At 56.7% G+C, this 57,198-nt stretch carries 49 protein-coding genes and 18 pseudogenes (1 of these 67 cut by a window edge); 40 read left to right on the top strand and 27 right to left on the bottom strand.

Features of this window, described 5'->3' with window-relative positions; genetic code table 11:
* Positions 1-78: the 5' portion of a nitrogenase molybdenum-iron protein alpha chain gene (gene nifD, locus A6U98_RS08675; protein WP_033181226.1), read on the bottom strand. The gene continues 1,443 nt to the left of window position 1, outside the view; only the first 78 of its 1,521 coding nucleotides appear in the window; its start codon is at positions 76-78; the stop codon falls past the left edge of the window.
* A gap of 91 nt (positions 79-169) precedes the next feature.
* Entirely contained in the window at positions 170-1,057 is an 888-nt protein-coding gene (nifH, locus tag A6U98_RS08670; RefSeq protein ID WP_033181225.1) for a nitrogenase iron protein, read from the bottom strand.
* Between the two features lie 566 nt (positions 1,058-1,623).
* On the opposite strand from nifH, the gene A6U98_RS08665 reads away from it, so the two are divergent.
* The 15 genes and pseudogenes from A6U98_RS08665 to A6U98_RS36700 form a co-directional block, all read left to right on the top strand.
* Entirely contained in the window at positions 1,624-2,472 is an 849-nt protein-coding gene (locus A6U98_RS08665; protein WP_033181224.1) for an electron transfer flavoprotein subunit beta/FixA family protein, read from the top strand.
* Positions 2,473-2,488: 16 nt separating this feature from the next.
* Complete coding sequence (locus A6U98_RS08660) at positions 2,489-3,595, top strand: electron transfer flavoprotein subunit alpha/FixB family protein (protein ID WP_033181223.1); 1,107 nt, start codon at positions 2,489-2,491, stop codon at positions 3,593-3,595.
* Between the two features lie 15 nt (positions 3,596-3,610).
* Complete coding sequence (locus A6U98_RS08655; protein ID WP_033181222.1) at positions 3,611-4,918, top strand: NAD(P)-binding protein; 1,308 nt, start codon at positions 3,611-3,613, stop codon at positions 4,916-4,918.
* A 12-nt stretch (positions 4,919-4,930) separates the two neighbouring features.
* Positions 4,931-5,227: a ferredoxin family protein gene (locus A6U98_RS08650; protein ID WP_033181221.1), complete on the top strand. Its 297-nt coding sequence runs from the start codon at positions 4,931-4,933 to the stop codon at positions 5,225-5,227.
* A 199-nt stretch (positions 5,228-5,426) separates the two neighbouring features.
* Positions 5,427-6,512, top strand: coding sequence for a nif-specific transcriptional activator NifA (nifA, locus tag A6U98_RS08645; protein WP_033181220.1), 1,086 nt, complete (start codon positions 5,427-5,429; stop codon positions 6,510-6,512).
* Positions 6,513-6,754: 242 nt separating this feature from the next.
* Positions 6,755-8,227 carry a nitrogenase cofactor biosynthesis protein NifB gene (nifB, locus tag A6U98_RS08640; RefSeq protein WP_082229774.1) on the top strand — a complete coding sequence of 491 codons (1,473 nt, stop codon included), beginning with the start codon at positions 6,755-6,757 and terminating at the stop codon, positions 8,225-8,227.
* Between the two features lie 33 nt (positions 8,228-8,260).
* The gene (locus A6U98_RS35625; protein ID WP_003563211.1) at positions 8,261-8,455 is read left to right on the top strand and encodes a 4Fe-4S binding protein; all 195 of its coding nucleotides are present in this window, start codon (positions 8,261-8,263) and stop codon (positions 8,453-8,455) included.
* A gap of 167 nt (positions 8,456-8,622) precedes the next feature.
* On the top strand, positions 8,623-8,823 hold the full coding sequence (nifT, locus tag A6U98_RS08630; RefSeq protein ID WP_027688422.1) for a putative nitrogen fixation protein NifT: 201 nt from the start codon (positions 8,623-8,625) through the stop codon (positions 8,821-8,823).
* Positions 8,820-9,131, top strand: coding sequence for a hypothetical protein (locus A6U98_RS37105; RefSeq protein WP_033181217.1), 312 nt, complete (start codon positions 8,820-8,822; stop codon positions 9,129-9,131). The genes nifT and A6U98_RS37105 overlap by 4 nt, the downstream gene beginning before the upstream one ends.
* A gap of 11 nt (positions 9,132-9,142) precedes the next feature.
* On the top strand, positions 9,143-9,676 hold the full coding sequence (locus A6U98_RS08620) for a peptidase S14 (RefSeq protein WP_033181216.1): 534 nt from the start codon (positions 9,143-9,145) through the stop codon (positions 9,674-9,676).
* Positions 9,677-9,762: 86 nt separating this feature from the next.
* Positions 9,763-10,197 (top strand): transposase, encoded by a 435-nt coding sequence (locus A6U98_RS35620; protein WP_082229754.1) that lies wholly within the window; start codon positions 9,763-9,765, stop codon positions 10,195-10,197.
* Positions 10,190-10,543, top strand: coding sequence for an IS66 family insertion sequence element accessory protein TnpB (gene tnpB, locus A6U98_RS08615; RefSeq protein WP_033181215.1), 354 nt, complete (start codon positions 10,190-10,192; stop codon positions 10,541-10,543). Before A6U98_RS35620 ends, tnpB begins: the two co-directional genes overlap by 8 nt.
* Before the next feature lie 52 nt (positions 10,544-10,595).
* On the top strand, positions 10,596-12,185 hold the full coding sequence (locus A6U98_RS08610) for an IS66 family transposase (RefSeq protein WP_064649250.1): 1,590 nt from the start codon (positions 10,596-10,598) through the stop codon (positions 12,183-12,185).
* 115 nt (positions 12,186-12,300) lie between these two features.
* Complete coding sequence (locus A6U98_RS08605) at positions 12,301-12,654, top strand: hypothetical protein (RefSeq protein ID WP_017965518.1); 354 nt, start codon at positions 12,301-12,303, stop codon at positions 12,652-12,654.
* Between the two features lie 92 nt (positions 12,655-12,746).
* Positions 12,747-12,925: pseudogene (locus A6U98_RS36700) on the top strand (transposase domain-containing protein); the annotation flags it as partial.
* A gap of 255 nt (positions 12,926-13,180) precedes the next feature.
* On the opposite strand, the gene A6U98_RS08600 reads toward A6U98_RS36700, so the two are convergent.
* From A6U98_RS08600 to A6U98_RS08580, 5 genes are read right to left on the bottom strand one after another with little or no spacing between them, the layout of a single operon-like run.
* Positions 13,181-13,969: an ABC transporter permease gene (locus A6U98_RS08600; protein ID WP_064649247.1), complete on the bottom strand. Its 789-nt coding sequence runs from the start codon at positions 13,967-13,969 to the stop codon at positions 13,181-13,183.
* Between the two features lie 2 nt (positions 13,970-13,971).
* A complete protein-coding gene (gene nodI, locus A6U98_RS08595) occupies positions 13,972-15,003 on the bottom strand; it encodes a nodulation factor ABC transporter ATP-binding protein NodI (protein WP_081295651.1) in 1,032 nt (343 codons plus the stop codon).
* 38 nt (positions 15,004-15,041) lie between these two features.
* Positions 15,042-16,322: a chitooligosaccharide synthase NodC gene (gene nodC, locus A6U98_RS08590; protein WP_064649245.1), complete on the bottom strand. Its 1,281-nt coding sequence runs from the start codon at positions 16,320-16,322 to the stop codon at positions 15,042-15,044.
* A 20-nt stretch (positions 16,323-16,342) separates the two neighbouring features.
* The gene (gene nodB / locus A6U98_RS08585; RefSeq protein WP_064649243.1) at positions 16,343-16,993 is read right to left on the bottom strand and encodes a chitooligosaccharide deacetylase NodB; all 651 of its coding nucleotides are present in this window, start codon (positions 16,991-16,993) and stop codon (positions 16,343-16,345) included.
* Positions 16,990-17,580: a NodA family N-acyltransferase gene (locus A6U98_RS08580; RefSeq protein WP_064649277.1), complete on the bottom strand. Its 591-nt coding sequence runs from the start codon at positions 17,578-17,580 to the stop codon at positions 16,990-16,992. The genes nodB and A6U98_RS08580 overlap by 4 nt, the downstream gene beginning before the upstream one ends.
* 234 nt (positions 17,581-17,814) lie before the next feature.
* Between A6U98_RS08580 and A6U98_RS08575 the strand changes: the two genes are divergently transcribed.
* From A6U98_RS08575 to A6U98_RS08530, 10 genes are all read left to right on the top strand, one after another.
* Complete coding sequence (locus A6U98_RS08575; RefSeq protein WP_064649241.1) at positions 17,815-18,762, top strand: LysR family transcriptional regulator; 948 nt, start codon at positions 17,815-17,817, stop codon at positions 18,760-18,762.
* Between the two features lie 474 nt (positions 18,763-19,236).
* Entirely contained in the window at positions 19,237-19,515 is a 279-nt protein-coding gene (locus tag A6U98_RS08570) for a phosphopantetheine-binding protein (protein ID WP_033181209.1), read from the top strand.
* Positions 19,515-20,723: a beta-ketoacyl-[acyl-carrier-protein] synthase family protein gene (locus A6U98_RS08565; protein ID WP_033181208.1), complete on the top strand. Its 1,209-nt coding sequence runs from the start codon at positions 19,515-19,517 to the stop codon at positions 20,721-20,723. The genes A6U98_RS08570 and A6U98_RS08565 overlap by 1 nt, the downstream gene beginning before the upstream one ends.
* A gap of 478 nt (positions 20,724-21,201) precedes the next feature.
* Entirely contained in the window at positions 21,202-21,753 is a 552-nt protein-coding gene (locus A6U98_RS08555) for a sugar O-acetyltransferase (protein ID WP_017968972.1), read from the top strand.
* A 432-nt stretch (positions 21,754-22,185) separates the two neighbouring features.
* A complete protein-coding gene (gene glmS, locus A6U98_RS08550; protein ID WP_033181206.1) occupies positions 22,186-24,012 on the top strand; it encodes a glutamine--fructose-6-phosphate transaminase (isomerizing) in 1,827 nt (608 codons plus the stop codon).
* An 80-nt stretch (positions 24,013-24,092) separates the two neighbouring features.
* Positions 24,093-24,584 carry a MaoC family dehydratase gene (locus A6U98_RS08545; protein WP_064649239.1) on the top strand — a complete coding sequence of 164 codons (492 nt, stop codon included), beginning with the start codon at positions 24,093-24,095 and terminating at the stop codon, positions 24,582-24,584.
* A gap of 286 nt (positions 24,585-24,870) precedes the next feature.
* The gene (gene nodX / locus A6U98_RS08540; protein WP_033181204.1) at positions 24,871-25,974 is read left to right on the top strand and encodes a nodulation protein NodX; all 1,104 of its coding nucleotides are present in this window, start codon (positions 24,871-24,873) and stop codon (positions 25,972-25,974) included.
* Positions 25,967-26,356 (top strand): transposase, encoded by a 390-nt coding sequence (locus tag A6U98_RS35610; RefSeq protein WP_348627430.1) that lies wholly within the window; start codon positions 25,967-25,969, stop codon positions 26,354-26,356. Before nodX ends, A6U98_RS35610 begins: the two co-directional genes overlap by 8 nt.
* Positions 26,357-26,475: 119 nt before the next feature.
* Entirely contained in the window at positions 26,476-27,138 is a 663-nt protein-coding gene (locus A6U98_RS08535; protein ID WP_064649237.1) for a hypothetical protein, read from the top strand.
* A gap of 131 nt (positions 27,139-27,269) precedes the next feature.
* Positions 27,270-27,830: a hypothetical protein gene (locus A6U98_RS08530; protein ID WP_033181202.1), complete on the top strand. Its 561-nt coding sequence runs from the start codon at positions 27,270-27,272 to the stop codon at positions 27,828-27,830.
* A 202-nt stretch (positions 27,831-28,032) separates the two neighbouring features.
* On the opposite strand, the gene A6U98_RS08525 is transcribed toward A6U98_RS08530, so the two are convergent.
* The 4 genes and pseudogenes from A6U98_RS08525 to fdxB all read right to left on the bottom strand — a co-directional run bounded on the left by A6U98_RS08525 (position 28,033) and on the right by fdxB (position 31,840).
* On the bottom strand, positions 28,033-28,617 hold the full coding sequence (locus A6U98_RS08525) for an AAA family ATPase (protein ID WP_245304496.1): 585 nt from the start codon (positions 28,615-28,617) through the stop codon (positions 28,033-28,035).
* A gap of 616 nt (positions 28,618-29,233) precedes the next feature.
* A complete protein-coding gene (rpoN, locus tag A6U98_RS08515; RefSeq protein WP_064649235.1) occupies positions 29,234-30,790 on the bottom strand; it encodes an RNA polymerase factor sigma-54 in 1,557 nt (518 codons plus the stop codon).
* 409 nt (positions 30,791-31,199) lie between these two features.
* Positions 31,200-31,526: pseudogene (locus A6U98_RS08510) on the bottom strand (RNA polymerase sigma-54 factor); the annotation flags it as partial.
* A gap of 20 nt (positions 31,527-31,546) precedes the next feature.
* Positions 31,547-31,840 carry a ferredoxin III, nif-specific gene (fdxB, locus tag A6U98_RS35605; protein ID WP_082229782.1) on the bottom strand — a complete coding sequence of 98 codons (294 nt, stop codon included), beginning with the start codon at positions 31,838-31,840 and terminating at the stop codon, positions 31,547-31,549.
* Between the two features lie 515 nt (positions 31,841-32,355).
* On the opposite strand from fdxB, the pseudogene A6U98_RS08500 reads away from it, so the two are divergent.
* Positions 32,356-33,544: pseudogene (locus A6U98_RS08500) on the top strand (IS3 family transposase).
* Between the two features lie 458 nt (positions 33,545-34,002).
* Here the strand turns inward: A6U98_RS08500 and A6U98_RS08495 are convergent.
* Together A6U98_RS08495 and A6U98_RS35600 are read right to left on the bottom strand one after the other, a co-directional pair.
* Positions 34,003-34,932 (bottom strand): sugar ABC transporter substrate-binding protein, encoded by a 930-nt coding sequence (locus tag A6U98_RS08495; RefSeq protein WP_064649233.1) that lies wholly within the window; start codon positions 34,930-34,932, stop codon positions 34,003-34,005.
* A 920-nt stretch (positions 34,933-35,852) separates the two neighbouring features.
* Positions 35,853-36,038 (bottom strand): annotated as a pseudogene (locus A6U98_RS35600) (IS5/IS1182 family transposase); the annotation flags it as partial.
* Positions 36,039-36,166: 128 nt separating this feature from the next.
* On the opposite strand from A6U98_RS35600, the pseudogene A6U98_RS37100 reads away from it, so the two are divergent.
* Positions 36,167-36,349, top strand: a pseudogene (locus A6U98_RS37100) (acyltransferase); the annotation flags it as partial.
* A 106-nt stretch (positions 36,350-36,455) separates the two neighbouring features.
* Here A6U98_RS37100 and A6U98_RS37560 read toward each other — a convergent pair.
* Positions 36,456-36,662, bottom strand: a pseudogene (locus A6U98_RS37560) (IS630 family transposase); the annotation flags it as partial.
* Between the two features lie 628 nt (positions 36,663-37,290).
* Here A6U98_RS37560 and A6U98_RS35595 point away from each other — a divergent pair.
* Complete coding sequence (locus A6U98_RS35595) at positions 37,291-37,569, top strand: hypothetical protein (protein ID WP_082229783.1); 279 nt, start codon at positions 37,291-37,293, stop codon at positions 37,567-37,569.
* 153 nt (positions 37,570-37,722) lie between these two features.
* Here the strand turns inward: A6U98_RS35595 and A6U98_RS08485 are convergent.
* Positions 37,723-38,825 (bottom strand): IS3 family transposase gene (locus A6U98_RS08485; RefSeq protein ID WP_156667822.1). Its coding sequence is split into 2 segments (ribosomal slippage): positions 37,723-38,564 and positions 38,564-38,825, totalling 1,104 coding nucleotides; the frame shifts between segments, so codons are not numbered across the junction.
* A gap of 374 nt (positions 38,826-39,199) precedes the next feature.
* A pseudogene (locus tag A6U98_RS37555) lies at positions 39,200-39,438 on the bottom strand (DDE-type integrase/transposase/recombinase); the annotation flags it as partial.
* Between the two features lie 207 nt (positions 39,439-39,645).
* Here A6U98_RS37555 and A6U98_RS36690 point away from each other — a divergent pair.
* From A6U98_RS36690 to A6U98_RS08455, 6 genes and pseudogenes are all read left to right on the top strand, one after another.
* Complete coding sequence (locus A6U98_RS36690; RefSeq protein WP_130671807.1) at positions 39,646-40,014, top strand: hypothetical protein; 369 nt, start codon at positions 39,646-39,648, stop codon at positions 40,012-40,014.
* 107 nt (positions 40,015-40,121) lie between these two features.
* Positions 40,122-40,553, top strand: a complete 432-nt coding sequence (locus tag A6U98_RS08475) for a GMC oxidoreductase (protein ID WP_245304495.1) — start codon at positions 40,122-40,124, stop codon at positions 40,551-40,553.
* Positions 40,554-40,652: 99 nt separating this feature from the next.
* The gene (locus A6U98_RS08470) at positions 40,653-41,771 is read left to right on the top strand and encodes a ferritin-like protein (protein ID WP_033181969.1); all 1,119 of its coding nucleotides are present in this window, start codon (positions 40,653-40,655) and stop codon (positions 41,769-41,771) included.
* Between the two features lie 59 nt (positions 41,772-41,830).
* A pseudogene (locus A6U98_RS35585) lies at positions 41,831-42,616 on the top strand (IS5 family transposase); the annotation flags it as partial.
* Between the two features lie 1,021 nt (positions 42,617-43,637).
* Entirely contained in the window at positions 43,638-43,892 is a 255-nt protein-coding gene (locus A6U98_RS36685) for a hypothetical protein (RefSeq protein ID WP_156667821.1), read from the top strand.
* A 208-nt stretch (positions 43,893-44,100) separates the two neighbouring features.
* The gene (locus tag A6U98_RS08455; RefSeq protein ID WP_082229786.1) at positions 44,101-45,675 is read left to right on the top strand and encodes a glycerophosphodiester phosphodiesterase family protein; all 1,575 of its coding nucleotides are present in this window, start codon (positions 44,101-44,103) and stop codon (positions 45,673-45,675) included.
* 6 nt (positions 45,676-45,681) lie between these two features.
* Here the strand turns inward: A6U98_RS08455 and A6U98_RS37550 are convergent.
* From A6U98_RS37550 to A6U98_RS37980, 6 genes and pseudogenes are all read right to left on the bottom strand, one after another.
* Positions 45,682-45,861 (bottom strand): annotated as a pseudogene (locus A6U98_RS37550) (hypothetical protein); the annotation flags it as partial.
* A gap of 598 nt (positions 45,862-46,459) precedes the next feature.
* Positions 46,460-46,752, bottom strand: a pseudogene (locus A6U98_RS08450) (IS6 family transposase); the annotation flags it as partial.
* 44 nt (positions 46,753-46,796) lie between these two features.
* Positions 46,797-47,114: a BON domain-containing protein gene (locus A6U98_RS35575; protein ID WP_082229787.1), complete on the bottom strand. Its 318-nt coding sequence runs from the start codon at positions 47,112-47,114 to the stop codon at positions 46,797-46,799.
* Positions 47,115-47,416: 302 nt separating this feature from the next.
* Positions 47,417-47,653 (bottom strand): annotated as a pseudogene (locus A6U98_RS08445) (DDE-type integrase/transposase/recombinase); the annotation flags it as partial.
* Positions 47,654-47,756: 103 nt separating this feature from the next.
* Positions 47,757-48,044, bottom strand: a complete 288-nt coding sequence (locus A6U98_RS37545) for a group II intron maturase-specific domain-containing protein (protein ID WP_245304499.1) — start codon at positions 48,042-48,044, stop codon at positions 47,757-47,759.
* Positions 48,045-48,504: 460 nt separating this feature from the next.
* The gene (locus tag A6U98_RS37980; RefSeq protein ID WP_280950210.1) at positions 48,505-48,897 is read right to left on the bottom strand and encodes a reverse transcriptase domain-containing protein; all 393 of its coding nucleotides are present in this window, start codon (positions 48,895-48,897) and stop codon (positions 48,505-48,507) included.
* On the opposite strand from A6U98_RS37980, the pseudogene A6U98_RS08435 reads away from it, so the two are divergent.
* From A6U98_RS08435 to A6U98_RS08425, 3 pseudogenes are all read left to right on the top strand, one after another.
* Positions 48,778-49,351 (top strand): annotated as a pseudogene (locus tag A6U98_RS08435) (integrase core domain-containing protein); the annotation flags it as partial. The gene A6U98_RS37980 and the pseudogene A6U98_RS08435 overlap by 120 nt on opposite strands.
* 100 nt (positions 49,352-49,451) lie before the next feature.
* A pseudogene (locus A6U98_RS35570) lies at positions 49,452-49,945 on the top strand (DDE-type integrase/transposase/recombinase); the annotation flags it as partial.
* 47 nt (positions 49,946-49,992) lie between these two features.
* Positions 49,993-50,676: pseudogene (locus tag A6U98_RS08425) on the top strand (IS6 family transposase).
* Positions 50,677-51,114: 438 nt separating this feature from the next.
* Here A6U98_RS08425 and A6U98_RS37535 read toward each other — a convergent pair.
* Together A6U98_RS37535 and A6U98_RS35565 are read right to left on the bottom strand one after the other, a co-directional pair.
* Positions 51,115-51,242 (bottom strand): annotated as a pseudogene (locus A6U98_RS37535) (SOS response-associated peptidase); the annotation flags it as partial.
* A 158-nt stretch (positions 51,243-51,400) separates the two neighbouring features.
* The gene (locus tag A6U98_RS35565) at positions 51,401-51,838 is read right to left on the bottom strand and encodes an RT0821/Lpp0805 family surface protein (protein ID WP_245304494.1); all 438 of its coding nucleotides are present in this window, start codon (positions 51,836-51,838) and stop codon (positions 51,401-51,403) included.
* A 287-nt stretch (positions 51,839-52,125) separates the two neighbouring features.
* Between A6U98_RS35565 and A6U98_RS37530 the strand changes: the two are divergent.
* Positions 52,126-52,352 (top strand): annotated as a pseudogene (locus A6U98_RS37530) (DDE-type integrase/transposase/recombinase); the annotation flags it as partial.
* A gap of 116 nt (positions 52,353-52,468) precedes the next feature.
* On the opposite strand, the gene A6U98_RS08415 reads toward A6U98_RS37530, so the two are convergent.
* Entirely contained in the window at positions 52,469-53,449 is a 981-nt protein-coding gene (locus tag A6U98_RS08415) for a LysR family transcriptional regulator (RefSeq protein ID WP_033181974.1), read from the bottom strand.
* A gap of 227 nt (positions 53,450-53,676) precedes the next feature.
* Here A6U98_RS08415 and A6U98_RS08410 point away from each other — a divergent pair.
* Positions 53,677-54,164, top strand: a pseudogene (locus tag A6U98_RS08410) (IS630 family transposase); the annotation flags it as partial.
* A gap of 177 nt (positions 54,165-54,341) precedes the next feature.
* Here the strand turns inward: A6U98_RS08410 and A6U98_RS08405 are convergent.
* Complete coding sequence (locus tag A6U98_RS08405) at positions 54,342-55,553, bottom strand: NADP-dependent isocitrate dehydrogenase (RefSeq protein WP_064649227.1); 1,212 nt, start codon at positions 55,551-55,553, stop codon at positions 54,342-54,344.
* A gap of 65 nt (positions 55,554-55,618) precedes the next feature.
* Here A6U98_RS08405 and A6U98_RS37525 point away from each other — a divergent pair.
* A pseudogene (locus tag A6U98_RS37525) lies at positions 55,619-55,749 on the top strand (L,D-transpeptidase); the annotation flags it as partial.
* Positions 55,750-55,784: 35 nt separating this feature from the next.
* Here A6U98_RS37525 and A6U98_RS08400 read toward each other — a convergent pair.
* Entirely contained in the window at positions 55,785-56,507 is a 723-nt protein-coding gene (locus tag A6U98_RS08400; RefSeq protein ID WP_064649224.1) for a Crp/Fnr family transcriptional regulator, read from the bottom strand.
* Between the last annotated feature and the right edge of the window lie 691 nt (positions 56,508-57,198).

Genomic DNA, 57,198 nt, shown 5'->3' with positions numbered 1-57,198 from the left:
CTTATCCGGATACTGCAAGAGTACCGCATCTATAAGCCTTGCGTTGAAATCACCGTCGTTCTCGTAGTCGAGGCTCATAGGGCCTTTCCTCTCTCGAAGGTTCGCATTGAGCCTCGACAAGGAGGCATGTTTGTCGATTAACACGGTGCGTCATCCGCTCCGCCCATCTTTAGGACGTCGCCTGCCCCTCATTCGCGAGAAGTTCTTCGAGCATCTGCTCGTCCGACTTCATGATCCCGAAGTCGAGCAGCATGTCCTCCAGTTCCTCCATGGTGATAGGAGTCGGGATCGTGCCCTTTCCCGAATTGGAGTGGATCTTCTCAGCCAACCATCGATATTCCGCCGCCTGTTTGGAGCGTGGCGCGTATTGGATCACGGTCATCTTTCTAAGCTCCGCGTGCTGCACAATGTTGTCGCGCGGCACGAAGTGAATGAGCTTCGAATTGAGCTTGGCGGCCAGGGCTTCGGCGAGGTCTAATTCGCGGTCGGTCTGCCGCTCATTACAGATCAGGCCGCCCAGCCGCACGCTTCCGGCGCTGGCATATTTGAGGATGCCTCTCGCGATGTTGTTTGCAGCATACAGGGCCATCATCTCACCGGACATGACGATGTAAATTTCCTGAGCCTTGTTCTCGCGGATGGGCATAGCGAAGCCCCCGCACACCACGTCTCCGAGCACGTCATAGGAGACGTAGTCGACATCGTCATAGGCGCCGTTTTCTTCCAGGAAGTTGATCGATGTGATGACGCCTCGTCCGGCGCAGCCGACGCCAGGTTCCGGGCCGCCCGACTCCACACATTTGATGCCGCCGTAGCCTGTTTTTAGCACGTCGCCAAGTTCCAGATCTTCGACTGAACCCTTCGTTGCGGCTAGATCCAGAACCGTGCCCTGTGCTTTAGAGTTCAGGATCAATCGCGTCGAGTCAGCTTTGGGGTCGCAGCCGACGATGAGGATTTTCTGCCCAAGTTCGACAAGGGCGGCGAGCGTATTCTGGGATGTAGTGGATTTGCCAATACCTCCCTTTCCGTAAAACGCGATCTGACGCAGAGCAGCCATTATTACTTCCCTTTCGTGTTCGAACCGACCGAGGTGATGCCGCGACATCGGACGCGGCTGCTTCCGTCGCAGCCCGAGAACAATTTTCAAGCGTCGTGCCAATTGAGTTGATTGATAGGGCAGAACGGAAACTGGTGCTCCCGCAAACACTTAGGGGGGATGAAATTCCGGACCGAAGAATCCTGAGTCGTGTCACGAAGCCGACAAAATTGACGACAATGTCGCACATATGTCGTGAGGCTCTCGGAGAGCCACGGTAACTCTGCGCAAGCACGTCTCCGTCGAATGAGCCGCACTTGACGCAAATGCTGGCAATTGGAAAGCGGCGCGGAGCTCTAGCGAAATCGTTTGCGGTCAAAAAATCGCGCAAGCAGTGTTGCACCGCTGCCGAGCGCATGCAGCCACCCGTGTCGCAAACCTGGCAAAGCTGTCGCACCGTTGGACCAATAGCAAACTCGACCCGCCCGAAACTCGCGAGTTAATCACCGCGCAATCGGCCTGGCACGACGAGTGCTAGGACCGACCGAGACACAAACTACTACATTTCGGTCGGAGCCAAAGACAGCATGAATATCGTGGTCTGCATAAAGCAAGTGCCTGACTCTGCACAGATCCGGGTTCATCCGGTTACGAATACCATCATGCGCCAGGGCGTGCCGACCATCATCAATCCTTATGATCTTTTCGCCTTGGAAGAAGCTCTCAAACTGCGTGACCGGTATGGGGGTAAAGTCACTGTGCTTACCATGGGCCCGCCTATGGCAAAACAAGCGCTGGAGAAAGCTCTGGCATACGGCGCAGATGAAGCGGTACTCCTGAGCGACCGTCACTTCGCCGGGTCAGACACCTTGGCAACTTCATTTGCTATCTCGCGAGCTATCACGAACCTTGGACTCCGCCATGCGCCTGAAATCGTGTTTACTGGCAAGCAGACGATCGACGGCGATACTGCGCAGGTGGGGCCGGGGATTGCCAGGCGTCTCGAACTGCAACAACTGACCTACGTAACGAAAATTGTCTCAGTCGATCTTCATGCCCGAGAGATCACGGTGGAGCGCCGTTCGGAAGGCGGCACACAAATGCTGAAGAGCCAACTGCCGTGCTTGATCAGTGTCCTTGAAGGCGTCAACGCCCTCCGTCGCGGCTCCGTCGCTGACGCGTTGCGTGCCGCACGCGCGCAAATACCGACCTGGCGTGCAGCCGACGCCGGTATTGTGGAGATAGCTAATTGCGGCTTGAGAGGATCACCGACCGTCGTCAAGCGCGTATTCGCCCCCACCCCAAGGGCCGAAAAAGCAATCCAAATCAAATTAAACGATGACCAGTGCGGTCCGCTGGTTGACGAAATAATCGCATCGATCTTCGAGCACCAGCCCGCATTGGAAGCGAGCTTTCAACCGAATGGGCTCACGTGAGAAACAAGGAGCATAAATGGAAGCCCACCAAGCTGAAAGTCAGTCTCCAATCGTCAGTCGCGCCAGCGCGAAGAAGGAATTGCCCAGACACTTCCGCGACAATCGGCACGTCTGGGTTTTCATCGAGCTGGAACGAGGCCAAGTGCATCCCGTGTCTATTGAACTGCTCGGTGAAGGACGCAAGCTTGCCGATAAGCTTGGCGTTCAACTGGCGGGAGTGGTTATTGGAACCGCGGAAGACCTGGGAGTTCGGTCTGCCATTGCGGAGGCGTTCGCGTACGGGGCCGATCTCGCCTATCTCGTCGAGTCGCCGCTGCTATCGGACTACCGAAACGAGCCCTTCACCAAAGCTCTCTCAGACCTGGTCATCCTTCATAAGCCGGAAATTCTGCTTCTTGGCGCCACTTCGCTTGGGCGAGATCTTGCCGGTTCTGTGGCAACTACTTTGGAAACAGGGCTTACGGCTGACTGCACCGAATTGGATGTCGATGCAGACGGCTCGCTCGCAGCGACCCGGCCCACATTTGGCGGTTCGCTGCTGTGCACGATCTACACTCTCAACTCTCGCCCGCAAATGGCGACAGTGCGACCCCGGGTCATGGCGACCCCCAAACGCGTGACCCATGCGATTGGACCTATCATTCGGCATGACTTGATGATGATTGAGGAAGAGATTGTCACAAAGGTTCTCGGCTTCCTTCCGGATGAACGATCGGAAAAAATCAACCTCGCCTATGCAGATATCGTGGTCGCTGGCGGGCTTGGTATTGGCACCGCCGAGAATCTGGAACGTGTGATGGTTCTAGCGAGGACGATTGGCGGTGAATTCGGCTGCTCCCGACCTTTGGTTCAAAAAGGTTGGATGGAGGTTGATCGACAGATTGGCCAAACGGGCCAGACGATCCGGCCCAAGCTCTATCTTGCGGCTGGAATATCAGGGGCGGTCCAACATCGGGTTGGCGTCGAAGGGGCTGATTTGATCGTTGCCATCAACACCGACAGCAACGCCCCGATATTCGATTTCGCCCATGTCGCCGTTGTGGCTGATGCAGTCGCTCTTCTGCCGGCACTGACCGCGGCGTTCACCAGGCGACTAGCGCCTCATACCAATCGATGCAAGTAAACTGAGGTGTGGCTAATGAAGGGCGAGAAATTTCACGCGATTGTCGTCGGGGCAGGTATGTCGGGTAACGCGGCTGCTTATGCGATGGCCATGCGTGGTCTGAAAGTGCTGCAGTTGGAGCGCGGCGAGTACCCGGGTTCGAAGAACGTTCAAGGAGCGATACTGTACGCCGACGCGCTGGAAAAGATCATTCCAGACTTCCGCGATGACGCGCCGCTTGAACGGCATCTCGTCGAGCAGCGCTTCTGGATCATGGACGGCGCGTCGCACACCGGAATTCACTATCGGTCGGATGACTTCAACGAACGGCGGCCAAACCGATACACGATCATCCGTGCCCAATTCGATAGATGGTTCTCGGCCAAGGTGCGCGAGGCCGGATGCACCGTCCTCTGCGAAACATTGGCCACAAGGCTTAAGCAGGATTCGAGGGGCAACGTGACAGGCGTATACACCGACCGACCCGGCGAGGCCATCTCTGCCGACGTCGTGGTGCTTGCTGAGGGGGTGAACGGCTTCCTTGGAACACGAGGGCGTTTGCGCGAAACTCCCAAGCCGGACAGCGTGGCACTTGCCGTGAAAGAGATGCATTTCCTACCGGAGGACGTTATCGCAGAACGCTTCGGCCTGACTGCAGACGAAGGCTGTGTGATCGAGGCAGGCGGTACAATTTCACGGGGAGTCCCAGGGCTTGGCTTTCTATATACGAACAAGGAGTCCATCTCTATTGGAATAGGATGCCTCGTTTCCGGTTTGGCCGCGGCCATGGAAAGGCCATACGATCTGCTTGAAGCTTTCAAGCACCATCCTTCGATCCGGCCATTGATCGCCGGGTCTGAGGTGAAGGAATATGCCGCGCATCTCATTCCCGAAGGCGGTTTTACGGCTATCCCACAGCTCTTCGGCAATGGGTGGGTCGTGGTTGGAGACGCGGCCCAGTTGAACAATACCGCACATCGGGAGGGCTCGAACCTCGCAATGACATCAGGGTATCTGGCGGGAAAAGCGATTGCAGACGTAAAGGATCGCGGCGGCTCGATGGTGAAAAGCAACTTGGCTTTGTACAAGAGCATGCTCGACTCATCCTTCGTCATCAAAGATCTGATGAAGCATAAAGAGATGCCAAGGTTTCTCCATGCCAACAGCCAGAACTTGTTTGTTTCATATCCAAAGTTGATATCTAAGGCTGCGCAAAGTTTCGTCCGTGTCGACGGAAATTCAAAACTCGACAAGGAAAAGGCCACGTCCGCCGCCTTCTTGAAAGCACGATCCCGGTGGGGATTGATTTCAGACGCAGTCCGGCTCGCCCGCGCGTGGCGCTAAAAGGAGATCCAGATGAAGGCCATCGTTAAACGGCGAGTTGAGGACAAGCTTTACCAGAACCGATATCTGGTTGACCCGGGCCGCCCACACATATCGGTCAGGAAACACCTGTTTCCAACCCAAAACCTGATCGCCTTGACGCAAGTGTGTCCGGCGAAATGCTACCAGCTGAACGACAGACGTCAGGTAATCATCGTTTCCGATGGCTGCCTGGAATGCGGGACGTGCAACGTGTTATGCGGACCCGACGGCGACATTGAGTGGACGTATCCACGGGGTGGGTTCGGCGTTCTCTTCAAGTTTGGATGAACAGCTTCTTCTGTAGTCGATACAGCCACTCGGTTGCAAACGCAGGGTAAGCAAACAATGACGAACCGGCTGATGGGGCGCCCCTACCAATTTGTAATTTTTATTGACCTTCAAAGTCCAATATGTAGCGCGGAGGACGTTCCAGGACTGTCCTGAGTGCCCAAAGCACTCTGAACCACGTGCTGAATGGAGTAGCCCCGTGGCTGGATCAGATGATGAGACGACGCCCAAATCTGCAGTGCGGCCGGGTGCTGAAATTGTCGGCGAGAGTGCCGCACTCAAGGAGGTTTTTGAAATTGCCCAGATTGTCGCAAGGAGCAACTCGCCTGTTCTGTTGAGAGGTGAGAGCGGCACGGGCAAAGAATTCTTTGCAAAGCTGATACACGATTCTTCGTCGCGCCGTGAAAAGCCCTTCGTAAAGTTGAATTGCGCTGCGCTGTCGGCAGGCGTTCTGGAATCGGAACTTTTCGGGCACGAGAAAGGCGCCTTCACCGGCGCTACCTCTCCGAAAGAAGGTCGGTTCGAACTGGCGCACGGTGGAACTTTGCTGCTCGACGAAATAGGAGAAATCTCGGCGGAGTTCCAGGCCAAGTTGCTGCGCGTCTTGCAGGAAGGCGAACTTGAGCGCGTCGGTGGGACCAGAACATTGAAAGTCAATGTCAGGTTGATTTGCGCGACCAATAAGGATCTTGAAACGGCCGTGGCGGCGGGAGAATTCAGAGCCGACCTGTATTACCGGATCAATGTCGTACCGATCACTTTGCCACCACTGAGGCAACGCGACGGTGACATCCCGCGTTTGGCCCAATTATTCCTTCGGCGTTTCAACAAGGAGAACGGCCGTTCGTTAAGCTTTGCACCCTCCACACTTGATATCCTTTCGAAATGCGAGTTCCCAGGCAATATTCGTGAGCTGCAAAACTGCATACAGAGGACCGCAACGCTCGCCCGTTCGGACGTCATCATTCCTCAAGATCTCGCCTGTGAACAGGGTCGATGCTATTCCCCGCTCCTCAAAAAGGCGGTTGCCGAGCGAGAGGGCAAGGGCGCAGTTCATGGGCTCGCTCGAGGTGAAACCGTGTCAACGGGACAGCCGCGTGATGCCGCCGTCTTCGCGGCCGAAGCCGTAATGGGACACTCAGGTCTGATCGGCAGAGAACGGTTGGTACAGGCGATGGCGACGGCCGGAGGGAATCAGGCTAAAGCTGCGCGGCTCCTTGGTCGTACGCCGCGACAGGTCGGTTACTCTCTGCGCCGGCACGGGATCGAACGAAAACTCTTCTAGTCAAGGAGGTCATTGGTGCAGACCTGCTGCGGCAGGTCGCGCCCAACTGACGCCCGGCAATTCTAGTTTCCCCCACCCGACAAGGTCTACCAAGCGGCCCTGTCGTGTCTCCGACGAAACCCTGTAGCAAAGAGGTCTAAACCGGACAACGAAGAGCATACCCAGCTGGCAGGGTGACGTTTCTCAGACTGGCATCGCTCTTGCTCGCGGAACTGAGCTTTCAAGCGTCATTGGAGTTCGTAATGTCCAGAGGGATGAGTAAGTGTAGGATCACCAACACAGCACCTGCCGCACGCGAGCCGGGGGCAACAACGTTCGGTGACCATGCGTCTTCATCCCGTGGTAGTTCAGAGCCGAATGGTATGGCTCCAGCAATCATTGAAAAGATCAAAGACCACCCGTGCTTCTCGCGGGAGGCGCATCTCTATTTCGCGCGGATGCATCTCGCGGTCGCACCAGCCTGCAATATCCAATGCAATTACTGCAATCGAAAATACGACTGCGCCAACGAAAGCAGGCCAGGAGTAGCATCCCATAGGCTCACTCCCGACCAGGCGCTGCGCAGGGCCATGGCGGTCGCCAACGAAGTGCCGCAGCTTTCGGTGGTGGGCATCGCCGGGCCAGGCGATGCCTGCTACGATTGGAGGAAAACAAAGGCGACGCTCATACCGATCGCCCGGGAAATCCCTGACGTCAAGCTTTGCATCTCGACCAATGGTCTCGCACTTCCTGAACATGTCGACGAGCTTGTCGACATGAATGTCGGGCACGTGACGATCACCATCAACATGGTAGATCCGAAGATCGGGACCAAGATCTACCCCTGGATATTCTATGACGGCCGCCGCTACAACGGTATCGACGCGTCCAGGATCCTTCATGAGAGGCAAATGTTGGGGCTCGAAATGCTGGCAGAACGCGGCATCCTCATCAAGGTCAATTCCGTGATGATCCCAGGCGTCAACGACGAGCATCTCATCGATGTTAACAAGTGGGTCAAGGACAGGGGTGCGTTCATGCACAACGTAATGCCCCTGATTTCAGAGCCTACACATGGCACTTTCTATGGCATGAACGATCAGCGTTGCCCTACACCTTCCGAACTAATCGCGCTCCGGGATCGGCTTGAAGGCGACACGAAGGTGATGCGCCATTGCCGCCAGTGCCGCGCCGATGCAGTCGGTCTGCTCAGTGATGATCGCGCAAACGAATTCAAGATTTCCCAACTCCCAGCTGAAGCGACCAACGACAGTGGCAAGCGCAATGCCTATCGCAAGTTGATCGAGCGCGAGCGACGCGCCCAAACATTGGAAGCAAGGGGCGCGGCCACATCGGTCTCAGGTCCATCTGACGAACTTCTCCTTATTGCTGTAACCACCAAAGGTGGAGGCCGGGTCAATGAACATTTCGGTCACGCGCAGGAACTACAAATTTTCTCAGTCTGTCAAAAAGGCATCGGATTGATTGGTCACCTGAAGATCGACCCGTACTGCCTTGGTGGATGGGGGGAGGAGGCTACTCTCAACAGTATCATCAATGCGCTCGAAGGCTTAGATTTGCTGATTTGTTCTCAGATCGGCAAGGGCCCTACGAATAAACTCGCACGCCGAGGTGTTCGAGCAACGGGCGCTTATGGCGGCTCCTACATCGAGCAGGCAATCGACGCTCATTATAGCGCGGTGCTTCACGACGACGCTTTAGCAGCCGCGACTTGACACACGCTTTGACTAAACCAGAGGAGCTGAATCATGGCCTTCAAAATCATCGCCTCACAATGCACCCAATGCGGCGCATGCGAATTTGAGTGCCCCTCAGGCGCAATCAGTTTCAAAACTGACAGATTCGTGGTCGATCCTAAAATATGCACCGAGTGCAGGATTGAGTTTGACGCGCCCAAATGCAGAGCCATTTGCCCCATGCCGAACACCTGCGTTCCTGCCTGAGCAGCCGTACTAAACGAAAGCAAAAGGGGCCCGCCTGCGAAAGCATTTTGGCGCAGGCGGGCATCCTCCTCGACAGCAACCCATGGAACAATGAGGTGGTTGAGCGTGGCAGCATCGTCGGTTCCAACGGGTGCGAAATGGAGCACGTGTAAAACGAGGTACAGTAAATGAAAGCAATGATCCGGAGAAATGGGGCCGGCTTGTCGATCTATATGTCCAAAAAGGATGTCGAGGAGCCGGTTGTTGCGGTGGAGAGTCATGACTTGTGGGGCGGCTTTGTATTGCTAAGGAACGGATGGCTCCTCGCCCTCCCCGACCTAGCGCAGAGCACCCGCTTACCCATCACAGTCGAGGCGAGGAAGCAATGATCAGGACTGACACGGGCGGACCGAACATCGGACTTTCGACAGCGGCGGCTGCCGATGTGCGAAGGGAACGGCTGGCGCAGCCATCTTGTGAAATAACGGCATTGGTTCACGTGGAGGATAAACATGCCCAATCTTACGATTACGTTTTTCATTTCGCGCATGAACAACCCGAGACACCAAGACAGCATTCGCTTGCAGCCCGGGAACACATGAATATCGCGGCTTGCATAAAGCAAGTGCCTGACTCGGCACAGGTCCGGTTTCAGTCGGTTACGAACACCATCAGGCGCCCGAAGCGCATCAAGTGAGGGCTCGGTGTATGACCACCATCGTCTACGACGCCAAGATTCGGAGAATGGCCTCTGACAGCCGCGCCTTCTCCGGCAGCAGCCATCCGATCGGCGCCAAGAGGAAGATTCACCGGATCGAGGCAGGGAAATACAAAGGCTCGCTGCTCGGCGTCTCGTCCACCGTTCCCGGTATGAATGAATTCGTCACGCAGTGGGTGACGGGGGGCATGAGCAAGGAAGCGTTTGGCACGAACGAGCCCGATTTTGAGGCGCTCCTGGTAAAGGTCGATGGCTCGAGATTTTTCTTCAACAACAGCATTTATCCTTCCGGCCCGATCGAGGCCGACTTCATCGCGATAGGCTCGGGTTGTGCGTACGCGCTGGGCGCCTTCAGGGCCGGCGCTGACATGTTAGGCGCCGTTAACGTGGCTATCGAGTGCGATCCCTTCTCCGAACCTCCTATTGTGACCTTGCAGCTCGATACGTCCGACGCCAACCAACCGTCAAAGATCGGGCGCGTCGTTCGACTTTTCCGGAAATATCGGGGCACGGCTACGCAATAGGCTGTAACCGCGAATTTCACCGCACCTTCTGTAGTTGAGTGAGCTTTGGCATGAGGTGTCCACCTAAAAGAGGTGGACACCAAGTTATGGATGAAGGTCAAAAACTCGCCGTGCGGCTGGTTGGTCGGAATGGAAGGCGCCGCTTCGATCCAGGTTCGAAAGATCGCCTAGTTGCGGCATGCCTTGAACCCGGCGCATCAGTATCGAAACTTGCGCGAGTACACGGGGTCAACGCGAACCTCGTTTGGAAATGGATCAGGAAACACACCCAGGCCCATCCATTATCGCCGTCTTCGTCATCTGCGTTTATTCCCGTTCAGATCGCCGCCCCGAGCAGCGAGTTCGACATTGAGATGCCTGCCACGGATCGCGAAGAGCGATTGCCGACGACGGAGAGAAGCGGCCCGCTGACCTCTCCAGCAAAGGTGAGTGCGTCACTGCCGAATGGTGTGAGATTGACGCTGGAGTGCAGCGATCTCAACGCATTGACGGCAATAATCGGAGCTCTGGGTCATGTTTAAGCTTGGCGCTGATCTTCAAGTCTACCTGCACCGCGAACCGATCGACTTCCGGGCGGGCATCAACAGCCTTGCGGTCCTGGTCCAGGAGACGATGGCGCTGGACCCGTTTGCTCCTGCAGTGTTTGCCTTCTGCAACCGTCGGCGTGACCGGGTGAAGCTGCTGTTCTTTGATCGGTCCGGGTTCGTGCTGGTCCTGAAGCGGTTAACCGAAGACAAGTTCCGATGGCCGCGCCGAGAGGTGCCGGTGGTCACACTGACGACCGAGCAGCTGCACTGGATTCTCGACGGGATCGATATCGATGCGATGATCCGTCATCCTGTGCGGCAATATCAGATTGCCGGCTGAGGTGGCGTGTTGATCTGTTGACGCGGCGACGCGGTTCAGATTCAAAACTGGGATGACCCAAACCGGCGAACCTGATGTTGCAGAGCTGATGGCGCAGTTGGCGGCAAGTGCCGCCGAAATCGCCGCGCTCAAAGCCGAGAAGGAAGCGCTCTCGCAGCGGGTCGCCAAGCTGGAAGAAGAGCTGGTACTCGCAAAGCTCCATCGTTTTGCCCCCCGCAGCGAAAAGCACATCGATCGCATCTTCAACGAGGCCGAAGAGGCCGCAGACGAGGATGATCGTGATTATGGCGACGACGTCGCCGATCTTCCGGATACAGGCCTGCCAGCAGTCGATAGCGCCGCGCGTAAAAAGCGGGGCCGCAGACCTCTGCCGGAAGACCTGCCGGGCGAGCGTGTCGAATACGATCTACCCGACGATCAAAAAACTTGCCCTTGCTGCGACAGTCAAATGCATCGCATGGGCGAGGCCGTTAGCGAACAGCTCCATATCGAGGTCAAGGCAAAGGTTCTGCAGAATGTGCGGTTCAAATACGCCTGCCGCCATTGCGACCGCACCGGGATCAACACGCCTGTGGTGATCGCACCGATGCCGCCGCAGCCCTTGCCGGGCAGCATTGCCACTGCCTCGACACTGGCCTTCACACTCGTCCACAAATACGTCGACGGCACGCCGCTCTACCGCGTGGCGCAAACATTCGAACGGGCCGGTGTTCCGATCAGCCGGGGCGCTCTCGCGCACTGGGTGATCGGCTCGAGCGAGAGGCACCTGCATCGCATCTACGATGCGCTGAGATTGCGGCTTCAGTCGCAGCCTCTCATTCATGGTGACGAGACGACAGTTCAAGTGCTGAAGGAAAAGGACAAGGAAGCCACCAGCACGTCGTACATGTGGGCATATCGCAGCGGCGAGAATAGTGAGGAGCCAATCGTGCTTCTCGATTATCAACCGGGCCGCGGCCAGGTCCACCCGCAGGCCTTTCTCGGTGACTACCGCGGCATATTGGTGACCGATGGCTACACCGCCTGGCGCACATTACATGGCGCAACCCATGTCGGATGCATCGCCCATTCACGGCGGCGCTTCGTCGAGGCTCTCAAAACCAGGAAGAACGGAGGCGGACCGCCGGAACAGGCACTCCGGTTCTTCGAGCAGCTCTACCGGATCGAAAAGCAGGCAAGAGACAAAACCCCAGATGCCGGCGAGACGAAAGCAGACTGCATTCGCCGCTTCCGGCAACAACACAGCTTGCCTGTCCTGAACGCTCTGAAGACTTGGCTCGGCAATATCGCGCCGAAGGTCGTGCCGGATACCAAGCTCGGTGATGCAGTGTCCTACACCCTGAACCAATGGGATTATCTAACGCGCTATACCAGCGACGGCAGGATGCCGATCGATAACAACATTCTGGAACGCGAGATCAGAGTTTTTGCCACCGGCAGGAAATCGTGGCTGTTCAGCGACACCGCTGACGGAGCCAAGGCCAGCGCCGTGATCTACAGTTTGATGCTGACCTGCCGCGCCTGTGGCGTCGACCCGCTCACCTGGCTGCGCCACGTGCTCACTGAGTTGCCGCAGCGCGAAGAAGCGGCCGACATCGGCGACCTGCTGCCGTTCAACCTCTCCAAAACCTCTGCGGCCTAAGCCAACAGGTCACGTTGTTGGAGTGCCTCGAGCTGGGCAGCCAGGGTCTGGCTTTCGGAGGAGACACGGGTATATACAGGGTTTTACGGATTTCCTGTTTTGAGAGGATCATTCCATGGAGCATGCCAATTTCACCGACGAAGAAGTTAAGGCCGTGCTTGAACATTTTCAAAAGACGACGCCGTCAACCTTCAAAGAGACAAAAGCCAAATTGGTTGAACTCGGATTGGCAAGCGAAGCCGGATTGCTGAATGCCCGAGGCCAGTCGATTGTCTCTCTGCTGCAAGGCCCTGCCACTTATACGAAGGAAGAGGAAATGGCCGTAGCTCACTACAGCCATAACCCGGGCAACGTCGCCGGGCAGGGAATACTCGCCCTGGGGCTGGGCTACGTCGATAGATTTGGCATGACCGATCTTAACCTTAGGGGACGGATGATAGAGCACTGCTACCGCATGTCGATCCGATAAAAGGGGTTGGTTCCGGCTGGGGGCGGAAATGACACTCTAAGCCTTTGCTCCCTTCAGCCAGAGATATTCGCCGGTCAGTAATATGTGTGCCCGACACCGCTGACGGAGCCAAGGCGAGCCAGTGATCTATAGTTTGATGCCGACTTGCCGCGCCTGTGGCGTCGATCCACTCACTTGGCTGCGCGATGTGCTCACCGGGTTGCCACAGCGAGGCGAAGAGGCCGACGTCGGCGACTTGCTACCGTTCAACTTCTCCAAAACCTCTGCGGCCCGACAGAGCCGCGTATCTCTCCCGGTACGAGTGCGCTTCAGCGGTGCCGCAGCCGTCAATGCGCATGGAAAATCGCGCTTACAATAGGCTCGCAGCGTCTCCTTTTCATTCTAATCAGTAAAGGAAGGGAGGCCGATGCAGGCGATTTGATAGGTCCTGAGCCTAGTGAGCACCTCCCGGATTAGAAGCAAGGGGCTTGCCTGGCAGAAAAGCCAAAACGACGGATCCCAGTCGGCCTGCGCGCATTAATGAGCGTCAGCGCAAAAGGCGGCGTCGCAGCAAGGCTGTCGATAAAAAGAATGGGATGACGATGTATATGCAAAGTGCGCCGACGTGCAGGCAGACATCCACCACGGGGTGACCGAGCATTATCGGACGTATGAGGTCGATCGAATGCGACAGAGGAAGAAATCGCGCAGCCGTCTGAAAGACAATTGGCAGTTGATCGACTGGAAAGACGGCACCCGAGAGGAACAATATAGGTGTGATAACAAGCGTCTGATAAAAGATGAAATAATCATAGCTCGGAGCAAGGGCTGTGACGACCATCCCAAGGCTTGCAAAGGCCAAACCCGTCAGCGCGATAACCGGAAGGGCATATAGCAGCGACAGCCACTGAGTGTACCCTAGAACGGCCGCGACCATGCCTATACCGGCACCCGCCAGAGCGGCCTTCGTTGCCGCCCAGGCCATCTCACCGAGAACGATATCGCCTAGTCTCAGCTGTGTGTAGAGCATCGCTTCCCAAGTGCGCTGACCCTCCATCCGGCCGAAAGCTGCGTAAATCGTCTCAAACGTTGCAGCCGTCATCGCACTTGTCGCGACCATTCCAGCTGCCAGGAAAGCAGTATAGGAAACGCCACCGACGCGGCCCACCATCACGCCCAAGCCAGCGCCAAGGCCAAAAAGGTAGATCAGAGGTTCGGCCAAATGCCCCAGAAGCGACGCCAGCGCCGCCTTCTTCCATGCAAGATAATTTCGACGCCAGACCGCAATCCAGTTCAAGCTGCCGCCTGGCAATGCCGTTACGCTATCTCCACTCATTGCTACTTCTCCATCTCACGTCCGGTTAACCGCAAGAAGACGTCCTCCAAGTTCGGCGGACGCTCGAGAAGGCGCAGACCCCTGTGTCCGCGCAGTTGCGCCCGAACCTGTTCTGGGTCGGGGGTGTAGCAGAACAGGGTCTCGCCACTGATTTCGATGCGCCGTGCGTTTGGCTTGATCAAAAGCCTAAGCTCCTGTGGGTTTCCGCCATAAATCTCGATAACGGGGCAGCCGATCTGCTCCTCTATCAGGTCAAAGGGGCGGCCTTCGGCTATTTTAACTCCACCTTCGAGCACGCACAGCCGATCACATAAGCGTTCGGCCTCTTCCATGATGTGGGTCGTCAGGAGGATCGTCTTTCCTCGTGCCAAGAGCGATCGCAACCGTTCCCAGATCAGGTGGCGCGCGTGCGGATCGAGGCCGGTTGTCGGTTCATCCAGTATGAGGATCTGAGGGTCATTGATCAGCGCGCGCGCCAATGTGAGGCGCCGCTTCATGCCTCCCGAAAGATCCGCCACCCGCGTATCTGCCTTGGTTTCAAGCCGCGCAAATTCCAGCAAGGAGGGCACGACTGCTTCGATCTCGCGGGCCTTCATGCGGAAGTAGCGGCCGTAGACAAAAAGATTTTCCCGAACCGTGAACTCCATATCGAGATTGTCGAACTGTGAAACGACACCGATACGCGCGCGTGCCGAACGAGCCTGCCCCGGCACCTGCATTCCGAGCACCGAGATGTTTCCCGCATCAGGCAACGTCATTCCCAGAATCATACGGGTAATCGTGCTTTTTCCGGCGCCGTTCGGACCTAACAGGCCAAAACACTCTCCTGGAGCAATCTTGAAAGACAACCCGTCGACTACAGCCTTGCCCTGGTATGACTTTGTAACGCCAGCGAGCTCGACCGCCATGGAAGACATCGAGCCTAAAGGGGAGCCGAATCCGTCTGAAACCGAAAGGCACTGTCGCCCTGGAAGGTTGCTCTGGCGGCGGAGCGTCTCAGCCACAGCTGCCTGTAGATCCGATTGACCGTTCATGTGGTTCCTAAGGTTGGCAAGATGCGGCGACACAGCGATTATTCGCCGCTGAAAGTAGCTTCGGGGGCGGAAAGCATTGGAGTTTCGGAGGCTTTCTGCGTCCGAACGGCGCCTGAAGCGTTGACTCCTGAGCCGCGTGACAGCCAGTCACTGTTGGACAACGTGCAGAGGGCATAAGCCTTCACCGGCAGTAATAGAAAGACGTTCACGAGCGTGTGCAGCGAGAAACCAAGAAATCTAAGCTGCCTGGCACGATAAGCAGCTACGCCGCATCGTATCAGTGTCAACGATCCAATCGTTCCTATCGTCCACCAGGGCAGTGAACCGGTCAGGGCGAACTGTGCTAGACCCGCCAGTACGGACAATGCGAGCAGAAGAGGGCCGGCATTCTGCCCGACGACGTCCAAAGTCAGATACCAGTTCATGCCACGGAGGAGGTGAAGTCCGAGCAGGGTATCTCGGAATGTACTCCGTGCCCAACGCAGTTGCTGGCGCAGATAGGCAGCCAAACCGTCAGGAACGACGGTTGCGGCGATGGCGCTTGGGACATATTCGGTACGGAAGCCGGCGCTTAGCATTAGAATGGTCAGATGACGGTCCTCGCCAAAGTCACTCGGCTTTCCCCTATAAAGCTGCGTCTCGTATTGATCAAGAAGCAAGACGAAGGCGGACCGGCGGTACATGGCACAGGGTCCACAGCAACACATCACGGCACCGAAGCGTCCCTGCGCGGCGCGCTCCTCATTGCAGGCCAGCCAGTACTCCATGTCGATCAATCGGGTCAGCCACGAGTCGTTCTGATTGCTTGCTACAAGCTGCCCCATCACCGCACCGACCGCCGGATCGCGCATTTTCTGACTGAGTTTGGAAACAACATCGCTGGCGAGAGTGGTGTCTGAATCCACATTCAGGATGAGGTCCCCGGATGATCGGGAAATGGCGGCGATTTGCGCTTTGCGCTTTCCGACATTCCTGGGCAGCATGATGAATTCAAATCTCGCGTCACCCGCATAGACGATCTGCTCGGCTACCACCGCGTCACGGTTTCTGGAACCGTCGTCAACCACAACAACGCGCAATACCCCCGGATAGTCCTGGTTGGCGAGGGATGCCAGGCAATCGGACAGGACGCGCGGGCTCTCGTTAAATGAAGGCACAATGATGTCCACACTTGGCAACGAGCTCTCTTCGACGGTGTTTTCCGCTGTTTCCGACTTGAGAGTTCGCCGAGCATGAAGGACCTGTACACTCCTATAGGCGGAGGAAAGCAGTCCATAAAGCGAGACGGCGGCGATGCTGGTTGTTTCAAGCAAGGTCATGGTTTCTCGTCGATTTAGTTTTACTGGGGAAGTGAACGAAGGGAAAATCCACGGCTATGCAGTGCCGGGATAATTGCCAAGAGCGCCGAAAGTGTTTGATCGCGCAGTCTGGTGAGCTTGCAGTTCCCGACCTCATCAGGTGGGCAACCGTCGTGCAAAAGCACGATTGCACCTGGCCGAGCAGCAGCGAGTACCGCGTCAACGATAGAATCGACTCCGGGACGGGACCAGTCTCTCGGGTCTATCGACCAGTGAACAGGTCGAAGTCCGGCGTTCATGGATCTTGAAAGGACATCCGCGTTCCAAGCGCCGTATGGCGCTCGTATATGTTGAACCGCAACTTGGGGACACGCCGAGACAATGGCTTCGTTTGTCTCCTTTATCTCTCGTTCGATCGCCTCCGAGTCACAGGCCGTAAGATCGGGGTGGGTCATCGTGTGATTGGCGACCAAGTGACCTTCTGCCGCAACACGGCGGACGAGATCGGGATGGTCTTTGACATACGCGCCGAGGACGAAAAAGGTGGCTGGTACGCGGTGTTCGGCGAGCACATCCAGGATCTGGCCAGTACATTCCGGATTGGGACCGTCGTCGAACGTCAGGTAGATGCTACGATCGTCGCTCCCGCCGTCATCCAACGGCACTTCGCTTATATAAGAGCGCCGCTTCATAGCTCGCACCCGTTTCGTTCGATCAATGATCCGGAAGGCCACTCGCTCATCGGTCGTCCTATCGGAAATACCAGGACGAGCACGTCTTCGGTGCGCGTAGAGGGCATATTGGGCAGCACATCTGGAAGGGTCGAGCGTACACGAATCCCAGTGACGATATTGGAAATACCGTCTCGGCAGAATCTCTCCACGTGGTTCCGCATAGCATGTCGGACGGTACCGAACGCGAACGGCACCGCCAGCTCCTGCAAAGCCGGAGCCAAAGCGCGGATCGAGTGAGCGATGCCAAGCCCCTCCAGATCCGGGCGCACTCCATACAAGCCAAGTTCGGCGACCAGCAAATCCGTGTCGCCGACCCTTATGAAGCGACGCAGCAAACCCATGTGGCTGGCTATGCCTTTTGAATCATAAGCAATTGCCCGGCGTTCCGGCCTCGCACCTGCCCAACTGCGGCCAGTCTCAAAAGGTTTGGCATTGAATTCGCCGGTCGGACCATAGGTTGCTCGGAAAAATTGAGACAGTTCCGCATGATCCGACGGTTCGAGATCATTTTCCCAAGTTATTTTCCACCGCACTCCAGCAGACATGCAAAGCTCCAATTCGTTTCTCAGCCACAAGTCCAAAGCAGCAAAGATTGGTGCATTCGCACACGCTGATGGGACAGATGGGACCGCTCGTCGTCAATTTGCGACAGATACGATCCGCCTCCGCTCGCTAGTTTGCTTTGGCGCCTTGATAAGTTCCGGCCTTTCTAATAAGCACTCCGAAAGATTGGTAAAATTGATTGTTTGGATCACAATCATCTACATCATGGATCGAATATGCGTTTTAAGGGCCTGGACCTAAATCTTCTCGTCGCTCTCAATGCTTTGATGACCGAGCGGAAGCTCACGGCAGCAGCGCGCAGCATCAACCTTAGTCAGCCAGCCATGAGCGCAGCCATCGCTAGGTTGCGCGCCTACTTCAATGACGAGCTGTTTGTGATGCAGCAGCGTAGACTTGTCCCGACCCCGCGAGCCGAGGCGCTCGCCCCTGCAGTTCGCGAAGCTCTACTGCAGATTCAGCTCTCTGTCATTGCGTGGGATCCATTGGTCCCAGCGGAATCTGACCGGCGCTTCAGAATCGTACTGTCCGATTTCATGACGCTCGTATTCTTCGAAAAGGTGATAAAGCGCGTAGCGCGCGAGGCACCCGGCGTCAGCTTTGAATTGCTTCACATCAATGATGATTCGGACGAGCGTCTGCGCAGTGGAGATTTGGATTTTTTGATTTTTCCAGATCAGTTCATGTCAGCCGGTCATCCCAGTGCGAAACTGTTTGAGGAGAAACTCGTATGTGTCGGTTGCCCTAACAATCAGCAGCTGCGCGGGAAGCTTTCCCTCGAGCGATTCATGTCGCTGGGACACGTCGCGGCCATGTTTGGACGTACTTTGAAGCCATCCATTGAACAATGGCTGTTGCTGGAGCACGGTTTTAAGCGGCGTATCGAAATCGCGGTCCCCGGTTTCAACTCGATCCCGATGTTACTTCAGGGGACGAATCGGATAGCAACCCTTCCCTTGCTTCTTGTCAAACATTTCGAACCGACGATTCCCCTTCAGATCGTAGATCATCCGCTGCCTCCTCTCTCATTCACGGAGGCTATACAGTGGCCCTTGCTTCACAATTCCGACCCCGGAAGCATCTGGATGCGCAACATAATATTGGAGGAGGCTTCCCGGATTGAGACATCTGCCGAAGGTGACTTTCAAAAGGCCAGAGCGATGTAGTCCCGGTCGAGCTTCAGTCAAATTTGTCGTCCCACGCTCTGGCGACTCTGCCAATTTCGCAGTCTTGGTTCCTCTGGGTGGTCAACCCGTGACGTAATCAAAGTGGCCATTGGTCCATTGCTGCGTTTCTACTCGTGCTATCCCGGGCGATTGTCATAGACCTAGGTCGGCAGGCCAGTCCTGATCCCGCCTGCCTCTCAACATCTGATATCTGGCGCTTGACATCCGACCCCCAGATATCTCGCACGCAGTTCTGGCCGTCCGAGAGGCCGGAAATTCTACAAAAAAGGGCTCACATCATCCATATTCTGGATGAATTCGATCCAATCAATCAATTTTACCAATTCTTCTGCGTGCCCCATAGCACAGAGCCAGACGTAGGGCCGGTCCCTCCGTGAGAGCATCGAGCGTGCTCAAGGGTTGCTAGGCCGGGATAATCAGCCGCGCCAGTTTGAAATGATTGAAAGGACTAAGATGGCCGATCAGCTCACAGTAGAAATTATTGCCGCAATCAAAAATCTCGCCCAATCTGAAAACGGTGGGAGGATTCCTGTAGCAATCGGAGAAATCACCGCTGATAGCGAATTGACTTCCCTTGGCATCGATTCCCTGGCTTTGGCCGATGTGCTCTGGGACCTGGAGCAGGCCTACGGCATCAGGATCGAGATGAACACGACCGATGCCTGGTCTAATCTGAAAAATATCGGCGATGTCGTCGAAGCTGTTCGCGGCTTGATCGCGAAGGAGGCGTGATGGATAGGCGCGTCGTAATCACGGGGATTGGCGGACTATGCGGATTAGGAACAAACGCTTCATCTATTTGGAAAGAAATGCGCGAAGGCCGCTCCGCAATCAGCCCGATCATCACCACAGATCTCTATGATATGGAAGGCACCGTTGGTGCCGAAATCAGGGCGATACCGGGACACGACATCCCTCGCAAACAGCTTGTCTCTATGGACCGCTTCAGCCTGCTTGCAGTGATTGCTGCAACCGAAGCCATGCGACAGGCCGGGCTTTCCACCAATGAACAAAATGCCCACCGCTACGGCGCCGCGATGGGCGTCGGCGGGCCCGGCTGGGGAACGATTGAAGAAACATACCGCAGTATCCTTCTAGACGGAGTGACCCGCGCGCGCATTTTCACAGCACCCAAGGGAATGCCAAGCGCGGCTGCCGGCCAGGTCAGCATTTATCTCGGCCTGCGCGGCCCCGTCTTCGGCGTCACCTCCGCTTGCGCGGCGGGCAATCATGCCATCGCTTCCGCGGTAGATCAGATCAGGCTGGGCCGTGCAGACGTCATGCTTGCCGGGGGAAGCGATGCGCCGCTCACATGGGGCGTCCTGAAATCATGGGAGGCACTGCGCGTGCTTGCCCCTGATACCTGTCGCCCGTTCTCCGCCGACAGAAAAGGTGTTGTCCTTGGCGAGGGTGCCGGAATGGCTGTCCTGGAAAGCTACGAGCACGCCACTGCCCGCGGTGCGACTATGCTTGCCGAGGTTGCCGGAATCGGACTCTCCGGCGATGCCTACGACATTGTCATGCCCTCCATCGAGGGACCGGAGGCCGCAATGCGCAGCTGCCTCGCCGATGCCGAGCTAAACCCGGACGATGTAGACTACCTGAACGCACACGGCACCGGCACCGTTGCGAATGACGAGATGGAGACGGCAGCGATCAAGCGCGTCTTCGGAGACCACGCTTTTCAGATGTCCGTCTCCTCCACCAAGTCCATGCACGCCCATTGCCTGGGTGCCGCCAGTGCACTTGAAATGATTGCCTGTATAATGGCGATCCAAGAAGGTGTCATACCGCCCACCGCCAACTATCGTGAGCCTGACCCGCAGTGCGATCTCGATGTCACGCCCAATGTCCCGCGTGAGCGCAAGGTGCGCGTAGCGATGAGCAATGCGTTCGCTATGGGAGGCACCAACGCCGTCCTGGCATTCAGACAGGTGTGAAGGGGCGGACGATGTGGCCGTGAATGGCTCCAGCCGCAACCGCGAGGGCCGATGGAGAGAAGCTAACTGGGGTGCTGTTACTAATGCAGGTCAATTCGCACCAATGGTTAGCCCACAACGGCTCGCCGGGGATTGCTCACAAGGCGGGGCGAGGAAAATATGGTTGCGTTCCGGAGTTATGATCATCCAAAAAACCGGCTGGAAAGAGCGCCCGCTCCGGGTCTCGGAGCGGCTCTTCAACTACACCTGCTGTCGATTCCGCTTGCCGGCCGGGCTGGTCACTGCCACTTTCAATCCACTGCTGTCGGACGACCCTCTGGACCACGCAAACGCCGCGTTGTCGACCGATTCCTGCCGGGACTTCTCTTCTGCGCCATGCGATGTTGAGCGTCGAGAAGAGGAGCTTATCTGAACCTCGTTCAAGCCGGGCGTCAGAGGACTAACAACTTCATCGATGAACGCGATCTGAGAACAGACAATGACACGCACTCAAAAAGAAAAGATGCTGGCGGGCGAGATGTACAACCCGGCGGACGAGGAGATTCAGACGGACCTGTTGGCCACGGGAGCTTGGCTGAAGAGATATAATGATACTCTGGGAAGTACGGCCGAGCATTGGAACGCACTTCTTCTGGAGCGACTAGGAGAGGTCGGAACTGGAGCCGTCATTCGTCCGCCATTTCATTGCGACTACGGCTTTAACATCAGGCTTGGTGCCTACGTTTACATCAATTTCAACTGCGTGATCCTTGACGTAGCAGAAGTGACGATCGGTGCTGGGACGGCAGTCGGGCCGGCTGTGCAGATTTACACCGCCGACCACCCGCATGATCCCGAGCAGCGGCAGGCTGGTCTGCAGCTAGGTCGGCCTGTCCGGATTGGTAAAGATGTCTGGATTGGTGGTGGAGCAATTATTCTCCCAGGGGTGACGATCGGCGACAACGCCGTCATCGGCGCCGGAAGCGTAGTCACCCGCGATATACCCGCGGGGGAAAAGGCCATGGGAAATCCGGCTCGGTTGAAGCGCTGAGGCAAGCCGCTGAGAACGCCATAGTCAAGGCGGTGCTTGTGAACCAAAACTCCCACTTGCCACCAAGCCGATGCGGGGTGGTTGATGCTTAAATCTTGGATATCAGACCGGCCAACGGCAACCACGACGGCTTTCTGACGGATGCACATATGTGGGCTTTGCACGTCTCGTCGAACCAGTGGAAACTGAACTCAGTTGAGAAGGCGAGGTGTTTCGCGATCAATTCAATGAAGGGTTGATGCGACATCTCCACCTGCATTGAGCGGGTCTCGGTACAATGGGGCAAGCTGCATCCATGATTTGGATGTGCGCAATCACAACAATCGATTTTAAACATCTTACCGGATGCGATTAGAAGGTTCCGCAAATGGGTCGCGGTACAAAACCTCGTGGCACCTGCGTCCTTTGGCACACTACAACGGAGACAGATAAATGTGTGGGATTGTCGGGATCGTAGGGCGGCACTCGGTGTCGCAGCGACTGCTCGAAGCGCTAAAGCGTCTGGAGTACCGCGGATACGACTCCGCTGGAATTGCGACGATCTCCGGAGGCAGGTTGGAGCGCTGCCGCGCGCAGGGTAAGCTCGTCAATCTTGAAATGAGGCTGGAGCAACAGCCACTGAACGGAATGATCGGCATTGGCCACACCCGCTGGGCTACTCATGGGGCTCCGACTGAACGCAACGCTCATCCACATATCGTCGACGGTATTGCCGTCGTTCATAACGGTATCATCGAAAATTTCGCGGAGCTGAAGGCCGAACTGGAAGCGACTGGTGCGGATTTCGAGACGAGCACCGATAGCGAGGTCGTCGCGCATCTCCTCGCAAAATCCCGTCGCGGCGGTATGAGCGGCCGAGAGGCCATGCACGCGATGCTAAAGCGGCTGAAGGGAGCCTTCAGCCTTGCAATTCTTTTCCAGGATGAGCCAGCCACCATTATGGCGGCGCGCAATGGACCTCCGCTGGTGATTGGTCATGGCGACGGGGAAATGTTTCTAGGCTCCGACCCTATCACGCTTGCTCCCTTAACCAACGAAGTTACCTACCTGGTTGACGGCGACTGGGCCGTGATCGAGAAAACAGACTTCAGGATCTTCGATAGTGAGGGCAATGTCGTCGCACGGCCTCGACACACCTCGATGGCCTCTGTCGACCGAGTGACCAAGGGCGACTATGACCACTTCATGCAGAAGGAAATCTACGAACAGCCCGAGGTCATAGCCGGTGCTCTCGCCCGCCACATCGATATAGCCAGCAATCGGGCAGTTCAAGTATCAACGGAACTGAATTTTGCAAACGTCAGTAGCCTCGTGATCTCCGCATGCGGCACTGCCTATTTGGCAGGCCTGATCGGCAAGTACTGGTTCGAACGCTACGCACGCCTTTCAGTGGAAATCGATGTCGCTTCAGAGTTCCGCTATCGCGATATCCCCCTGTCGCCACATGCGGCGGCGCTTTTTATCTCGCAGTCCGGTGAAACCGCCGACACGCTAGCATCAATGCGATATTGCAAGGCACAAGGGCTGAAGGTCGGCGCCGTCGTCAATACAAGCGAATCGACCATTGCCCGAGAAGCCGATGTCATCTTCCCGATCCTCGCAGGTCCTGAAATCGGGGTCGCCTCGACCAAGGCGTTCACTTGCCAGCTCGCAGTTCTCGCTGCTCTCGCCATCGGTGCAGGCAAGGCGCGAGGTACTATAACCGAGGACGAGGAGCGACAACTGGTCATGAGCTTGATTGAAATGCCGCGCATCATGAGGCGGGTGCTGCGGAACATTCGGCCAAAGATCGAACTCCTGTCGAAGGAACTTTCGGGATACTCTCATGCGCTCTTTCTTGGCCGCGGCACCAGTTTCCCTTTGGCGATGGAAGGCGCGCTGAAGCTCAAGGAAATTTCCTATATCCACGCTGAAGGCTATGCCGCCGGTGAACTGAAACACGGCCCGATCGCGCTCGTCGATAAAAACATGCCCGTCATCATTATCGCGCCACATGATCGATTCTTCGACAAGACCGTCTCCAACATGCAGGAGGTGGCCGCACGCGGCGGCCGCGTCATTCTTCTCACCGATGAGAGCGGAGCTGCGCGTTCCAAACTCGATACCATTCACACGGTCGTGCTGCCGGATGTCGAGGAAATAATCGCGCCCATCATCTTCTCTCTACCTCTACAGTTGCTTGCCTACTACGTGGCGGTCACCAAAGGAACCGATGTCGACCAGCCGCGCAATCTCGCGAAATCGGTCACCGTCGAATAAATTGCATAGCTCCCGTAGCTAGCACGATTTCGGACAAATACCGAAACCTTCTCATTGGAATTTAGAATAAGTGAGGTCGTATGAATGAAATTTCGCTCGTGGATGTCTTTGGGCGAGTTGGCCAGGAAGTTGGAAGATCCGAATGGATCATGATCGATCAATCAACAGTCGATCTATTCGCGGATGCAACGCATGACCATCAGTTCATTCACGTGAATCCGGAACGCGCTGCGGTGGAAAGCCCATTTGGCGGCACGATCGCTCATGGTTTCCTGACTCTTTCACTTTTGTCGGTGATGAATTTCAGCGGGATGCCAAAAATTCGCGAGCAGACAATGGGCCTCAACTACGGCTTCGACAACGTGCGCTTCATGTCGCCCGTTAAGACTGGGAGTCGCGTACGCGGCCGCTTCGTATTGTCCGACTGCCGTTTTCGGGGCTCAAGCATGCTGGTGACGACCTACGAGGTGACGGTCGAGATCGAAAACGAGAACCGGCCCGCACTCACTGCCAATTGGATCACGATTGTTCAGTTTGATCCAAAAGATCGGCCAAAGACGTCTCATAGTTGATCCTAGTTATAGGTATTATCCATCGATGTTGTTAACCAACGAAGGCAAACGATCTGACGGGGGATGCCAATGCCGCTCGGGTTTGCATCCGCAGGCGGCACCGGGGCGAAAACAGTCGCCAAGGCGCAAACGGCTCTTTACCTCGACGACAGGCTGTCTGAGCCTTGAGAAGCGGCAATTACACCGTCTTGGCTGCAGACAACTAACCCGTCCACCACCACACCTGACTTCTGTTCTCAATACACCGCCGAAAGGTTGCGCGGCATCTGCCGGCTAATGGACATTCATGGGACCATCCAATGAACACTCATCCGGCCACCGGAACAACTTCGACCTGTTAAGGCTCTTTGCCGCCTGCCAAGTGATGTTCAGCCACGCGTGGAATTGGCTTCACCTGGGCGATTCTTTGAACGGCACAACGGCCTTCAATCTGTTGTTTTCGACGCCGGGTGTTGCGATCTTCTTTGTAATCAGCGGCTTTCTAGTAACAGATTCTTACATCCGCTCATCGTCGGCGGCCTCTTTTTTCGTCAAGCGGTCGCTCCGAATCTTTCCTGCACTGTTCGTCAACATCGCCGTGATGGAACTTGCCCTGTTTGTGACGGGGGGATTAAATGTCACTGGCATCTTGCAGTATCTGTCTTACTTCACGGTCTACATCCTGACCGCTGCACGAATCTGGGCCGTCTACTTCACCTACGAGCCCTACACGATGAGCGGCTTTTACGGCGTCTCGGACCCAAGTGGAGTGCTGTGGACGCTGACGGTGGAGCTGACATTCTACCTCACCCTGCCAACGCTGTTGGAATTTTGGCGGCGATGGAAACGAGCAGGGGCGCTAGTCGTTGCCGTCGCCGCTCTCGGGTCTTGGGTCATGGCGCAGCACTTCAACATAACTGATAGGTACAATCCGTTCCTGTCGGTGACAGTGGGCCCGACTTTCTGGATTTTTTCGATGGGAGTTCTTGCACGGCTTTACTGGCATCGCGTAAGCAGGATCTTTGAGGGGAAGCTCTTGTGGTGGCTGGCAATTCATCTCACGATAACGTGGTGGGTAGCAGGGACGTCCGCTGCATTCATCTCTATCAACAATGCGGCGCCTGTCGATGCATTCCGAATCGCTATTCTTGCCGGTCTAGTCCTGTCGGCAGCGTACTCATTTCCGCGCCCTAACCTTTTGCGCGGGCAGGATCTCTCTTACGGGATCTACCTCTACCATATGCTCGTCATGCACACGCTGATCGGCATCGGATGGGTCGGCCACTGGTGGCTTTGGATCGTCGAGCCGGTCGGGACCGTGGCATTAGCCGCTCTATCATGGGCGCTGATTGAAAAGCCGGCCATGAACCTTCGCACATCGTTAGTCGCCAGAAGGCTTTCGGTTGCTTAAACGGAAAGCTCCTGTAAAAGATCGGAACGCAATCGAAGCTGCCACATTGGACGCGCCCAGATCGGGAAAATCGTCGTTCGTCCACTTTTGGGTCGATAGCAATTTTGACTGTCATTCGACTGTTCCAACAGAACTTGACCCATGGATCGCTGATGCGCGCGACAGTCTGTTCGCCCCCTTCACCAACGGGATACTAAAAGACAAGGCAGCGGCGTCCGCCGCCATCGCAGAACCTTGGTCGAACGGCCAGGTCGAAGGCCAGATCAACAAGCTGAAGCTCGTTAAAAGGCAAATGTATGGGCGTGCCAAGCTGGATCGTCTTCAGGCACGATTTACTTCAAGGAAGCCGGATATGAACGGATCTAAAACAAGACCGCTCTAGATGTTTGATCCCAGGCTTTGATGGAGCATCCTTGTCTTCCGAATCAAAGGATGCGCTATGGGCCAGGTTCTTCATTGGAGCGCCACGAGACATCATCGCAGATACAAGGTTTCCTTAAAGTGAAAAAAGTCCAGCGCAGCTTTGCCGTCGAGTACAAATCAGGTCGGCGAAAACTCAATTCCAAAGCGAACTCGATTTGGGGAGAGACCGATCTGAAGTCCGTTGCTCAAGATCTGCAGGATGAGGCAGCGCCATTTATGGCTTTAACTCCGCAGGCAAGAAGCAGCGAGATGCTTGTATCCGGAGAAGAACGGGCCGGGCCGTTATTGACACTGCCGATTGGGCGGGAGACAAATGCATCGGCTTTACAGGAGACCATAATGGCCGACGAAAACGCTACGATGATCAGTGCTGACACGCCGGCCGCCGCGGCGCCCGATGTGCCGAAGAAGGTGCGCAAACCTCGCGCCAAGAAGGCAGTGCCTGAAACGGCACCAGCAGCCGTTTCTTTGCAACCGGCAGCGGCTTCGGATGCCAAAGCTGGAAAGCAGACGAGAGGACGCAAAGCAAAGCCTGACGAAGGGACGACGAGTGCCAAGCGTGCGCCTGTCAAACGTGCTCCGAAGGCTTTGTCGATAGCGGCTGCACCGTCGGTGGCGGCAGTTGATGAGATTTCGGATCTTCTGCATCTCGAAGAGGAAAACCAGAAACTGCGCAAGCTGCTGGCGGAGAAGCTCCGCGCTGAAAATGCCGATCTGCGAAAGCGCCTCAACCTCGGTTGATCGGCAGCAGACGGTCAAGCGCTGGCCGCATTCTCATGCTTATTGAAGTTTAGATTTTGGCGGCGGTTCGTTCTGCCGCCAACGTTTTTGCTCGCAGTTTGCATACGCAGTAGAATTCGAGGTCGAATAAAATGGCGTCTCCATGGAAACTTCTTGCCGGGCTAGTGTCACGGCGACGCCAGCAGAAGCAAGAACACGGCTCGACCGATGATGTGAAGCCGGACGTATCAGCCATCGCCGAGCCGACTGAAACGGCAACCAAAAACGAGTTGGGCGCCACAGACCGTTCGGCCGACGAAAAGCCAGTTCTTGACAATCCTTCCGCCGCGGTGTCAGTCGATCCGGATCAATCCGAAGAAACGGCAAGCGCTGTTGATGATCGCGCAGATATCGAAGACGCAAAGTCGGCGGAAGCGGCTGATCCGGCTTTGCCCGATTTGGCCAATACAGCCGCGCGTGCCGCACAGAAGATCTCTCGAGTTGGCGGTGGTCAAACGCGAAAGCGCAGCATGCGGCGCACCAAAGTGGAAGCGATTGCGGTTGTTCTTCCACCGTCTCAAACTGTTTCCGCCGCTTCTGAAGATGCAATCAATCTTAATGAAGAGATCAGGCTGCTCCGGGATAAGCTAGCGCGCAAGCTCCAAATACAGAATACACAATTAAAGAGGATGCTGCAGCGCTTTGAGCGCTGAACGCGTCCATAGATCCAGCCGAGACTTTCGTGGCCACACGGATAATCTGATGGCATTAAACATATCTTCAACTCCAATCTGGCTTTCTCCGCAGCGATACCTAATCTTCGAGCTGTCGTGCGAGATAGGCCATATTAAAGCCTAGCGTGGCCGCACGAAAAATTGGTCACGCGAATCGCCCCTGAGTTGGGTCCATCGTTCGCTAACGCGGGACCGGCAGACCCCATGTTCGATAGAGGTTATTAAGGGCAGCCGCAGTTTGGCATTCGACTGTCGGCAAGCCGAACTCCTGAAGAACTTTCGCATATTCCAGATTGCTATTACGGGACTTGAACAGAATCCAATATACCATCCGCCATTTTATTCTGTCTTTGGCCCCTTGGAGATATCCTGCGCGATCCGGTTGATCGGCAAGAGTGCGCTTGAGATAACGGAAAAAACGTAACCAGGGATTTGACGTGATGACAATAACACCAGTGGAACGGACTAATCGCCGCGGCATCAGGCGCGAGTAGCTGCCTTCGATAATCCACCGCTCTTCCTGAATCGCCAAATCATGAAGCGCGGCAAACTCTGCTTCCGGGCGCGGTTGCCAATCCGTACCGGGCAGATAATGAAGTTGGTCGAGATGCACGGCTGGAATACCGCGCTTCTTACTCAGGGCGACCGCCAACGTCGACTTGCCTGCGTTTGAGGGGCCAAGAATCGCGATGCGCTCACCAAGCGAATGCAAAGGCAGTATATGAACACCGTTCGAGAAATAGGGATCGTTAGGTCGTGGGGACATTGACTTCGTTCCTGTCGACTTCGCTCCTCGGATCTCGGAGGAGCGGCGGGCATTATTGCGAAGGGTCCGGGTACGGTGCATGATCCTGAGCTGGCTGAGGAGGGGGCGGCGAGTACGTGAAATAGATCGGCGGCATTGTTCGCAATCGGTTCAAACCGGCCATCGACGTGGGAAATGGGTTACTGGACGCAGCTCGATCATAGCCGCAGTTGGCAACTTTGCTTACCGGTAGAAGGACACTGCGGTCCGGCCTGGCATTAAAAAGAGAACGCCAGGTGACGGGAGTTCGAGCTGGATCATTGGGCAATCTTCGCCGAGTGCGGAGGAGAAGATGTTCATGGCCGAAAAGGATTCCACATTCTCTAGCACCTTGCGCCGGGCGCACGCCGGGCGAACAGCCAAGACGCCAACCGGTGCCATTTTGCAGATAGGATAAAATCTCGGGCTCTCCATCGATGCGAGCACCGGCTGCGTGTGGTTCTCCGTTTGCCGTTGGCACCATGAAGTCCTTCACGGAGGGAACGTGATCTGGGATGGTATAGCTCTTCACTGTGTTTTCTCCTTCTACAACTACCGTCTGATTGGTGCCTTCGAAGAAGGCACCCTTGGCGTCTCTTCACGAACCAGCGACCTTGGCAAGCGCCCGCTTTTCGCGGCGGCGCTGAACCGAAGAGGCGATGTTCATCGCCTTCCGGTATTTCGCAACCGTGCGGCGGGCGAGATCGACGCCGCCCTTCTTCAGCATGTCGACGATATCGCCGTCGGAAAGCACCGCCTCCGGGCTCTCCTCCAGGATCAGCGCCCGGATCTTGTGACGCACGGCTTCGGCCGAATGGCTGTCGCCGCCGGCGACGGCGCTGATCGAGACGGTGAAGAAATATTTGAGTTCGAAGAGGCCGCGCGGCGTCAGCATATATTTGTTCGACGTGACGCGGCTGACGGTGGATTCATGCATCTTGATCGCTTCGGCGACCGTCTTCAGGTTCAGCGGGCGCAGATAGCCGACGCCGTGCAGCAAGAAGGCGTCCTGCTGGCGGACGATTTCGCTTGCCACCTTCATGATGGTTTTAGCCCGCTGATCGAGGCTGCGGGTCAGCCAGTTGGCGGTCTGCAGGCAATCGGAGAGGAAGGCGTGATCCTCGCCGTTCTTTGTCACCCGGGAAAAATAAGACTGGTTGACCAGCACGCGCGGCAGCGCATCCGGATTGAGTTCGACCCGCCAGCCGCCATCCGAGGAGGCTCTGACGACCACATCGGGCATGATCGCTTCGGAAACGCCCGCCCCGAAACCGCTGCCGGGCTTCGGATTGAGCTGGCGGATCTCGCCGAGCATGTCGAGAAGATCTTCCTCGTCGACGCCGCAAAGCCGCTTCAGCGTGGCGAAATCGCGGCTCGCCAGGAGTTCGAGGTTTTCGACCATAGCCTGCATGGCCGGGTCGTATCGGTCCTTCTGCCTGAGCTGGATCGCCAGGCATTCGGCAGGGCTGCGGGCGAAAACACCCGGCGGATCGAGGCTCTGGAGGGTGGCGAGCACGCGCTCGGCCTGTGCGAGGCTCGTGCCCAGCATCTCGCCCGCTTCGACGATATCGGCCTGCAGATAACCGCAGTCGTCGAGCTGGTCGACGAAATTCTGCGCGATGAGCCGGTCGGCCATGTCAGGCAGAACGAAGGGGATCTGCTGGGCGAGATGATCGCGCAGCGACACCTGGCCGGCGACGAAATCGTCGAGATCGTAATCGGCGCCCTCGCCGCTGCCCGGCATCGATTTCCACTGGCTGACGAGCTCCGGCGCATCGAGGCGCTGCGGGGCACCGTCATCAGGAAAGACATTGCTGTAATTGGCGTCGAGTTCGTCGTTCAGCCGGCTGGTGCCGGCGCTGCCGCCATAGTCATACCAGTCGCTGGAAAGCGCATCCTCACGATTGTCGGTGCCATCATCCGCGCCGGCATCTTCCGTTGAGTGGCTGAACCGCTCGTCATCGCCTGCCGTGTACTCGTCGCCCGTCTCGCCGTCGTTCGCAAATTCGAGCAGCGGGTTCTTCTCCACTTCCAGGGCGATGAACTGGTTGAGTTCGAAATGCGTCATCTGCAGCAACTGGATGGACTGCATCAATTGCGGTGTCATTACCAGGGACTGGGTCTGACGCAGGAAAAGGTTTGCCGACAAGGCCATGGGAACCTCCTGGTCGTTAGGAAAATGTTGTCAGGTCAAGGTTCGGACTACCGAATGCCTCGCCACAGGCGGCAAGGGAGACGGAGAAGAGCAGTGTGCCCACAAGAGCGATTACTTTCATCGAAGGATCCCCCATTTTCGGTGAACACTGGATCATCGGCATGGCGTGTCTGCGGGTAGGCAAGCGCTTACTCTCAGGCGCGGTGTTGGTGGCTATACGATTACAACTTATCCCTCGGGACATTCCGAACTCCAATAACGCTTGAAAGCTCAGTTCCGCGAGCAAGAGCGATGCCAGTTTGAGAATCCTCACCTTTCCAACTGGGCATGCTGTTGGTTGTCCGCTCTAGACATCTTTGCTGCAGGTTTTCGTCGGAGACGCGACAGGGCCACTCGGCAGACCTTGTCGGTTGGGAAAAATGGTGTAATCGGCGTCGACTTCCTCACTCAGCCGACTGGTGCTGGCATTGTCAGACCATTCGCTGGAGAGCGCGCCGGTCCGGTTGTCGTAACGATCGTCTGCGCCGGCGTCCTCCGGCAAGCGGCCGAACTTCTCATCGTCGCCTGTCTCCCCGTCGTTCGATTGAAATTCGAGCGGCGGGTTCTTCTCAACTTTCAGGGTGATGAACTGCTTGAGTTCGAAACGCGTCATCTGCAGCAACTGGATGGCTTGCATCAGTCGCGGTGTCAGCACCAAAGAGTGCGTCTGACGGAGGAAAAGATTGGCAGAGGTCATGGGGAAATCTCCTCGGTCCGTTAGTGGGACATGATGTGAGTCTGACAATTCTTCGGGCAGACGCGGGCGCAGGCGCCGCAACCGATACATCGGCCGGGGTGATCGACAATCATCAGCAATCGATCGACCTCATCATCGTCTTCTCCATCACCGTCACCTAAAATTTCGCCCGAGTCGGTAATGCCGCAAAGGTGCATGACGTCACGCGAACAGACTTTGAAACAGCGGCCGCAGCCAATGCAACTTGCGTCTATCTGGCTCAGATATTCCGGGAGCCATCTAGATCCGTCGCGGCTTACGAATGAGTCCGGCATAGTGTTCTCCTGTGAAGCGAGGTCTTTTTGCGTAATGCCGACCTAGCATTGCTCTTGAAGGTCGGCTCAGAGCCTTTGAGACGGGCGTTTGAGACATGGATGCCTTTCCTGTGAACCGGTCTCACGGATCGCTACCATGGTAATCCTCTTCAGCCGTACACCAGGATTAAGAGCCAGGAGCTCGGCTGCTTCCAAAACGCGGCTTAGGGTATTTTCAAGCACCGAGGCCATAGCCCCTCCTTCACAGGTTGGGAGACTTACATGTCAGCGGCCAGACGTCCCCTGGCTCCAACCGAATGTATTTTTGTGTTTCGGTTGGTCCTAGCACTCGTCGTGCCAGGCCGATGGCGTCCTGATTAACCTGGGGATTTCGGACCAGTCCGCTTTCGCGAGGGGCTCCACAGTGCGGCAGCTTTGTCAGCTTTGCGAGAGCGGGTGTCTCGATGCGCTTTGACCTTGCCCCGTTGAAATAATCCATTTTGAAGTAAGCTCTGGCCCATTGAGAGGACCAGAGAATGAAGCGCAACCGTTTCACAGACGAACAGATCATCGGCATTCTGAAGGAGCACGAGGCGGGCACGCCGGTCGCGGAGCTTTGCCGCAAGCACGGTGTCAGCGATGCCAGCATCTATAAATGGAAAGCCAAGTTTGGCGGCATGGAGGTGTCCGAGGCCAAGCGGCTGAAGACGCTGGAGGACGAGAACATGAAGCTGAAGCGGCTTCTGGCGGATGCCATGCTCGACAATGCCGCTTTGAAAGACCTTTTGGGAAAGAAGTGGTGACGCCCGCAGCCCAGCGGAAAGCTGTCGCACATCTCATGAACCAACGTGGGATGAGCGAACGGCGGGCATGTAAAGCCATCGTTTTTTGCCGGATGACGATCCGTTATGACACTAAACGCAGCGACGATCAGGGCCTCCGCGAGCGCATGAAGGCGTTGGCGCACGAACGCCGCCGCTTCGGCTATCGACGCCTTCATGTGCTGCTCAGGCGCGAGGGACACCTTGTGAACCACAAGAAGCTCTTGCGGCTCTATCGCGAGGAGAAGCTGACGGTGCGCAAGCGTGGCGGCCGAAAGCGAGCGATAGGCACACGAGCACCGATGCTGGTTCCGATGGCGTCCAACGACCGTTGGTCGTTGGACTTCGTGTCGGATCAGTTCACCGATGGTCGCAGGTTCCGGGTTTTGACGGTCGTCGACGATTGCACCAGAGAATGCCTTGGCCTCGTCGCGGATACCTCGCTTTTCGGCCTTCGGGTTGCCCGCGAGCTTGATCGGATTATTGAGGAACGTGGCAAACCCAGGATGATCGTCAGTGACAATGGCAGCGAGTTCACCAGCAACGCGATTCTGCAATGGGCCGCCCGGACCAAAGTCGATTGGCACTACATCGCACCAGGCAAACCGATCCAGAACGCCTTCATCGAAAGCTTCAATGGTCGGCTGCGCGACGAGCTCTTGAATGAAACGCTCGTCTCGTCATTGACCCACGCTCGATCAGCGCTTTCAAACTGGCGCAGCGATTACAACGATCATCGACCGCACTCCGGCCTTGGCTGGCTGACGCCCGCCGAGTTCGCTCAGACCATCAATCCGCGACGTGATGCGGTGCTGCGCAGCCGAATGGCTCCGCACCGCAACTCGCCGCTACCGCCCCGAATACAGCAACCCAAAACCGCCGGAGCGAACTCAAAACTGGATAAAACTTGGGGGCAAGGTCAGAATGGACGACCCTTGCCTCCGGAGAAGCCAATCCTTCCTGCGATCGTCATGGGCGCCCGCTAGTAGAATGACGCCTTGCTGCAATCGACATTGATCGCCGCGCTCAAGTAATGACTTAGACCGAAGACGAGCAGCTTCGAGTGCCTTCTCGGCAGTCCACACCGATCGGGTGCCGGCGATCCATGGTGAAGCTCCACACCGCGTTCGTGCCGAAGCGGAGAAAATAGCGGTCACATAGACACCCAACATACCAGCGCGGAACGCGATCGGGCGATGTTTCTCGGTCTTCACTAGCCCACGAGGTTGTGGATGCCAGTCTCATCCTCAAGCAGCCTGAGCTCAAGGGTCCTTTCATAATCTTGGCACTTAAGGATTTGTGGACCTTCGAGCGCCGAAAACAGGATGCGGGCAAAGCCCGCATCCTGTGTGGCGTTCGCCCTCAGTTCTTGGCGACGAAGTCCTTGACGTTGGCAGGCGTCACGAGCTGGAAGGGAATGTAGACCTTCTTGTCGATCTTCTCGCCCTTGGCGAGCTTGAGCGCTGCATCGAGCGAACCCTTGCCCTGGCCGGCGGCATCCTGGAACACGGTGACGTCAAGATCGCCCGCCTGCATGGCGGCAAGCGCGTCCTGGGTGGCGTCGACACCGCCGACGACAACCTTGGTCATATCCTTGCCGGCTGCCTTCAGCGCCTGGATGGCGCCGATCGCCATTTCGTCGTTGTTGGAGATCACGGCGTCGAATTCAATGCCGCTGGAGAGCCAGTTGGTCATCAGGTCGGCGCCCTGGGTGCGGTCCCAGTTGGCCGTCTGCTCTTCGACGATCTCTAGACCCTTGCACTCATCCGTCTTGATGACGTCATGAACGTCCTGGGTCCGCATGCGCGCAGCCTGGTTGGAAAGCTCGCCCATGATGACGACGGCCTTGCCCTTGCCGCCGAGAATGCGGCAGATTTCCTTGGTTTCCAGCGTGCCGGATTCCTGCTCGTTGGAAGCGACGAAGGCCTGATTGTCCGGCAGCGTGTCGACGTTGACTGGCTGACGGTTGACGTAAACCAGCGGAATGCCGGCATCGGCCGCGAGCTTCGACATCGCCGTGGTCGCATCGGTATCGACAGGGTTGACGATGATTGCATCGACCTTGGAGGCGATGAAATTCTGGATCTGGCTCTGCTGCTTGGAAACGTCGTTCTGTGCGTCTTCGACCTGCAGCGTCACACCGCTGAGGGTCTTTGCATAATCGGTCATGCCGTTGCGCAGAACCGTCAGGAAATTGTCGTCGAATTTCGCCATCGAGACGCCGACAGTTTCCGCGTGAGCGGCCGTCGACATGACGAGCGCCATCGCAGTGCCCAGGATAAACTTTTTCATTTTACTTCCTCCACAAAGCGGTGCCCGGCTGCACCCTCCTCACGCCGGGTTTCCAGCACACTGGCCGAAAACAATTATCAGGGCTGCCAGAAAAAGGCCGAACATCATCATAGGTATCAAGACAATCTCGATGCTGACGACTAGCCCTCCTTCGCCGCTACGTTGACTCGCGCGAACCGAAATTTTTTGGTGCCAATTTGATGATTTAAGTCCGCAGTCTTCAACAGCGCCAATGTCGAGGGTCTTTCATCGAAGACACCACAATAATCCAAAGCCGACACATGCCATATTGTCCAATCTCTTCGCCAGCTGCCGCGTGATCGCGAGGCAACGTGGCGCAGTTTTGGCAGCTTCTATCTATTTCGTTTTGCGGTCCATTCATCTTTGTTTGTAAATCCTCTCATTCTTGAAAGAATCGTCGCCGTGAATGAGAGAACCCTATCAGTCCCCGGATATTTTCAGACCGGTCGAGGCGGCAAGTCTACACTCACCCTCGCAGAGCTCCTGGCTCCGGCGCAGACCTCTCCGGATACGTCGTTGGCGACGACATGTTATCTGCACTTGTCGATGCAATCTTATTTCATGACCATGTCCAATCGCTGGCGATAAATTGTACAAATACACAAGGCGTAAAAACGATCGTGGTCCGAATTCTCGACCGAAAGCTGACCGTCGTGCACCTGCCATGGCGACTCTGTCAGCGTCAGCTTCGGACTTCTTGAACGGCGGTCGAATCCCGCGCGTGCCTCTCTGCGGCCGCGTTAAGCTCCAAGAAGAAGTGATGCATTGAGACAGTAAACTCTGCAAATGCGATCGGCGACGACCGGATTCAAGCCGTGCCGGGCGCTGGTGGACGGATCTGGAATTGAACGGGTGTGGGATCTTTGAAACGGTTGATCATGCCGTGGCTGCCTTGCGGCGGATTTCGGGCGTGCACAGTCAAGCATGCGATTGTGAACGGCGCAGCTGATGACGCCTTCGGTCTGCTGACCAGGCCGCGACCTCGCCCGCAGACGCCGCCCGATGATGGACTTTTATCGCCCGATTGGCGTTTCGACCAGCGAGCGTTGGCCGTAGCCGTTAGAGAGTTGCCATGTCATGCGGCCGCCAAAGACATGAAGTGCGATATATATATAAATATAAAGTAATATATTCCATAGCTCACGGGCTTGTCACAACAGAAAGTAAGATCTGCCAAATTTGAAACGATATACTTTGAAATATACCCTACAACTACCTCTACCATATGCTCGTCATGCACACGCTGATCGGCATCGGATGGGTCGGCCACTGGTGGCTTTGGATCGTCGAGCCGGTCGGAACCGTGGAATTAGCCGCTCTATCATGGGCGCTGATCGAAAAGCGGGCCATGAAACTTCGCTCATCGCTAGTCACCAGACGGCTTGCCGTCGCTTAAACGGGAAGCTCCCGTTAAAAGATCGGAACTCCAATGGAGGCGCGCCGCCCGCTGAGTATCGTCCAACCGTGATTTGGGCCCAGGAGCCTTGTCGTTGATCAGCCCGGCCATGCGCATTGAACCGCAAGACCCAATCCCGCACGATCTGAAGCGTGACACTGCCCAGCCGCGCCGCATTCGAGCGCGAGCCGCCGTCATAGATCGAGGCTAGCGCCAGGAGACGGCGTGCCTGCGCGGCATCCGTGGTCTGGCGCGCCAGACGACGCAAACGCTCTGCGTCGAAATCCTCTCGTAACGAAACCGCTGAACCCATCACCTCCGATTTGCACCAAAGATTCAAATTCATCGCATTTTGGGAAGCCCGTGAGTCGAATTCAGAGCTGGCTGCTCTTGAAGCTGAAAATCGCAATCTGAAACGGCTCATGCTCGTGAAGTTCCGTGGGGAGAACGATAGGCTCAATCCCATGCTTCGCCGTTTTGGTGGCGCATAAGCGCCAAATCCAGAGGTCATATTATGAGACGTCTTCACGGACGCGCGACGCGTTTTTGCTTGGAAGACACGCGGCGATGCGACCTGCGGTAGCTCTGGAAGTCTGCGACATGCCCACAGCGAAAGCATGATCCAAAAAGCCTGATCGTGTTCTGGATCGGAGATATTGGTTACGGTAGCAGGCCCGGGTCCGATCAAGCTCCTATACTAAACGGACGACACCGGCGGCCTGGTGATCTGCCCAAAGTGGAATACCTGGTTTTCATTTTGGCGGCGATCGAATTGACTGCGCAATGATCCCAGCTCTTTTCGACCAACAGACGAGGTCTTTACGGAAGGGGGTGCAACGGATGCAGATCAGAATGTCTTCGGCGTAGGCGGATTTTCGCTTACGGTTCGCCTGAAATGTCGACCACGTTTTCTTTTGCCGAATCGGATATTAGCAAAGGTTATGAAGAGCGAACAACGACGCCTTGCCGCGCAAAAAGCCTTTGACCGTCTCCGTCGCGCGGGATTGCCGACGGAGGAGGATCCGCGTTTCCTCGTATGGATCGAACAATGGATTGCCGGCGAAATTGAAATGCAAGAGGTTCGGGAACGGTATCTTGGGTTCCTGCGAGAACAAGCTTCCGAACTCAAGCGGCGTGCGCTTGCCAGGGGCGCCAAGTTACCTTCCGATCCCGGACCGCAGCCGATCGACGAAATTGGCGTTGGTACACGGAACGTTTAGCGGTATGAGTTAGGCAGGGAACCGCAACAGCTCTTGTCGTTTAGTCAATGCCGACCTGCCACTGAACTTACATCCAGCGGCGGTTAGAGCCTCGGCGGCTTTGAACCACCCCCAAACTCTGGACCAGCTGAGGCTAGAGTTTTCCGGCTTCATTCAGGGAGGCGGGCTGGTTGCGCCTCCTGATTTCATCAGCGAGATCGGCACCTTATTGCCGATCGCACCATGTGGCCGAAACTCATTATACTCTCTACGCCAATCCTCCATCTTTTCGCGGGCATCCGCAAGGGTCAGGAACCAGTGCTGGTTCAGACATTCGGCGCGGAAGCGGCCATTGAACGCTTCAATGAACGCATTGTCGGTCGGTTTGCCGGGGCGTGAGAAGTCCAAGGTGACGCCTTTGGCATAGGCCCAAAGGTCAAGATCGCGAGACACGAACTCAGTCCCCTGATCGACACGGATCGTCTTCGGATAGCCAACTTTCCGGCATACCCGTTCCAAGGTTTGCACGACATCTTCACCTCGATAGCTGTGACGTGGATCAAGCACCGGCACATAGCGCGAGAAGGTGTCGACCACCGTGAGCACCCACAGCTTCTTGCCGGTCGCGAGTTGGTCGTGCACGAAGTCCATCGCCCAGACATCGTTCGGTCCAACGGCCATTTGCCGATCTTCCCGCAGCTTGGCTTTGACCCGTCGCTTCGGCGTCTTGTTGCGCTGTTGCAGGCCCAAGTCCCTGTAAATGCGATAGGTTCGCTTGATGTTGGTCCCCCAACCCTCGCGTTCCAGGAGTACATGTACACGACGATAACCATAGCGCACACGGCTCTCGCAGATCTCACGAATTCGACGTTCCAGACCGGCCTGATCGGCACGGCGAGAGGTGTAATGGTGGGTCGACCGATCGAAGTTCAGTGCCCCACAGGCACGCCGGATCGAGATCATCCAATCCCGGCACATGCCTTTCACCATCTCGCGTTTCCGAGCAGGCCTTAGAGCTTTCGCCGGATGACGTCCTGCAACATCTCGCGGTCCAGCGTCAGGTCCGCGACGATCTTCTTCAACCGCGCATTCTCGTCCTCGAGCTGCTTCAGCTTCTTCATCTCCAGCGGCAGCATGCCCGCGTATTTTTTCTTCCAGTTGAAATAGGTCGCCTGGCTAATTCCCGCCTTGCGGCAGATCTCCGCCACCGACACTCCTTCATCACCCTGCTTCAAAATGAACGCCTTCTGTGCGTCCGAAAACTGCGATGCTTTCATCGTCTTCCGTTCCTTTCCCAGTTTGGAAAATGCACCGGAAAACTCTAACCAAAAACGGTCCAGTTTGAAGGGTTCAGATCAAGGTTCAGATCAGCGTCAATGTGCATGGAAATGAGCGCTTACAGTAAATCTACTCATTTACCTCGCCCAGAAATGATTATAACTGAATTGGTGTCTTCAATAACACTCGCCTCAGTTGGAGCTGGGCCAAGAAGCGGTCCAAACGAATGGAGGCACCGTAAACTTAACGCTGCGAAGACAAGATCTCGGAGTGAGGCTTTGGTTCGTTTGGTGTGAAGGCGCGCGATTTGGCGCCATGCTTGCATGGCAGTTGCTCGCAATTCTCGATGGTGGGCGGATGGAATATCGTTGCAGGGAACGGTAAAGAGGTTGGCGATCGGGGCGTGTACGGAAACGAAACGCTGACGCTGTCGCGCTGACCAGAAGCGCTTCATGATCCTCTCTCGTCGTCGGACGGGTTTATGAGAGTTCTCCGCCCGATTGTTCAGGCCCTTGTGCGAACGATGCTCGACGCCCGGCACGATCTCTCGCTTTGCTGCGCCGCGTAGGACTGCAGCTTGTCGGTGATCGTCACACGCGGCGAACGGCCTTGGCCTCCTGCTGTTGCTTCAAATGGAGGTTATGATGAGGGAACAACGTTGGTGGACGCAGACGGCCCTTTTCCCCGGTGTGCTTGCTATCGCGACATCATGGATCATTCCTTCCCTCTTGCCTCCGTCGTTGTCGTCGTTAACCGTTGACCTTGCACCATCTGGCGTGGGGTTGGCGGTTCTGGCTATCTCAGGCCTGGGACTCCGCATTGGAAACGATTGGCTCTTGCCTTGCGCCGTCCGACCGTTTCCGCATTCTGATCTGGTCTGAGTGGTGGATAGGTATGTCTTCAGAACCCGAAAAGCATGTCGACCAAAGTTCGGCCCGGACTGCGGCCCGTATCTCAGCATCGGTGCATCAGCGTGTTGATTTCGAACTACGTCGGCTGGAGGGTGGCAAGTGGCGGCTTCGGGTCATTTCCCAGCAAGCGTTATATTGGATGAAATCCATGAACGTGGGCTCTGGCGAGGACGAGCTTTATCTCAACCTGATCGCCGCGAACGATTTTCTGAGAAGTGTTCGACGTCACGGCCTCACGACGGAATACATCGGCCCCCTGGGACGTTGTCTGCTGTGAGCCGGTCCGTGTCGCCATTGTTAAATGGGCCCGGAAGCATCCTCTACCGGGCGAGGACGGCATTTTATGCGTTGTCCATCGTTGAAATGAGATTAGGAAACTTTGCCATGTATGTCGCCAGCGGCAGGGGATCATTGTCCAGCACTGGAAACGGTCCGAGCGAATTCCGACACGGCGTGACCGCTATGCCGGAATATACCATGCAGGGAGCGGACTATAGCCGCCAGTTTGCGGGTACCGTATTTGCGCGTTTGGATGCGCAGGATCACACACATTACGACCTCAGCGATTTCGGCTACGTATCCTATGAGGGGCGAGGCTATGCCATCCGCGGCGGCAATCATTTGGCTGGCACCCACATCGTGGGAGCGACGAAGGCCAATTCCGTCGTGGACAAGAACCAGCGCGGCTGGGACCAAGAAAACCTCTACCTCGTGGGTGGCGGCAGTATGCCGATCATCGGTACAGCCAATGTCACCTTGACGCTGGCCGCCATGTGCCTCCGAAGCAGTCGCGACATTCTGAAATGTCTGCACTGAACAAAGACCAATATCCGGTACGCGGAACGAACTGCGGAACTCGACGCAAGCGACACGACGCCGGACTGTGCACCTAACTATATTCCAGGGAGCTTGAGGATGGATCCTTATGGCATTAAGACGCTCGATGAGCTGAAAGAGTTTCTCCACCGTGCGATGCAGCTCGAACATGCGACGATTCCGCCGTATCTGACGGCACTTTACTCGATTAAGCCCGGTGTGAACCGGGATGCGGCGCAAGTTCTCCGCGTGATCGTCGTGGAAGAAATGCTGCATTTGACCATTGCGGCCAATATCCTCAATGCCATCGGTGGCACGCCGGATCTTACTAGGCCAGATTTCGCGGTTAACTATCCCGCCTCGCTCCCTGACGGCGAGACCGACTTTAAGGTCAGCATACAGGCTTTCAGCCGTGAAGCCCTGGCGACATTCTTGAAAATCGAGCGGCCGGCCCGGCGCCCCGAACATCTCGCTGGCAAGGGCCGGATACAACGCAAGAACTCCCCGCATATCACAGCGCTTGGCAGTGATCCGAGGCATGAAGATCTCCATTTTTACAGTATTGGCGAGTTCTATTCGGCAATCGCAGACGGCGTGAAATACTTAGAAGCCGAAGCGCGCCGGGCGGGCACAACGATTTTTATCGGCGACACGTCTCGCCAGATTACCTCGGAATATTATTATTCCGGCGGCGGTGCGTTGTTTCCCGTGACCGATCTGAAAAGCGCCCTCGAAGCCATAGAGCTCATCATGGAACAGGGCGAAGGTGACGGTAGCGGTATCTACGACGATGACGAGCACGAACTGGCCCATTACTATCGTTTCGATGAACTGGTCAAAGGCCGCTATTACCGGAAAGGTGATCAGCCCGACCACCCCACGGGTCCGCATTTGCAGGTCGACTGGGAAGGCGCTTATCCCATCAAACCGAACCTCAAGGTGGCGGAAATATCCGAAGGCTCGGAATTGCGGGAGGCGGCGACCGACTTCAATACATGTTATGGCGAGTTTCTGGAGCTTTTGACGCGTGCCTATAATGGCCAGCCGAGCTTGCTGCTGGAAACCGTTCCGATCATGTTCGAATTCCGTAATATAATCGTTGAACTGATCCGCAATCCCCTGCCGGGGCATCCCGGTAAGTACAGCAGCCCCACCTACGAGATTCCCCACAGTGCCGAACAGGCAGCTGTCACCGGGCAAGCGGAGATGATCGCATGAGAAGACGAAGCTCAGGGTGACGGCCGGAATATGAAGCAGGACTTCCTCGGCGTGGCAGCCTGACCTTGTGGCTGACACCGGAAGCCCTGTCCAAATGGTATGCTCCAAGACGCAAGACCCGCGGCGGCCAGCACCGTTATTCAGATCTGGCAATCGAGACCACCTTGACGCTGGGCCATGGTGTTTGGCTTGCGGCTTCGCCAGGCAGAAGGCTTGTTGGAATCGGTGCTGCGGTTGATGGGCTTAGCGCTTGCCGTCCCGAGCACACCACGCTGAGCCGTCGGCCGCGCGCACGGCGATCTGCCGGGAAGCGGCCCGGAAATCAGGTTCCACCTGCCGGACCGTTGCATGCTCTGGTGGACAGCAGCGGCCGGCAGGTTTACGGCGCGGGCCAGTGGCTGGACGAGAAGCATGGCGCCAGATCGCGCCGAGGTTGGCGAAAGCTGCATCTGGCACTGGATGCCGATAGCGGCGAGATCGTTGCCCATACCCTGACGGATCAAGAATGCTGGCGATGTCTCTCAAGTTGCGCCACTCCTCGACCAGATTGGCGGTCCGATCGGACAGTTCACAGCCGACGGTGCCTATGATGGAAACCCTACATACGACGCGGTCATCGATCATAGCGCGGCGGCGGCTATCGTCATTCCGCCTCGCGCCAACGCGGTCGAGCCAAGCGACGATAGACCTCCCGGCCAACGGAACCGGCATATCGCCGCAATCAACAGTGACGGCCGGATGAAATGGCAGGTCTCTAACGGCTACGGCAAACGCTCGCTGGTTGAGAGGTTGTGACGGCAATCGGGCGATACAAGTCCATCATCGGGCGGCGTCTGCGGGCCAGGCGCTGCCGGGTCAGCAGACTCGCGAACTTCTAAATTCGCGCAAAATATACCGGTCTGATGCTCTCGCAAGTGAAGCGTCTATGCCAGTTTGGAAGGGCGTACGTCAAGCAGGAGAACGTCGCCGAGCTATCGCTGAACAAGACCTTGCTGCAGGGGTGTCTCCTTCGTTCGTGCAAGCGTCATGGTTATCCAGGTGCCAGGCGCGGGCCTCGTGAGGTCACCACCACCAACGGGATGGTCCGCCTCCCCCGCGCAAGCCCTCGGCATCAGCAAGCAGGGAATCGTTATGTTGGGACATTTATGCATGCCGCACAATCGTCCTTCGGAGATCCTGCTTTCGCCCAACTACAACGCACCGGCATAATGATGGACAAAACAGTCGATCAACATTCCGTAAATCTTGTGAAAAAACGGCTTCGTGCCCGAACTATCTATTGGGAACGGCGTGTGCGGATCTGTCATCATGACCTGCTGCAACAGCAATCCACGCGAGCAGGGCCGGATACATTTATGAAACGGCAAGCGTCATTTGCGACGTCGCGGTCCCTTGCACGGGTGAGGCCGCCCAAACATTTTTTAGCCGATGACGCAGCAGGACGGCAACGTTATTCAGGGCACCAGATGCGGCACGAGGTTACCTCGTCCTGTGAATGGGATCGCTCGCCGCGGCGCTTGACCGTCGTCAAATGATCCCACCGGAGACAGCGCTGTGAGGCAAGCAGGATCCTATCCCAAGGAGTTTAACGCCATAGCACTGGCCCACCGGTGTTTTCCGGTAGGGTCGGTTGTTGATGACAATCAACTTACGACATCGTCGTCACCTTGTCGGCTCCGCGACATGCATTCTTCCTCCCCCAATCCCGTATTTTCCGCCCACATCGCTGAAATAGCAGCAAATAATTGTCGTCAGCTCAATCGGCGGCTTGGCATGAATCTTGAGAGCTATTGCAAGGCAGCGGGAGCGACCGGCGCCATCCACAGTGCGGCATAACCGCACCGAACACGTGAAGGAATACAAGCTATGACACATGCGACCACCAAGGAATTCACAGCAGCAATGCAGATGAGCCCGACGGCGGTCAGGGAGGCATTCCGCATCGCCCAGGAGGTCGAAACGGTTCAATCGATGAGCAATCAAGATGACAAAGCGGAAGAGGGCCTTCTTCGTCAAGCGGGTCAGGGATGGCACGAAGGGGTTCGCCAAGGCGGATTACGGCAAGAGGGAGGTCGCCATCGAGGATATCGGCAAGTCCAAGTGGAAGCCCAAAAAGCCTAAGCAAAAAAGGAGCGGCGAAGGACACAAGATGGCACCTTCCACACAATCGGCGAACGCTTCTAAGCGCTTTAATCTCCCTTTGCGCCCCATCGGGGCCGGCGCGCGGCTGATGTCATTGCTCACGATAAGGTGCAGAGATTTCCCGACCGCACCTCCGGCTTCGTGTGGCACGAAACGCAACGGATGAAATGAAGGAAAGTCAGACAACATGACAGATCTAATAGCGTCCATTATGAGCATGGTTCTCGCCTCAACGTTGGTTGGCGCGCAAAGCGAGAGTTCAATCATTGTTGACAGTGCCACCAATGCCATCGCATGGGAAGGGGCGAAGGCTGGCCTGCAAACCCAAAACGGCCCGGTGCAGCCGGGCGACGAGCCCGTCGCATTATCGATTTCCACCCGCTGCGAGACGACGGCAAAATTTGGCTCCAATGATCCGGATGATCCAGTCGACGGCACCGTCAACCAGACCATCACCGAGTGGTTGGCGGCCGGCAACAAGGCCGATTGGAAATCCGACTTCGGTCTGGACGGCCCCGCTCTCGGCGACGCAGAAGACGAAATTGAAAGCGCCGGCTACGGCAAGGATCTCTTCCTGACCGGACTCGAGACCAAGACCCGCGGCATCGATCCACATCGAAAGCAAATACTACCCCACCGCGGCATGTTCGATAATTCCGAGGGCATTCTCGAAAACACCATTTCAGCCGCCGCCAATGCGTTCAAGTACGGTTTCCATGGTGTCGAACTCGATCTTCGCGCTGATAAGAACGGCCATGCCTGGATGATGCACGACACAACACTCGGGCGGGTTACCGGCGATCCGAACAATTGCCTGATTTCGGATGTCTCTACCGAGGAAATCAAGAACATGAACCTCTCGATATGGAATCCCATCACTAGTAACCGCACGCTGGCACTTGACCACAACGGCAATCCGCAAAAAATGGAGGACCTGCAGAGTATCATCGATTACATTCGTGAGAAAAAAAGAAACGGCGACGAGTTCAACGTCCTCATTGACCCCAAGGACGAAGGGTCGACGATCGCAGCAATCAAGATGCTCTCGGCGCCTGAGAATGCTGACGTACGGAGCCGCCTCGGCATCAAGATCTATTCGACCTATGTGCCCACTACCGATCGCGTCATTGCCAAATGGGACAAGAAGACCACCAATGTACTTGATGCGCTGGAGCAGGCCAATGTCGCCGTCCAACCGGACAACAAGCTCAACCTGATCCCGGTTCTCGGCACAGTCGAAGAGGTCCAGTCTTCTCACATCGAAGGCGATTCAGTGACCCAGGCTAGCGATTGGCTGACCTCCTTCGACAAGCTGGGCGACCTGACCATGGTGCAAATCTCCCGCCTCAAGGGAACCGCTACCTTCGACGAGATGAACCAGGTGACCAAGACATTCCGGGCAGCGGGTGAAACATTCGCCAACACGCCTCTCACGATGTCCTATATCTCCGAAGCCTTCTCCGTGAACGGTCAGAAGTTTTACTACAGCCATCAGGGCGTGCCGATCACCCTGCCCGGACGTCCCGACATGGATTTCCGTGCCACTTTCGGCGCGCTTGAGCCCTACGCCGACGTGCTGGTGGCCGACAATCCTTATCTGGAGACGCTCTATGCCGCTGGCTTTATCACCGAAGGCAATCATGCGGACTACTCTTTTCCGATCGATGCACACTACAACCCGGCATCCATAATCGACGCACCGAAGGATATCATTGGCAAGCCAAGCTGGATGAGAAAGTCCACGCCGGCGTCTGATCGATAGCCACACCTACTGAACTGGATGTGGCCGAGTTGCTGGCCGCGCCTTGGGATGCGACGGCCAGCGGCGATGACAGCGAAGGCGCCTTGCCGATGCACAGACGATCCGCGCCATCTTGTTCGCCAAAGCAACAGCGACGACATTGTACGGCTTCTTCACCAGAAGCTCGGCGGCCCAACGCGTCGGTGCAGTTTTGGCCTTGCGAAAGGCCGCCGCTGATCGTAAGATCGCCGAGGACGTGTTCGTCGCCTCAGGCTGAGGAAGTCAATCGGAATCTGTCGCTGATAGCTGGTGCCTCTTTCCCATTCTGGATCCTTCCAGGGGTTGTTTCGAAAGCAACCCGCGGACGAATAGATGCCGGACCCGACATAGGCGGTCCACTTGATGTCGGCATAGTGGACACCGGGCGCCGACCGCGATACTGCTGGTCTCGTTTCCGTAGATGATCCGGTTCAACTGGGTCACTCCGGCGACATAGTGATCGAGTTCGGTAAGGGATGGATTGAGCGGTCGCTCCAGTCATGATGACTCGCAACTATCCCAGTCGTAGTCAACCAGGTGACCGTTGCCGCCGGTGCCGACCCTTCAAGCTCCAGTCGTTGTCAATCTGGGCGTCAACACCAAAGTGAAAAGGCTCATCCCCTTGCTTTCCCAATTCAGCTGGCTGAGCTTGCGTTGTCTTCATAGACAAATTCCTGGGCCTTGATGTTGGCGAGGCCGAGTCCGGCGAAAACGACGATATTGCCGTCGTCGGAGGAAAGCAGAGCGTTGTCTGCGGCGGCCAGTTGCCGCGGATCTTGACGTAGGTCTCGTCAATCCGGACAGAGCCGAAATGCGGCCGCCGGAACTGGCGAAGCCGCTTTTCGATCATCGGCGCCTAGGCCAGAACCCAACGGTTGACGTTGCTATGATCGACCTCGAAGCCACGTTCCCGGAACATCTCCTTAAGATCCCGATAGCTGAGTGGATAACCCAAATACCAGGCAACCGCCTGCACATCGGCCATGCCTCGAAATGCCGGCCATTGAAATCATCCTTCGATTGCCGCTTCAACTTTTCGTCAATAGCATTCAGAATCATAGGCTCGCCCCTCAACTTTCGGAGCGGCATCTCTCTTCCCATGGTCAACATACCGTTGAGCGCCAAAATTTGCGACAGGCCCATGCGCAGCCTTCCTTGGAACGATCAGCTGGGCTTCCGGCCATGTAATATGCCGTCGAAATGTCGCTGAGTACTCTGCGCACGCCGCGCACGCTCTCCGCGGTGACCTTCGCTGCTTCCCTTTTCGACGGACACGCCATTCTTCCGCGCAAGGTCACCTCGCCATTGAGAACCGTCACCTTCACGACATCGTACGTCAGTCCGAGTTCCAGTTCCAAGCGCATTCTAACTGCAGTGGAAAGGGCGTCGTCGCCGATAGGAATGACGGTGTTTGCGGGCATAGACTCTTGCTCCGTTGCGACGGCGAGATCCTATGTCTGGTTTGCCGTTGCGGCGTTGATGCAGATCAACTGGCGGCCACGCCGCAAGCCAATCTCCGCGGCGGTCCCACGGTCGAAGATGATTGAGCGGCGCGAGGTGCGGTGCCGGCGCTGTCACATTTTTTGAATGGCAGGCGAGTCAAGGCCCGTGCGGACGGCGTTGTCACGTTGTTTGAATGTGGTCACGTGAGACCGAGCCTGCGCTTTTCAGGCAGGCCGGGCACTCTCGGCTTGCCACGCGGCCATTGCCTGGCGTCGATAGAGTTTCGGACGGCGGAGAAGATCGACACGAAATCTTGCAATGAGCCAACCGACCGGAAACCCTGTCGCGTTTGCTCCCGTTTTCTCAACGGCAAGTGAGAGTTCTCCGCCCGGTTGTTCAAGCCTTTATGCGAGCGGTGTTCAACGTTCGGCATGACCTGGCGTGTGGCCGCCCCGTAGGAGCGCAATTTGTCGGTGATCATACGCTTTGGCGGCATGCGCTGCTTCTTCAGAAGTCGCGTCAGCAACCAGCATTTCTGACCGTCGATGCGCACCACGAGGCGAGTGGCGCGGGGAGTTTCACTCCCACGCTCTCCCAGAACCGGACGTGATACTCTCGCATCATCCGGCTCCCATTGTTCGGCCGTATCCATGAAGCAGGGGCCAATGGGCGAACGGTCGAGGTTGGCGTTGCGCGATGCGCAAAAGCCAATGTCGGGGTCGCCGTTTATGCCTACGCAAGGACTTGTACTTCCCCGAAGCCCATCGAGCCAGGTATTGCTCGACACTCCAGAGCGTAGATTGGAGAGCTGAAGGACAGAACCGACCATAGTAATTGATCCAGCCGCGGATGTACGAGTTGAACATCCCTGCCAGATCATCGAGAGCCTTGTCATTGCGAAGGTGCAAGGACCAACTACGGATCGTGCCCCGTATCGCCTTGAGCGATGTCGGACTGGCCGCATGACCGAATAAATACCCATGCCCCCGGCCTTCTTGCTCACAAGTCTCGGCCGGAAAGTGTAGTCGAGAAAGTCGAACTTATAGACCGGGTGAGTACCTCGCCGACTTTCATTCCTGCAGTAGACGATTTTAGCCTTGTCGGGAGGAAGCGTCAGCCCGCAGTCAGTAAAACGCGCGTCCAGAGTTCCCTGAAGAGCCATCGCCTGGTCCTCGGTCCGACAATGACAGATCGCGTCGTCAGCATACCGCTCAAACGGAATGTCCGGGAAATTCCGACACATCCACATATCAAACGCATAGTGAAGAAAGAGGTTTGCCAAGAGGGGCTGATTACTCCGCCCTGTGGCGTTCCTCGTTCTCTGGCGACGAGATCTCCGTCCGGCATCTGCACCGGCGCTTTCAGCCATCATTCGATGTATAAAAGCACCCGCGGGCAATCGGTGTGCTTGCGCACAGCCCGCATCAGCAGGTCCGGTTCGATGCTATCAAAGAAAGTCTTGATATCGAGATCAAGAACCCAGTTGTAACGCCAGCATCGCTGCCGTGCCACGCTGATCGCATCGAGTGCCGATTTGCCGGGCCGATACCCATAGGAATCCGGATGGAATTCAGGCTCCACCGTCGGTTCCAGATGCGTCTGGCCATCAACACCAGCCGCTCCTTGGTTGGTTCTGACCCTTCGGCGATCGGCGTCACCGGGCTGACGACGCTTGCTGTGCGGTTCATCAAGCTCGGCATCGGCCTGGAGCGCATCCAGCCGGGCAAACCGCAGCAGAACGGCCGCCACGAACGCTTCCATCCGACGATGCTGCCGCTGGCCATGGCGCCGGAGGTCGACCATGCCGCGCAGCAGGCGGTCTTTGACGCATTTCGCCAGAATTACAACGCCGAGCGTCCACACGAGGCACTCGCTATGGACGTGCCTGCTGATCATTACCGATCGTCACTGCGGCCCCCGCCCGACCGCCTGCCTGAACCGGACCTATCCGGCCGAGGCGGCGGTGCGCCGGGTGCGCTCCAATGGCGAGATCAAATGGAACGGCGACCTCGTCTATGTCGCAGCAGCGCTGGCCGGCGAGATCGTGGTGATCGAGGAGAGTGAAGCGGGCATCTGGACGCTACGCTTCCATGCCCATCCGCTCGGCATCATCGACAAGAAGACCAAGCGGCTTGTCCGCCCCAGCGCCCTGCAACCCCGACCAGCCGGCGCAGGGGCGGACACTGGTTTACAAGGGGGAGATCCTCGTGGATAGAGCAAAGCCGTATACGGCCGAACAATGGGAGCCGGATGATGCGAGAGTATCACGTCCGGTTCTGAGAGAGCGTGGGGTGAAACTCCCCCGCGCCACTCGCTTGGTGATTTCCATCGGCGGTCAAAAACATTGGCTGTGGCGCGCCGTTGACCAGAACGTTTGCGTTCTCGATGAGATCGTCCAGACCCGCCGCGATACCAAGGCTGCCAAGAGATTGCTGGTCAGGCTGCTGAAGAAGCAGGCCTGTCACCGAAGCGCATCATCACCGACAAACTGCGCTCATACGGAGCGGCAAAACGGGACGTGATGCCCGCCGTCGAACATCGATCGCACAAGGGCCTTAACAATCGCGCAGAGAATTCTCACGTGCCGCTTCGAAAACGAGAGCGAATGATGCAGGGCTTTCGATCCGTCGGAGGTTTGCAGCGTTTCATCTCGGTCTTTTCAGCAGTCCGAAATCTTTTCGTCGCGCCGCACCGGCGACACTCAGCCCTAGCCACCCATATTCATCGCATCCGCGCCATGGCGCAGTGGAAAGCCGTGACCGCGGCTCTGTCGCAAAACTTTTCACCGAGTTTGCAACCAGTATGGTAGGCGTAGATCCGGGTTGAAGATGAGCAGGCAGATTGAGTTTGCCGATCATGGTTGATTTCAAAGGCAGTCATTACCCGAAAGACGTGATTTTATGCGCGGTATTTCTACGTGAGGTATACGGTCTTCTATCCTGATCTGGAAGAGATTATGGCCGAGCGCGGCGTTACCGTTGACCACGCGACGCTGAACAGATGGGTCGTGAAATATTCGCCCCTGATTGCCTGCCAGGCCCAGCGGGCGCAAATCCGCAACCAGCAGCTCCTGGCGGATGGACGAGACCTATATCCAGGTCAAAGGCAAGTGGACCTATTTCTATCGGGCTGTCGACAAATTCTGCAAAACCCTTGATTTCATGCTTGTCCGAGTACTGCGATGAGGCCGCGGCCAGCGCTTTCTTCGCCCGCACGATTAAGAACAATGGCTGGCCCGAAAAGGTCGTATCGACAAGAGCGGCGCGAACCTGGCAGGATTGCAAAACATCAACAGGCTGCTCCTGTTGTTGTATGGATGGTTCTGGCTGATCGAGATCCGGCAGGTCAAAAACCTCAACAACACGATTGAGCAGGACCACCGGTTTATCAAGAAGCTTACCCGCCCCCTGAAGGGCTTCAAATCCTTCAGTCTGCGTCAGCAACACTGGATGGTATCGAGGTGGCTCACATGATCCGCAAGCGCCAATTTCAACCAGTGGCCGATCGGCATTTCAGCAATTCGCCGCACTCGCTGCATAACTGTGTCCAGCGATGGCCGCTTCTGCGGCCTTTTTAAAATTTTGCGACAAAACCCTTCGTTCGCGCACGGAAGGTCTCCGAGCAGTTTTCCAAAGAGGCGGGCTCGCTGGCGCAGATCCAGCCAAAACCGAACAGGTCACCAAGGTCACTTATAAAGTGATTATATTGCATTGCAGCAACCGCATGCCTGCACTGCGATCTGAGCGCTGGCGTTGGGGCGGCGTCCTGCTATCTTCTGACCATTGAAGCGATGCGCCTCTTCCTCGCCAAGCTTCGTGTCCCAGGTGAACCTATTCCTCCTCCCAAGGGGCGCTTGACGGAACAGCGGACTCCTCCCCCAGCCGCTGTTCAATTAGAAAAGCCTGCCGCACCTCCTCCCGCGGCAGGCTTTCTCGTTCCGAGACGATCAAGCTCTCAGCTCAGTCGCTCAATTAGGCTGTGCGGAAAATTGAGTTCTGGCATGTTGGTCTTACCGCGGCCCCGGTGCGGATCAGCTCTTCGAGATCGAGTGGCTTGCCCTTGGTTACAAGTTTCTCGGCTTTCGCATTCGCCGCCTTCTCGAGCGAGCACAGGGCAGTCTGTGCTCCCCAACATTCGCAGCCGAAAATCTCTACCGATGGGCGACATGCGGTTAACCAGAAAATTTGCGACAGGCCCAAATTCTGATTGAGTTCCGCGAAGGAGATTAAGTTCAAGAGCAATCGCTGATCCCCGAACTTGGTTCCTAATGCAAGCCAGACGAGCCGTTTATCTTCCAAGATCCATCTGATGGACAAGCGACACCATTGAACCGAGTCACGCCCTCGAGACTTTGCTTGCTTGTGACGAAGTCGCGGCATCCATTTGGATTGTTTGTACCCGGCCGGACCTGCTCGATCACCCCGGCGCTGCCAGTTGACGGGTTGGCCCACGCTAGCGGATCAGAACCGATCGTCGCCCGTCCCACGGTTTCGGCGATCACCGTTTGGTCAGTGATCGGAACTGCCGCCGCAGCAACCGGAGCACCTGTGGACGTCTGGAGCGGTTCGGTGTTTGAGCAAGCGGTAAGCACCAGCGCAGGGAACACGATGGCAATCTGGATCAGTTTTGAAAGCATTGAGTGATAAACCATCCTTTCGGAGGCTGCAGATGACATCATATTGTGACCAGATGCGGGCGCCATTGACTGCTCATTTCGCGGACAACGACGAAAATCTCGAACAATAGTGCTTCAAATTCTCAAAGACACAATAGGCTGGCTCGCAAATTGCCCCATCTTCAGGTAATCGGTGGCGGTGCGCCAATGGCTACCGCCATTACTCCGTGAGGAGTCCTGGCGATCCTTAAACGGGGTCGGTGTGGGGCAGAGTGACCGACGAGTTTTCGCCAGCATTTCGGTTGAAGTAGCGGACCTCTGAATGCTAGCATACTGTCTCTTAGGACAAGGGCCCACCACTTCGGAAGAACCGGGCGGCAAAGCGCTTGATGCGCAAGCTCCTGAAATCACAAGACCGTCCGCCCCGTGTAGTGATCACCGACAAGCTACGTCCTATGGTGCGGCGAAACGAGAGAGCATACTAGGCCTCAATCATCGTTCTCACAACCGACTGAATAATATTGCGGAGAATCCTCATCAACCCATCCGACGACGGGAGAGGATCATGAAGCGCTACAAAGTATCGCGACAGCTTCAGCGTTTTCGTTTCCATCCACGAACGGATCAGCAGATAAGCAGATCTTCACCCAGCTGGAACATAGTAACGTCCCGGGTTTCGAGCACCGCTAACAAAACTGCGTATCCGCATCTTCAGGCTCAAGCCGCACACCATTCGGCAGCGACGCTGTCAAACATAGGCGTGTCGATGTCTGCCGAGCTTTCCGCCGGGGCCTCCATGCGCGAAGCCTCCTGGAACATTATCTCGCGCATCCAGATGCTTCCGGGGTCGGAATTGTGAAGCAAGGGCCACTGCACAGCCTCCGTGAACCAGAGGGAAGGCAGCGGATGATCGACGATCTGGAGGCGGATGGTGGGTTCGAAATGTCTGACGAGCCGCAAGGGAAGGGTTGCTATCCGATTCGTCCCCTGAAGTAGCATCGGGATCGCGTTAAAGCCCTGGACCACGATTTCGATACGCCGCTTAAAACCGTGCTCTAGCAACAGCCATTGTTCAATGGATGGCTTCAAAGTACGTCCAAACATGGCCGCGACGTGTCCCAGCGACATGAATCGCTCGAGGGAAAGCTTCCCGCGCAGCTGCTGATTGTTAGGGCAGCCGACGCATACGAGCTTCTCCTCAAATAGCTTCGCACTGGGATGAGCGGCTGACATGAACTGATCTGGAAAAATCAAAAAATCCAAATCTCCACTGCGCAGACGCTCGTCCGGATCATCATTGATGTGAAGCAATTCAAAACTGACGCCGGGTGCCTCGCGCGCTACGCGCTTTATCACCTTTTCGAAGAATACGAGCGTCATGAAATCGGACAGTACGATTCTGAAGCGCCGGTTAGATTCCGCTGGGACTAATGGATCCCACGCAATGACAGAGAGCTGAATCTGCAGTAGAGCTTCGCGAACTGCAGGGGCGAGCGCCTCGGCTCGCGGGGTCGGGACAAGTCTACGCTGCTGCATCACAAACAGCTCGTCATTGAAGTAGGCGCGCAACCTAGCGATGGCTGCGCTCATGGCTGGCTGACTAAGGTTGATGCTGCGCGCTGCTGCCGTGAGCTTCCGCTCGGTCATCAAAGCATTGAGAGCGACGAGAAGATTTAGGTCCAGGCCCTTAAAACGCATTCCACCACACCTTGATGGTCCCATCAATATCGGGGCACGATCTCCCTCCTAACGAGTGTGGAGGCGAATGTGACGCCTTCAATGAGAACTGTCTCCACTGGATAACCGCGGACTTGACCGCCGGTACACCTTATCTTCTCGTATTATGGTATGCCATCAACCACAAGTCAAGCTTGCGCGGCCTCTCTGTCTGACACCTCGATGAAGTCATGTACCCGCCGAACGGGACGAAGACGAATATGACGCCGCTCAGGGGCTGGGCGCCGCGTGGCGAACGGCTGTTGGGCCATGCGCCCTTCGGTCACTGGAATACCATGACCTTTGTCGCTGCCTTGCGAGCCGACCGCGTCAGCGCACCGTGGATCATTGACGGCTCGATCAATGGCAAACGCTTCCTGATCTATGTCGAGAAGGTGCTGGTACCGGAGCTCAACCCCGGCGACATCGTCGTCATGGACAATCTCGGCTCGCATAAGGCCAGAACGATCCGCGTCGCCATCCGCAAGGTCGACGCTCGATTGTTCCTCCTGCCGCAGTATTCCCCTGATCTCAATCCGATCGAAAAGCTCTTTTTTCCAAGATCAAGCATGGGTTGCGCAAGGCGCAGGCCCGAACCCGACAGGCCATCGACGACGCGCTGGCAGAAACCCTTCAAACCGTCTCGCCGAAAGAGTGCCAAAACTACTTCAAGGAAGCCGGATATGAACAGACCTAAAACAATCCCGCTCTAGTGACGTTTCAGCCACGTGCCTCGAGAGCCGTCTGCTGCGGCGGGAGTTTCTTAAACATGTCCCACTGAAATAATAAACCCCCAGCCAAGGCCAGGGGTTTTGTCAGCACTCTGAATGTGTGGAATCTCCCGCCGCTTCCATGTTATATTGGATAAGCCGGCCTACGCCATGGCCTTCTGCAGGTTCTGGTCGATCTTCTCGAGGAAGACGGTGGTCGAGAGCCACGGCTGGTCGTGGCCGATGAGCCGCGCCAAGTCCTTGGTCATGAAGCCGGATTCGACGGTGTCGGCGCAGACCTTTTCCAGAGTCGAAGCGAATTTGGCGAGCTCGGCATTGTCGTCGAGCTTGGCGCGGTGCGCCAGGCCACGCGTCCAGGCGAAGATCGAGGCGATCGAGTTCGTCGAGGTTTCCTGGCCCTTCTGGTGCTGGCGATAGTGGCGCGTCACCGTGCCGTGGGCAGCTTCGGCTTCGACCGTCTTACCGTCCGGCGTGAGCAGTACCGAGGTCATCAGGCCGAGAGAGCCGAAGCCCTGGGCAACGGTATCGGACTGGACGTCGCCGTCATAGTTCTTGCATGCCCAGACGTAGCCGCCAGACCATTTAAGCGCCGATGCGACCATGTCGTCGATCAGGCGGTGTTCGTAGGTGATGCCGGCTTCCTTGAACTGATCCTTGAATTCGGTCTGGTACACCTCTTCGAAGATATCCTTGAAGCGACCGTCATAGGCCTTGAGAATGGTGTTCTTGGTCGACAGGTAAACTGGCCATTTGCGCATCAGGCCGTACATCATCGAAGCGCGGGCGAATTCGCGGATCGACTCGTCGAGATTGTACATCGCCATGGCAACGCCGGAGCCGGGGGCGTCGAAGACGTCCTTCTCGATAACCGTGCCGTCTTCGCCGACGAACTTGATCGTCAGCTTGCCCTTGCCGGGGAAGCGGAAGTCGGTGGCACGGTACTGGTCGCCGAAGGCATGGCGGCCGACAACGATCGGCTTGGTCCAGCCGGGAACCAGGCGCGGCACATTCTTGCAGATGATCGGTTCGCGGAAGATGACGCCGCCGAGAATGTTGCGGATCGTGCCGTTCGGGCTCTTCCACATCTGCTTGAGATTGAATTCCTTGACGCGGTCTTCGTCTGGCGTGATCGTCGCGCACTTGATGCCGACGCCGTATTTCTTGATGGCGTTGGCGGCGTCGACGGTGACCTGGTCGTTGGTGGCGTCGCGGTTTTCGACGGAGAGGTCGAAATAATCGATGTCGAGGTCGAGATACGGATGGATCAGCTTGTCCTTGATAAGCTGCCAGATAATGCGCGTCATTTCATCGCCGTCGAGATCGGCGACGGGATTGGCGACCTTGATCTTCTTCATGTATCTGCCTCGTTCGAGCTTCAATGGGGACCGGCGTCCCGAGTGGGTGATGTGATGAGGAGCGCTATAGCCTGAAGCGCTTGGGCCGGCCGGCCTTGCATGGTGCGTTCGCCTGCACTTCGAGAATGTCACCCAGTTCTTCTCTCTGGCGCCACGGGCTGGCCTCGCTAAGACTCGCGTCGTGATCACGCGCTGATCTCGGCTCAGCGCCCCGATGTTGGCAGATCCCATTTATGCGCCAATCATTCGCTCCAGCTCATCCATGTCGGGAACGACAATATGTCGGAAGTTCTCGATGCGGATGATGCGGCTCTTGCGCAGTCTGGTCATCTGACGGCTGACGGTTTCGATCGTCAGCCCGAGGAAATCGGCGATCTCGGCGCGGGATAGCGGCAGGTCGAAGGCGGTGCTTGTTGCCGTTTGCGGTTCGGCATGGGTGGCGATGAGGTCGAGCAGGCTTGCGACCTTCTCCTCGGCGGTGCGCCGGCCGAGCGTCAGCATCCATTCGCGCGCGGCATCCAGCTCCTTCAGCGCCTGATCGTGCAGGCTGCGCTGCAGTTCCGGCGTCTCCGATATCATGCGGTCGATTAGGTTGCGCGGGAAGACGCAGATTTCGGCATCGGTCGCAGCCTCGGCCGACAGCGTGCTTTCGCGCACGTAAGGCCTGCCGACGAAATCGGGAGCGAATTGCAGACCGACGATCTGCTGGCGCCCGTCCGGCATCACCTTGCAGAGCTTCACGACCCCGCGCATGATGTTCGAATAGAAAGAGCTTTCCGACCCTTGTGCGATGATCTCGCAGCCAGCATCGACCTTGCGGCGCAGTGAGTGGCGGCCAAGGTCCTTCAACTGACCGCTCGACAGTACGCCGCAGACGACGCCGTGCCGCGCCTGGCAGGAACGGCAGGCGACGGGGATGCCAACCTCGAGAACCCCACTATGTGCGACGTCCATATCCTGATCCCTTCGAAACCCACATGTGCCGGGCGTAGCTGCGCATGCCGGGCATGCTGGCCATACCCTAGACGATTACGCCGCGATTGAGGGTTCGGCTATCCTGTTTCTCCGGCACGGCTTGATGATTATCAATTTCGCCGGGACCGCGCTTTGATCCAGATCAAAGTTTCCCTGCCATGGCTTGTTGGAAGCGGCTGCCTCGACGCGAGGCCGTGGACGTCTTTGCGCACGAGCATTTTCCAAATTGCACGATGGTCGCTCGCAACGGCGAACGTTTGAGGTCGAAAGGCATTTCGGGTTCCTTCAGCTGGGTCGCCTTATATTCTCTAGCTGGTTTCCGTTGACAACTCGGTACGCGTAGCTGGTGCGGTCCGAACCCAATTGACGTTGTGTCGGGACTTGCCGGATATCGTGATTTCGTCATAAGCTTGGCCGGGTCAACAGTTGGGCTTCGGCGATCTGACCAAGGACGGTGACGTTCGCCGACACCAAGAACAAGGAACTGGTGGGCAACTACAAGAATGTCGGCAACGACTATCGCCCGAAATGTACGCCGACCCGCGTCAAGATGTTCGCCGTTCAGTCGATCCGGTGCTGGCTCAATCGCATGGGACGAGAGCGCTCTATCCCAAGGTACGTGAACAGACCGTCACGGCCGATTGCGGCGGCTCAAACCGCGCGCGCGTCA

This window comes from Rhizobium sp. WYCCWR10014, assembly GCF_001657485.1.
Taxonomy (GTDB): domain Bacteria; phylum Pseudomonadota; class Alphaproteobacteria; order Rhizobiales; family Rhizobiaceae; genus Rhizobium.
Note: the sequence above shows the minus strand (reverse complement) of the source record. Positions and strands in the feature narration are given on the sequence as shown.

Coding starts and splice junctions, on each gene's coding strand:
- nifH (WP_033181225.1), bottom strand. CDS start 1,057: ATGGCTGCTCTGCGTCAGATCGCGTTTTACGGAAAGGGAGGTATTGGC.
- A6U98_RS08665 (WP_033181224.1), top strand. CDS start 1,624: ATGAATATCGTGGTCTGCATAAAGCAAGTGCCTGACTCTGCACAGATC.
- A6U98_RS08660 (WP_033181223.1), top strand. CDS start 2,489: ATGGAAGCCCACCAAGCTGAAAGTCAGTCTCCAATCGTCAGTCGCGCC.
- A6U98_RS08655 (WP_033181222.1), top strand. CDS start 3,611: ATGAAGGGCGAGAAATTTCACGCGATTGTCGTCGGGGCAGGTATGTCG.
- A6U98_RS08650 (WP_033181221.1), top strand. CDS start 4,931: ATGAAGGCCATCGTTAAACGGCGAGTTGAGGACAAGCTTTACCAGAAC.
- nifB (WP_082229774.1), top strand. CDS start 6,755: ATGTCCAGAGGGATGAGTAAGTGTAGGATCACCAACACAGCACCTGCC.
- A6U98_RS35625 (WP_003563211.1), top strand. CDS start 8,261: ATGGCCTTCAAAATCATCGCCTCACAATGCACCCAATGCGGCGCATGC.
- nifT (WP_027688422.1), top strand. CDS start 8,623: ATGAAAGCAATGATCCGGAGAAATGGGGCCGGCTTGTCGATCTATATG.
- A6U98_RS37105 (WP_033181217.1), top strand. CDS start 8,820: ATGATCAGGACTGACACGGGCGGACCGAACATCGGACTTTCGACAGCG.
- A6U98_RS08620 (WP_033181216.1), top strand. CDS start 9,143: ATGACCACCATCGTCTACGACGCCAAGATTCGGAGAATGGCCTCTGAC.
- A6U98_RS35620 (WP_082229754.1), top strand. CDS start 9,763: ATGGATGAAGGTCAAAAACTCGCCGTGCGGCTGGTTGGTCGGAATGGA.
- tnpB (WP_033181215.1), top strand. CDS start 10,190: ATGTTTAAGCTTGGCGCTGATCTTCAAGTCTACCTGCACCGCGAACCG.
- A6U98_RS08610 (WP_064649250.1), top strand. CDS start 10,596: ATGACCCAAACCGGCGAACCTGATGTTGCAGAGCTGATGGCGCAGTTG.
- A6U98_RS08605 (WP_017965518.1), top strand. CDS start 12,301: ATGGAGCATGCCAATTTCACCGACGAAGAAGTTAAGGCCGTGCTTGAA.
- A6U98_RS08600 (WP_064649247.1), bottom strand. CDS start 13,969: ATGAGTGGAGATAGCGTAACGGCATTGCCAGGCGGCAGCTTGAACTGG.
- nodI (WP_081295651.1), bottom strand. CDS start 15,003: ATGAACGGTCAATCGGATCTACAGGCAGCTGTGGCTGAGACGCTCCGC.
- nodC (WP_064649245.1), bottom strand. CDS start 16,322: ATGACCTTGCTTGAAACAACCAGCATCGCCGCCGTCTCGCTTTATGGA.
- nodB (WP_064649243.1), bottom strand. CDS start 16,993: ATGAAGCGGCGCTCTTATATAAGCGAAGTGCCGTTGGATGACGGCGGG.
- A6U98_RS08580 (WP_064649277.1), bottom strand. CDS start 17,580: ATGTCTGCTGGAGTGCGGTGGAAAATAACTTGGGAAAATGATCTCGAA.
- A6U98_RS08575 (WP_064649241.1), top strand. CDS start 17,815: ATGCGTTTTAAGGGCCTGGACCTAAATCTTCTCGTCGCTCTCAATGCT.
- A6U98_RS08570 (WP_033181209.1), top strand. CDS start 19,237: ATGGCCGATCAGCTCACAGTAGAAATTATTGCCGCAATCAAAAATCTC.
- A6U98_RS08565 (WP_033181208.1), top strand. CDS start 19,515: ATGGATAGGCGCGTCGTAATCACGGGGATTGGCGGACTATGCGGATTA.
- A6U98_RS08555 (WP_017968972.1), top strand. CDS start 21,202: ATGACACGCACTCAAAAAGAAAAGATGCTGGCGGGCGAGATGTACAAC.
- glmS (WP_033181206.1), top strand. CDS start 22,186: ATGTGTGGGATTGTCGGGATCGTAGGGCGGCACTCGGTGTCGCAGCGA.
- A6U98_RS08545 (WP_064649239.1), top strand. CDS start 24,093: ATGAATGAAATTTCGCTCGTGGATGTCTTTGGGCGAGTTGGCCAGGAA.
- nodX (WP_033181204.1), top strand. CDS start 24,871: ATGGGACCATCCAATGAACACTCATCCGGCCACCGGAACAACTTCGAC.
- A6U98_RS08530 (WP_033181202.1), top strand. CDS start 27,270: ATGGCGTCTCCATGGAAACTTCTTGCCGGGCTAGTGTCACGGCGACGC.
- A6U98_RS08525 (WP_245304496.1), bottom strand. CDS start 28,617: ATGTCCCCACGACCTAACGATCCCTATTTCTCGAACGGTGTTCATATA.
- rpoN (WP_064649235.1), bottom strand. CDS start 30,790: ATGGCCTTGTCGGCAAACCTTTTCCTGCGTCAGACCCAGTCCCTGGTA.
- fdxB (WP_082229782.1), bottom strand. CDS start 31,840: ATGCCGGACTCATTCGTAAGCCGCGACGGATCTAGATGGCTCCCGGAA.
- A6U98_RS08495 (WP_064649233.1), bottom strand. CDS start 34,932: ATGAAAAAGTTTATCCTGGGCACTGCGATGGCGCTCGTCATGTCGACG.
- A6U98_RS35595 (WP_082229783.1), top strand. CDS start 37,291: ATGAAGAGCGAACAACGACGCCTTGCCGCGCAAAAAGCCTTTGACCGT.
- A6U98_RS08475 (WP_245304495.1), top strand. CDS start 40,122: ATGTATGTCGCCAGCGGCAGGGGATCATTGTCCAGCACTGGAAACGGT.
- A6U98_RS08470 (WP_033181969.1), top strand. CDS start 40,653: ATGGATCCTTATGGCATTAAGACGCTCGATGAGCTGAAAGAGTTTCTC.
- A6U98_RS36685 (WP_156667821.1), top strand. CDS start 43,638: ATGACACATGCGACCACCAAGGAATTCACAGCAGCAATGCAGATGAGC.
- A6U98_RS08455 (WP_082229786.1), top strand. CDS start 44,101: ATGACAGATCTAATAGCGTCCATTATGAGCATGGTTCTCGCCTCAACG.
- A6U98_RS35575 (WP_082229787.1), bottom strand. CDS start 47,114: ATGCCCGCAAACACCGTCATTCCTATCGGCGACGACGCCCTTTCCACT.
- A6U98_RS37980 (WP_280950210.1), bottom strand. CDS start 48,897: ATGGAAGCGTTCGTGGCGGCCGTTCTGCTGCGGTTTGCCCGGCTGGAT.
- A6U98_RS35565 (WP_245304494.1), bottom strand. CDS start 51,838: ATGGCGCCCGCATCTGGTCACAATATGATGTCATCTGCAGCCTCCGAA.
- A6U98_RS08415 (WP_033181974.1), bottom strand. CDS start 53,449: ATGCGTTTTAAGGGCCTGGACCTAAATCTTCTCGTCGCTCTCAATGCT.
- A6U98_RS08405 (WP_064649227.1), bottom strand. CDS start 55,553: ATGAAGAAGATCAAGGTCGCCAATCCCGTCGCCGATCTCGACGGCGAT.
- A6U98_RS08400 (WP_064649224.1), bottom strand. CDS start 56,507: ATGGACGTCGCACATAGTGGGGTTCTCGAGGTTGGCATCCCCGTCGCC.